Raw genomic sequence first — 57429 nt, 5'->3', positions numbered from 1 at the left:
CTTAGAAGCGATTCAGAGTGAACAAGCACTCTGTTTGTTCGAAGAAGTGAATATAAGCTTGGTGACGATGGCGGAGGGGTCACACCCGTTCCCATACCGAACACGGAAGTTAAGTCCTCCAGCGCCGATGGTACTTGGGGCGAGAGCCCCCGGGAGAGTAGGACGTTGCCAGGCAGGATCAACCCCGTGAGTCAATAACTCACGGGGTTTTTGCATTTTGGACAATAATGCAAAGGCTAGACGGCGGAATCATCCTTAAACAAATTGTCACCGCGTTGTAAACGCATGGCAATATGGGCGGTATGGGTGGTTTCACGATGGGTTGGAGCATGGGCGGCCAGATAACGGGTCACAGCCAAAATCAAGGTTTCCTGGGTATAGTGAGCAAACGCTGTTTTTTCTTTGGCCCACTCCTCATATTCTTTCACCGCAGCCTCATACATCTGGAACGAATGAAACTCAGCATCTTCACGCAATAAGGCATGCCCTAAAGTGTTGAACAAAGCGGCTTTATCTCCACCCGCAGCCAAATAGTTCATCACCCATTTTCCGGCTTGGTCCGTTTGCTGTTGTTGATTGAGCAATGCCAATAAAGCCTCAGGCTGATTGGGATCAACAGCATGGGGATCCCCATTGGGCCGGCGGGCGGCCGGTATGTTTAAAAAGCGATCCAAGTATATACTCATCGCCGTATGGAAAATCGACCGGGTCAATTCGGGTGAAGCGGATCGTTTTAATGCTTCATGGACGGCATGGGCATGGGTAAAGGTGTGCAGAACGGTGATCCAATCCCACATATCATTTTGAACATGAAAACGTGCGATGCGTTCAGCGGCGGCTAAAGTGACGATTTGGGCCAGACGAACGGGTGTCATCCCTTCTTTTAACACTTGGAGGAGCAGGTTGTCTGTTTCTAGAGGGTTGTCGCTGAGCAGCTGCTGAACAATGGTTTCATTACCGACCGAGAGCTGTGCCGGAGAGGGCTGACGGTGCAAGAGATCAGGCAGCTTTTCAAAGACCTCGTGAAGCGGTTGTACCAGGTCGACCGGTGCTTGCCAACTGTGCAACTCTTCACTTCGGGGGGCATTGGCCAATTCGGGCAACAATGAAGTTAACACATATGGCCGGTGTTCATCGCCAATATGCTCCAGGATTTCGAAAGCCTTATTATGGAAATCGAGCGTGTGGCCTGTATTCATATAGAAATGATCGGTGATGGCCGTCATCATCATCTCATTTAACGCTTCGGTTGTTGCACCGCTCTCAATGGCTGTCAGCAACACTCGTTCTGCCCCACGGACATCCCGCACTTCAACATTGTGCCGGTACCACTGGACCAACTGTTCAAAACGGGGATGTTCATTCCCTGTTTTAGAAAGGGGCCCCAATAAAAAACGAGTGCCCATTCCGGCACTTTCACGGGCCACATGTATCAGTCCGTGGAACCTCATGCAGGGTTTACCACTGGCACGCCATGGGTTGCCGTCAACCCGAATTACACGTCCATTAATGTCGAAGCAGCCTTAAAGGATCTATTAATCAGCAATTATCCCGTTCAAGACCAAGAAGAGATCACACAGATTGAACTTCGGCCGTATGAAGCAAGAGTGTATTTATTAAAGGCTTAGCCTTCACAATTGGATGGTAAATTTTTCAAAGCTTTTTAACTGCGAAACAAAGCAAGTTTAATAATAAAGACTAAAAGGGAAGATGATATTGTATAATGAGGGTACAACCCCTGGATACATAATGGCCGTTCAATCAATTAGATTGATGAGAAGGGGTATGCCAAAAATTGATGGAGGTGTTGCACTGATGGATATGTCCCGCAAGGCGATTCCTTACACGCCCAATGAAAAAGAACTGAGTGAGATGACCATTGCTATTGTTTCCACAGCGGGTGCTCATTTGAAAGACCAAGAGCCGTTTAACACAGACGGTGACCACACCTATCGTTTAATTTCCGGTGATGCCGATACGTCCCAATTTACAGTTACCCATGGGGCGCCGAAAGAGCATTACAACACCGATGAACCGAAGAAGGATATTAATGTCATCTTTCCTTTGGACCGCTTGCGTGAACTAAAAGAAGAAGGTTTTATCGGTGATGTGAACAACAAGCATATTTCCATGATGGGCTATGCCATGCGCTTAAAGCAAATTTTGGATGAAACCGTGCCGCAAGTGGCTAAGGAAATTACCCGCTCCAAAGCGGATGCCGTTTTGCTAACCGCTGGATGACCGCTTTGCCATCGTACCGTGGTTGCGGTACAACGTGCGATTGAAATGTCAGGCATTCCAACGGTTCTGGTCACCTTAGATAAGGAACAATCCGGATTAATGCGTCCGCCCCGGGCGATTCATCCGGTCGGCTTTAAATTTGGCCACTCTTTGGGTAAACCGGATGATGCCGAAACGCAAAAAGCTGTGATCAAAGCAGCGTTGGAACAACTGACGCTGAAACAGGAGCCCGGCCATATCCATGATAAGGAGTTTCCCACTTACTAAGCCGACTGAATAGGCCCAAACAACCCAACCTATGAGGTTCACCCTCCTCTCATCACGAGAGGGGGGTTTTCGTTTGCCACCTTGATCATCCTGCATATCTTGTGCTGTGTTTTTATTTTTTAGCTTGAGAGCCGAGGGCAAACAGCTTCATCTCTGGCTGCATACCCCACAACCGGCTTGGAAGTTACTCACATCCAAGCTTACAACAGGGATGGTGGCCTTGATCTTTTCCGTTTCACTCAGCGCGGGCTATGGTTGGCTTTATTTTTTAACATACAATCTCCATCATATATGGCCGGCGGAGGAACAAACCCTGATGGCCGTTATGGCCCTGGGAATGTTGTACGTGTTATTGTCAGCACTGTATTTGGGGGTGTGGGTTATTTTTTTATGGGTGGTGTACCACGTTTTAAAAACCAGGTTGGGACAATGGAGCGGTTTAATCACCGTTCTTATCGTTTTGGGGCTGACCTGGTTGTTATCTAAAATCCAAGACTCCGCTGTGTTTGCAGCTACTTTTGGCCGGCTGGTCATTGAAACTGGTTTAACCATCCCTCTTCCCGTCGGTGCAGATCAATGGTACGTTGAATCATTGCCTCCTTTGGCTTTGGGCCAGTATCTCTTCCATGCCCTGCTTGCCCTGTGTATCTTCATCGGAGTCTGCTGGCTGTTAGATCAGCAAACAGAGGTGTAAGCCATGGGCTATGAATTTGATAAAACGAAGCCAATCTATTTACAACTCGTTGAGCGGATTTGCTGGAGAATTGTGCGTCAGGAGTTAGCAGCAGGAGAAAAACTGCCCTCTGTGCGGGAGATGGCGGTGCAATCTGGGGTTAATCCCAATACGGTCCAACGCACCTATGCCGAATTGGAGCGCATGGGGGTCACTGAAACCAGACGTGGCCAGGGCACTTTTGTGACAACAGATACTGAACACTTAGCAAACCTTCGGGAGACGCTGAAAACCAGCCATATGATGCAGTTTGTAAAAAAAATGAGAGCCATGGGTTTTACCAACAGCGAAATCTTGAGCGGGGTGCAAACCGCCTTGGACTCCGTAGTTGAAGAGGACGGGAAGGAGGAGCGTTATGATGTTTGAATGTCAGCAGGTGACCAAACGCTATTTGGGTCAGACGGCGTTGAACAAGGTGACGCTGCAACTTCCGCAAGGGAAAATGATCGGTGTGATTGGCCCAAACGGCAGCGGTAAAACAACGTTATTGAAACTATTGGCCGGACTATGCCAGCCTAGTGAAGGGAAAGTGCTGGTTGGCGGACGGGTGCTGAAGCGCCGGGATGCGGCCAAGATTGCCTATTTGTCTGAACTGGATGCTTTCTACTCCTTCTTTACCGTTGAAGAAACGCTGCATTTTTTTGCTTCACAATTCGGCGATTTAAACGTAGCCAAGGCGGAGCAGATGCTGCAATTTTTGAATCTGGATGCTCAGGTCAAAGTCAGCCATCTGTCCAAAGGTCACCGCGGCCGCTTGAAATTGGTGCTCGCCTTAGCCAGGGATGTGCCCTTAAAAGAGGGAAAAGTCCTTGGTTGTTATGATGCTGATGAGATTCGCAGCCACTATGGGCAAAGCTTGACGGAGTGGATGAAGAGAGTTTATGAAGGGCGACAGGATGTGCTTACTGATTAAAATGGGGAATGGAGGATATATATGATGGAACCTGTCTGCCGTTTAGACCATGTGAGTAAAATAATCGGTTCCAAAACGATCATCGAAGATATTTCATTGGATATTTATCCGGGAGAAGTGTTTGGTTTGCTGGGGCCCAATGGGGCCGGTAAAACGACGACCATGCGCATGATGGTAGGCCTTATGTCCATGAGCAAAGGAAATATTTTAATCCAGGGGCATAGTATCCGGGATCATTTTGAACAAGCCATCGCCCATGTGGGAGCGATTATTGAACAGCCGCAACTGTACAACTATCTAACCGGCTATGAAAACCTGATTCATTTTGCCCGCATGGCAGAGCATGTCACCGACGACCGCATTGAGGAGATTGTGGAACTGGTGGGCTTGGCAGACCGCATTGATGATAAGGTAAAAACCTATTCATTGGGGATGCGTCAACGGTTAGGTTTGGCCCAAGCGTTGCTTCACTCTCCTTCTTTACTGATTTTGGATGAACCGACCAACGGCTTAGATCCTGCCGGAATCAGAGAGATCAGAAACTATCTGCGCCGTTTGGCCCAGGAAGAAGGGGTCTCAGTGGTGGTTTCCAGCCATTTGTTAGCCGAAATGCAGTTGATGTGTGACCGCATCGCCATTATCGACAAGGGAAAATTGTTGGATGTGCAATCGGTTGAGACCTTTTTAAACTCAGCACATCAACACATGATCACCTTCACCGTCGATCCGCTTCACCAAGCGGTGCAGGTCATGGAGGATCATGCTGTTCCTGTCCGACATGTCACTGATCATGAATTCAAAGTCATGCTGGAAAAGGAACAAATTCCGGACGTGGTCCAACACCTTGTGCAGGCCAAGGTAAAGATATACGGTATTCGACCTGCAGGAGAGAAAACCTTGGAGGAACGGTTCTTGGAAATGACAGGAGGCAAAGCGCAATGAACATCTGGTTAGGCTTACTGCAAAATGAACAGTTAAAATTATACCGCAGGATGGGGACATGGGTGATGTTTATATTGCTGCTCATGGCCATTGTGGGTATCGCCTTTATCACAAAATATGTTCTTCCTATCGCGGCAAGTGAAGGGGCATCCCCATTGTTGTATTTTATGAATGTAACGGTTCCCCTGTTTGGACTGATCACCTTGTTTGCGATCATTGTTGCTGCCACATCGGTAGCCAATGAATTTTCACAGGGGACCATCAAGCTATTGCTCATCCGTCCCATCCATCGTGCCAAAATTTTGTTGGCCAAATATATCGCTGTACTGCTGTTTAGTATGTATATGATTGTGGTGCTGTTTCTCGGTTCGCTGGTGCTGGGGGGCGTGTTGTTCGGCTTTGAAGGATTATGGACCAATCCGGGTGGGGATTTCCTAGAGGACCAAGGATTAAGCGGTCTTTTGCAGCAATATGCGTTTGAGAGCATTCCGCTCGTAATGATGGTCACCTTTGCTTTTATGGTGGCTGCCGTTTTCACCAACAGTGCTTTGGCTATCGGCTTATCCATGTTTCTGATGTTTACTGGCGGACAGTTGGCTGTTTTATTAAGCCAGTATCCGTGGGTCAAATGGATCTTGTTTGCCCACTTTGATCTCAGGCAATATGTGGATGGGCTTCCCCTCGTTGAGGGCATGACCCTCTCATTTTCCTTACTGGTCTTATCTATGTATTACATCCTGTTTATCTTGGTGACTTGGTTAACCTTCATAAAACGGGACATCACCGCTTAGTCCTGCTGACGGTCTATGTTTTACCAGTCAAATGCCAATGACTGAGACGATTGATGGCGGAGGAAATATGGAAAAATTTATTGCCATTTGGCGGTTGACTTCACACTGAAGACATGTTATATTATTGTCTGTCGCCGCTGGTGAGACAAGAAAAAACGCAAGTTTTAAGCGGCGTTAAGACATGGAGAGGTGTCCGAGCTGGCCGAAGGAGCACGATTGGAAATCGTGTAGGCGGGGATAACCCGTCTCGAGGGTTCGAATCCCTCCCTCTCCGCCATATTAAATCAAAGATACATTTTACGTGGCCCGTTGGTGAAGTGGCTTAACACACCGGCCTTTCACGCCGGCATTCAGGGGTTCGAATCCCCTACGGGTCACCATTATGGAGGGTTAGCTCAGCTGGGAGAGCACTTGCCTTACAAGCAAGGGGTCGGCGGTTCGAACCCGTCACCCTCCACCACTTTCATAAGAATGACGCGGGGTGGAGCAGTCTGGTAGCTCGTCGGGCTCATAACCCGAAGGTCGCAGGTTCAAATCCTGCCCCCGCAACCAAAATATGAGCGCTACTACGTCGAATTTTCATCGATGGAAGCGAAAATCGTGGTACCCGCAGGGTGCAACCAATATATTTGCGCAACATGATACATTGTGGAGCTGTGGTGTAGAGGCCTAACATGCCTGCCTGTCACGCAGGAGATCGCGGGTTCGAATCCCGTCAGCTCCGCCATTTTATGTCTATTTAACTAACAGGGACTGCTAGTCACAAAGCAATTGACAGCATCTCAAAACGTGTGTTATATTAACAATTGTCTCTGGCTCGGTAGCTCAGTCGGTAGAGCAGAGGACTGAAAATCCTCGTGTCGGCGGTTCGATTCCGTCCCGAGCCACCACTTAAAATATGGATTAATAGCGTGCCGGTGTAGCTCAATTGGCAGAGCAACTGACTTGTAATCAGTGGGTTGGGGGTTCGATTCCTCTCGCCGGCACCATACGAAAATGTGGAGGGGTAGCGAAGTGGCTAAACGCGGCAGACTGTAAATCTGCTCCCTCTGGGTTCGGCGGTTCGAATCCGTCCCCCTCCACCATATTGCAGGGGCATAGTTCAATGGTAGAACGGCGGTCTCCAAAACCGCAAGTGTGGGTTCGATTCCTACTGCCCCTGCCACTCTATATAACATGGCGGCTGTGGCGAAGTGGTTAACGCACCGGATTGTGGCTCCGGCATTCGTGGGTTCGAATCCCATCAGTCGCCCCATAGTTTTACTGTTGGGCTGTAGCCAAGCGGTAAGGCAACGGGTTTTGGCCCCGTGATGCGCTGGTTCGAATCCAGCCAGCCCAGCCATTCTATGCGAGCGGAAATAGCTCAGGGGTAGAGCACCACCTTGCCAAGGTGGGGGTCGCGGGTTCGAATCCCGTTTTCCGCTCCATTTTTATACACACTTTTATATGTGATTTAAGTGGCGGCATAGCCAAGTGGTAAGGCAGAGGTCTGCAAAACCTTTATCCCCGGTTCGAATCCGGGTGCCGCCTCCATTTTAACTTTAAGTATGCTTCTTTCCTGTGAAAGAAGTTTTTTATTTTATGATTCCCAAAAATAGGTCATAAGTCGTGTACCTAATTGAAGAAAAAAATGGTAACATAATAGACAGGACATTGGTCCTGCTTCCAATTGCTTAAAAATTCAAATTCCATAATGCTTAAAAAACGCACAAGGGCAAAGCTACGGAAACGTAGTGACGCAAAGCTATAGGGGCTAAAGCAACATGCCATGCCAGCCAGCTGCCGTTTAAGAAAACAAACACACCTTCTTAAGCGGAGGTGTGTTTTCTATTAAACATATGAACTTAATTTCAAATTATAAAGATATGAGTGGAGAGGGTGGTTGTAGTGAAGCCGATTGAGTACCTGCCACAACATAACGTGGAAATTAAGGAGCAAGAATATAAACGTGTTGTCCATTATATTGCTAAGCGCTACCGTTTAACCAGAAGAGAAGAGGAAATTTTACTCATGTTATCTTTATATGGATATTCAAATGAAGAACTCTCCAAAACATTGTTCGTTTCCCAAACGACGGTAAAAAATCATATTCATAAGATACTTAAGAAAACACGCACCAGTTCAACACGGGGACTTTTATCAATGGTAATCGATTACTTTTATACCCTAAAATGTATAATCTAAAGTGATACTTGTTAGTTACATAATAGTTAAGAACAGTACGCAACGACAATATGCAACTCCTTCTGTTTCAACTTCGCATTATGCGTTAATGCAAGTTGGAAAACGGAAAGGGGTTTTTTATTTTGTCCGGAAGAAGGAACGTTATGTGAACTATATGTAGATCATTCAATGTTTTTGGCTTCAGAGAAGCTATGCTGCATAAAATAACTGGGGTATATACATAATACCTCGTGTAAAAGAAAAATGGATTAAAACCTTTATTTACATAAAAATGGACAAAATAAAGAAAAATAAGGTAAGAAGTTAACCTTTATTTTATACAAATAAAAATTATTTAAAATGATAAGAACTTAAGGAGATATATATATGAGAAATATGGCTGCTTTATTTTCCATTCTTATGCCCGGATTCGGACAAATATATAATGGTCAGTTCTTGAAAGGTGTCTTCTTTATAATAGTTGAGCACTTTGATAATGTATTTGGAAATATAAACAATGCCATTCATCTTGATTTTAATGGATTCCACCAACAGGCTGTAGATGCGACAAATTTCCAATTCATGTTATTTTACCCTGGATTTTATGCTTATGCAGTATGGGATGCTTGGTATTATGCAAAACCTAATGCTGACAAGTCAAAGACCGCTATTCCATTTGTCATTGCCGGTTTCCTTGGAGAGTTGAGTGCAATATATGCACCAAAACTAGCCATACCCACTTTAACCGTAGGATTGTTATTAATTATCCCTATTCTTTGTGGAATGATCATATTTAGGAAACAATAAAACGATGGGAGACAACATGATTCATGGACAGAATATTATTGTGGTGTTTACTAATCATTGGAATTGGATTATTTCTTTTCAGTTTAAGAAAACCACTCCTTTTGAAGGACACGATTTTAATTTTCTTAATGAAAGCTTATTTTTCATCATTTATTGGGGTTATTGTAGTAAAAGAAGAAATGGTTGAATACCCTGTAAGATTTTTAAGTAAATATTTCGATGCTAGTATTCTTTTTGAATATTTTCTTTATCCCATCATGTGTATTTACCTTTACCAAACAACTGTACATTCAAGATTTCTAGGCATTGTTCTCCAATGTGCATTGTATACCGCTGCATTAACGACCATTGAGGTCATTTGTGAAAAATATACCGATTTAGTTGAATACCATTCATGGACTTGGATGCACTCGTTTATAACCATCTTTCTTCTATCTCTTTCAGTGCGTCTCCTTTTGCAATTGATAAATAAAATAGAAATGTCAAAGGTATAGCGCTTCATTAGACCGCACCAGTGTGAGTTGTTTGACGCTATTCGTTCCGTTTGCAGGAATGGTTAAACTGGACGAATTAACTCAATTTGCAGGAACATTTGGGAACAATTATGATAGGATACAGCTACCCAAAATTTGGGTGCGGTTTTACATAAAAAAACAGGTTGACTTAGGTTTGCGTCCGTGTTATATTATTCATTGTCAACAAAAACGTGCCGGTGTGGCGGAATTGGCAGACGCGCACGACTCAAAATCGTGTTCCCTTGCGGGAGTGGGGGTTCGACTCCCTTCACCGGCACCATACATATTATTTGCACAACGCGGTTTCTTGTATAGATGTGGTACAAGGAGTCGCGTTTTTTATTTTAGTACCTTGTCAATCCAAAACCTGCCATCGCCAAAGCAATGCTTTTATGTCATAATAAATAAGGTTGATACAGCTGATTAATAACTTTTTTGAATATGCATGGAGTGGGAAAAGATGACGGACAGATCCGTTTCTCAATATGATATTGTGCGCTTGCTGATCATCGGACTGATTATATCAGGTTTACTCTTTTATCCAGCGGTACCTCAGGCTCAAGAATTGGACCACCATCCATTTACAGCAGAAGGCATTGTATTGATGGATGCCAAAACGGGGCAAGTACTGTACAGTAAAAATGCAGAACAACCATTTTATCCGGCTAGTATCACTAAAATAATGACAGCCATTTTGGCATTGGAATCAGGTCGGTTAGACGAGATGGTGGTTACTTCGGAATTGGCCAGGCATGCAATCGGTAACCGCATTTATTTGGCTGAAGGAGAAGAAAAACCCTTAATTGACCTGGTTTACGGCATCATGTTGAATTCGGGAAATGACGCAGCCATTGCCATTGCTGAGCATTTAGGAGGAAGTGTAGAGGGATTTGCCGAGATGATGAATGCCAAGGCCAAGGAGATTGGCGCTCTCGAAACCCACTTTGTTAACCCGCATGGACTGCATGATGATGATCATTACACAACGGCCATGGATATGGCTAAAATTGCTCAATATGCCTTGCAAAATCCGTTGTTTCGCGAAATTGTAACGACCAAAACCATGCCCTGGTTTGGTGAAGAATGGCATTCTAACCTGGTTAATACGAACCGTTTGCTGTGGGATTATGAAGGGACAACAGGCATTAAAACCGGGTATACCAGTGCTGCTGGACAAACCTTTGTCGCCTCAGCTGAAAGAGATGGGACCGAATTGATCGTTGTTTTGTTGAAAGCCACTCACCGGCAAAACCTGTGGCAGGAAGCTGCCGCTCTCCTGGACTACGGCTTTGAACATTATCAAACCGTGAAAGTGTGGAACGAAGGCGACTATGTTACTGAAACATTGTATGGGCAAGAGCATGTGTTTCAGTTGGCAGAGGATGTGTATGTCACCATGCCCAAAGCAGCTGATGGAAAGTTTCAGTGGGATGAACGCCTGGAATTAACCCATGTTACTCCTCCATTTATTAAAAACATGTTGGCTGGCCATCTGGTTGTCGAAACAGAAGATCACACTATAATGAAAGTGCCTGTTCACTACATGCATTCACGGGAGTTGTCATCAGATACAGAAATGGCAGTGGATTCTAAGGCATCGGTAAGCACCCAAAGCATCGCTACTGAAGACAATGTGCTAGTCGCAGTCGAAGACTTGGTCGCCCATGGTACGGGAGAGCATATCGTCTCAGTTGTGGCCCGCTGGTGGTACATCCCCTTCTTGGCCTTACTGGTGTTGTTTGTGTATCAACGCAGGCGGCGTAAAAAAACAGCTATGCGTGGGCTGTCATCCCAAACTCATTCCAAGCATTGGCCTCCAACCCCCTAAACTTCAGCCTCCTAAGTCGGGAGGCTGTTCGTTTAAGAGAGCAGACCGCTTGATTGGGCAAGATGGAGAATGTTACCTTTATCTTAGGAAGTGATAGAAAGGGTTAGGGGGAGGGCCGTCAAATTGAGGATTAAGCTGGGCAAAAAGGTATTGTTGTGGGGCCTGATCGTGTTGACCGGCAGTGGAATGGGGCTTGTCAGTGTGATGTTGTGGCTGTCTGGGCCCCCGGCAGAACGGGTCAGTCAGGTGGAGATTGTAGATGACGGGCAATCGTACAGAGACGAGGAAGGACAGCTGTATGTGACAGGAGAAACGCGTGATCGAATTGCCCAGCTCCATCAGCGCTATAACCAATTGGTTGGCTGGGGAGAATATCAGCGCTTTAATCATCCCGACAATTGGGATAACGTATCCTTTCAGGCTGACATTGAGGAACTGGAGCAGTTGAGCGAAATGTCTGCAGGCGTGCTGCAACAAGATTTTGAGAACATGGCCCGCCTGGTTGCTTATGCTGTCCACGAGAAAGATGTTGAGGCGCTCCTATACGCCCATCGTGTCATACATGATTTAGATGTGATCATTAATGGCTATGATGAACAGATTTTCGGCTATACCCATACGGGCCATGACAGTGATAAAGTGGATGTGTTTCTCATGGAGTATGGGGAAAATGTTGAATCCACCACTGAGTAGCCTTGTCCGCCAGTCATATCCTTGCATGTGTTTAAGCACTAGACTGCTTCATGACTTTCAAGTCCAATACCTCTCCCCCGTTCATTTGAATAAACAGATCTGCTACAGACTGCAGCAGGGAGTGGGCGTCCTGACCATCCTTAAGCGGATCGGGAAGGTAGAGAATATGCAACATATGGGTGGAGTTCAACGATGTTTTCGTGCGGTCCGCGTCAATGATTGGGCTGCCAAAAGGTCCTGCGTTATCTGCTGTAATCCATTTGCCTTCAGCAGACGTTTCTTTACCAGCCAAGGAGATATACGCTTCCCCAGGTCTGCCCAAGCGCATAACCAGTCTTTCTCCAGACAGCTGATCGGCGTCATACAGCCCGCAAGGCATAAGATGGTACAGTGAGACAAAATTGTTCACATCAGCAGCGGAATGAATAAACGGAAAAGGCTTGCCCTGCAACACCCTTCTTAATAAAGCTTCTGAACTGGGACGGTATTTTGAGGGGGAGATTCCCAACGCTTTAAAGCATTGGCGAAAATAACCGATTTGAGGGATGTTGCCTATTTCTTGCGGTTCATATTCTGTCTTCAACTGTTCCAGGAACAACTCAATGCGCCCCTTTAGCATTTTGGGGGATTCAGACACGGTTGCCCCTTGGTAACGAATCAGGCCGATTTGTATATGCGGAAGTTTGGATAGAATCGTTTCATCAAGATGCAATTCCACCTTTTTCACCTCTGATACCACAGTTTTTCCCAACGTTTTAATCAAAGTATAGCTTACCTCCTCCACATTTTAAAGTGATGGTGAATAATTTAGACGGGCTGATCAATACTGTAAATAGGTGTATAGAGGAGGTTGCAAATATGAACGTCGGACGTGCCAAACAAATTGTTGAGTCTACTGATGAAATTGTTGTTTTGCACCAGGGGGAACCGATCTGGATCCAGCGGGTGGATGAAGAGCGGGGAACAGCCCGTATTTACCCTTATGACAATCCTGAACATGAGCGTGAGGTCCCTGTTGCAGAATTGGTGGAAAAACATTAAGCTAAAACAGAAGGCCTGCGGCAAAAGCCGCTGGTCTTTTTTCTTGCTTGAACTTTACACTTAAAGGGGTTATCTTGAAAAAAAAGGAGTCGACTAGACATGAAAGAAGTAACCATTTATACCGATGGAGCCTGTTCAGGAAACCCTGGCCCGGGGGGATGGGCAGCTGTGCTGATGTATGGCCAGCATGTGAAAGAATTGACAGGTGGAAGCGAATACACAACCAACCAAAGAATGGAATTAACAGCGGCGATTGAGGGGTTGAAAGCCCTCAAAGAACCGTGTAAGGTAAAACTATATAGTGATTCTGCCTACATGGTTAACGGCTTTCAACAAAAATGGTATTGCAACTGGGAGAAAAATGGCTGGAAAAACAGCTCCGGACAGCCGGTGGCTAACAAAGAACTGTGGCAAGCCTTGCTCCAATTGACACGTAAACATGAGGTCACCTTTTACAAAGTGAAAGGACATGCTGACAACAAGTGGAATAACCGCTGTGATGAGTTGGCTGTGAAGGCTATTCCAAAATAGCATCCTAAGCAACACATCCATCCCAAGAAAGGAGGGAGCGCCATGGGGCTGGCTCAAACAGACCAGAATCTCGACCTGAGACAATTAAAGCAAGAGATCATCGATTACAGCCGCTCGATCGGCATTGATAAAATTGGTTTTGCTGCGGCTGACCCCTTTGCCGAATTGAAGCAGCGCTTGATACGTCACCGGGAATTGGGCTATGAGTCCGGCTTTGAGGAACCGGACATTGAGAAGCGTACCACCCCTACCAAGATTTTGCCTGAAGCACAATCAATCATTGCCATCGCTCTGGCGTATCCCTCTCGCCTGAAGCATCCCCCCCGTTCCAAGCAAGGCGCTTACAGGGGGATTTTGTGCCGGGCGTCATGGGGGCTGGATTATCACCATATTTTGCGTGATAAACTACAAAAACTGGAATCCTTTATCAAGAGCAGAGTGCCAGATGCTCACTGTGAATCAATGGTGGATACCGGTGCTTTATCTGACCGGGCAGTGGCTGAACGGGCAGGTATAGGCTGGAGTGGGAAAAATACAGCCATTATTACCAAAGAATTCGGTTCCTGGGTGTATTTGGGTGAAATGCTCACTTCCATTCCTTTTGAGCCGGACCAGCCGGTGACTGAGTCTTGCGGCACCTGTAACAAATGTATTGAAGCCTGCCCAACAGGGGCCCTGGTCCAGGGAGGGCAGCTGGACTCCAACAAATGTATTGCCTATTTGACCCAGGTTAAAAATTTCGTGCCGCTCCCTTACCGGGAAAAAATAGGTAACCGGCTGTACGGCTGTGACACCTGCCAGACGGTTTGTCCCCATAACCGCAAAAAGAACTTTACCCATCATCCAGAAATGGAACCTGATCCACAGGTCGTCAAGCCCTTGTTAAAACCAATGCTCTACATGAGCAAACGGGAATTCCGGAAAACGTTTGGCCCCACTGCTTCTGCCTGGCGGGGGAAAAAACCTTTGCAACGCAATGCCATTATCGCTTTAGGTAATTTTAAAGACGAAACAGCTGTCCCTGAATTGATTGACCTCTTGCACAATGATCCCCGGCCAGCCATTCGGGGCACAGCAGCTTGGGCCTTGGGAAAAATCGGAACAGAGGAGGGACGGCAAGCGCTAAAAGAGGCACAAAGGTTAGAAGCGGATCAGGATGTGCTGGCTGAAGTTGAACATGCCTTAAACATGTTCAATCATTAACATGATAAAGGAGACGGGTATGGTATGTCTCGCACCTTTAACATTTTTTACGCGGAGATCCAGACGCCGATTGGACCGTTAACTCTGGCTAGGACTAAACAAGGGTTATGTGCCATTGAATTTGGCCAGGGTGAAAATGTGCTGACAGCACTGGCCAACTGGTCACGAAAAAACTTTTTAACGGACAGGCTGCTTCATGATCAAGATGCGTTGGCCCATGAGATGAACCAGTTGGAAGCCTACTTTCAAGGGGAGCGGACCCAGTTTGATTGTGAGTTACATCTCGTGGGCACCCCGTTTCAGAAATTGGTATGGCAAGCCCTGCTCAACATTCCTTATGGTGAAGTACGTTCATATAAAGAAATAGCTAAGGAAGTCGGAGCACCAAAAGCAGTACGGGCCATAGGCGGTGCCAACAACAAAAATCCGGTTCCCATCATTGTCCCCTGTCATAGAGTAGTTGGTTCAAACGGGGCTTTAGTGGGTTATGGTGGCGGTTTGGAGATTAAGCGGCAGCTGTTGCTCTTGGAAGGGGCGCCAATTGAACAAAAGGACTCGTGATAGGGGAGCCCTCGGTTGGGCTCCCTGTTTTAGTTGCCCGCACCACGGTACCGTTTCACTCCTTGATTCCAGATCCATACGGATATGCTGAGAAAGATGAATCCCACCAAGGGTGTCAAAAAGGCGTACACATACCACTCTTGCCGTCCTAGAAAATAGGCGGAGGGGTAGACGCCCACAAAGGCAAAGGGCAATATCCAGGTCAGCACAAAGCGGATCACCCGATGGTAAATGTCCACCGGATAGCGTCCGTAGTTGGCAATATTGTACATCATGGGCATAATGTCGGTGCGGCTGTCAGACCAAAAGCTGATGCTGGCCAGCGAGACAAACACCCCGCCGTAAATGCAAGCCCCGCCCAGCACCATCAACAGGAAGATAAGCGGATCATACCAGGAGATGGTCAAGCCCAGCTGAGATCCCGCATAAAACATGATCGCCAAGCCAGTGATGGCTCCAAACAGGGATTCCAACTCCATGCGCTCCAGGATGACCTGAAACAAGCTGTGAATGGGCCGTGTCAAGATACGGTCCATTTCCCCTTTGACAATGTAGCGTTCATTAAAATCCCATATATTAAAGAACGCAGCGAAAATGGCAAACGGCACCAAAAAGAAGCCGTAAATAAACATAATCTCTTCCCGGCTCCAGCCGCTCAGCAAGGGCGTATGGCTAAACACCACTAAAATAAACACCAGATTTACCGCCTGGAACAAAAGATCGGACATCAGTTCCACAAACAGATCAACGCGGTAAGTCATTCTGGTTTTCATATACTGCAACGTGTATTGCCACAAGATAGAGAAGTAATACATGCCCTATCCTCCTTGTACGACCAACTGTTTTTTGGCCAGCATCCATAACAGTTGAATCGGAACAATCAATACCACGGACCACAAGGCCTGCAACAGGATCCCGTTCCACACCTCGGCATCGCTAAACGCTCCGGTAAAAATCATGCTGGGAATATAACTGATCGCTTGAAATGGCAGATAGCTCATGAGCGTTTGGGCCCAGCCTGGATAAAAAGAAATAGGGAGGATCAAGCCGGAGAAGAGGTCAATCGTAATGCGCTTGGCCCGGATCAAACCATCGTTATTAAAAAAGAAAAAGGTTAGTAATCCGGTCATCAGGTTTAATTGGGTGTTAATCACAAAGCTGAACACAAGAGACAAGCCGAAGGTAAACCACGTCCAGGCGCTGGCCGAAAAATCCAAGGGAAAAATAAGCCAGACAATCAACAGACCAGGAGCGGAGAAGAACAAAAGACGAAACAGCCCTTCTCCTAATCCCTGCATGGTTTTCATCGTTAAATAGTGGTAGGGACGGATCATTTCCACGGCCACTTTTCCTTCGCGAATCTCCTGGGCAATCTCCCGGTCAATATTATTAAAATAAAAAGCCCGGGCCATCCAAGCCACCGCCACGTAAGTGGTCATCTGGGTGACGGTCAACCCGCCCAGCGACTCCTGCCCGCCATATATGGCCGTCCACAGAAAATAATAGGCACCGATATTGATGCTGTAGATCAAAATCCCGCTGTAATAATTAGTACGGTAGGCCAGCATCATCAAAAAACGGATGCGGATCATCTCCAGGTACATGTTAACCATGCTTAATCCCTTCTTCGTAGATGTTACGGATAATTTCCTCGGTGGAGATTTGATTGACTTGCATATCGACAATGCTGAGCTGTCCTGCCACTTGGCGGATCACTTCTGAAATCACTTGTTCATTGTTCACCTTGGCCAGCCACACATTCTCTTTCTCAGTTGGTGACCATTCCACCGGCAAGTGTACGGTTATTTGCCTGAGGGTTAAGTGATTCACGGTCCGGTCAAAACGGAACTGGATCTCCTTTCCTTCTGCCCACTGCTGCCGCAAACGTTCCAGCTCACCATCATAGATGATCTTGCCCTCATCAAGCATGATCACCCGTTCACACAATGCTTCAATGTCGGTCATATCATGGGTAGTCAGCATAATCGTCGTGTTATATTTGCGGTTAATCTCTTTCAGAAACTCTCGTATTTTCAGTTTGACCAGCACATCCAGGCCGATGGTCGGTTCATCTAAGAACAGCAGGGGGGGATTATGAATCAAGGCGGCAGCCAGTTCACAACGCATGCGCTGGCCGAGGGACAGCTTGCGAACCGGTTTATCCAACAACGGTGCAATATCCAGTGTGTCAATCACATGGCTCATATGCTGTTCATAGTCCTCGTCCGACACACGGTACACCTTTTTTAATAAGCGGAACGACTCCTGGACAGCAATGTCCCACCACAGTTGGGAGCGCTGTCCAAACACCACCCCGATTGTCCGCACAAATTGTTCCCGCTGCTTGTGGGGATTCATACCATTGACCCTGATATGTCCCGAGGTGGGGGTGAGAATACCGGTCAGCATTTTGATGGTCGTTGATTTACCTGCTCCATTCTCGCCGATATAGCCCACCATTTCCCCTGGCTGGATCTTGAAGCTGATGTTGTTCACAGCGGAGACGATTTTATAACGACGGGTAAATAAGTCCCGGAATGCACCTGTTAAACCTGTGCGGCTGGAATAAGCTTTAAACTCTTTACGCAAATTGTGTACCTCAATAATAGGTTGCATGGCAACTCCTCTCCTTTGTTTGCTCCACTTATCATATTACTGCAAACCTTGCCACATTAAAAGCGGCATCAACTTCCTGCTTTTCTCACTCAATGCCAAATGTGGATGTCAGCAAGAAAATAAAATTAAACTCAAAAATTTGATAAAAAGGATTGAATAATAATGCAATAGAAAGTATAATAATTCACTAACAGCAGAAAAAGAAAAATGGAAATGGGAGTGGAGCAGGTTGAAGGTAGCGGTGATCGGAGGAACGGGTTACGGAGGTGTGGAGCTGATCCGTCTATTGGCCCATCATCCTTATGCCCAACTAACCTCCGTAGTGTCCCATTCACAAAGTGGAAAAGCACTGGCAGAGGTTTATCCCCATTTGCACGGTATCATGGAGCAAACCCTGGATGCCTTTGATGTACAGCAACTGGCTCAGGACCATGACCTGGTTTTTTTGGCTGCCCCTTCGGGAGTGAGCAAGGATATACTGCCACAATTGGTTGAACAAGGTGTGCGTTGTATTGACTTATCCGGAGACTTTCGTTTGAAGGATCCCCGGCTGTATCCGGAGTGGTACAACCACGATCCGGCCCAGGAAACTTACTTGCAAGAAGCAGTGTACGGCCTAAGCGAAATTTACAGGGAAGATATTGCTCAAGCCAAATTCATTGCTAATCCCGGTTGTTATCCGACAGCCACTTTACTTGGATTGATTCCCCTGCTGAAGGAAGGGTGGATTGACCCGCACACGCTGATTATCGATGCCAAATCGGGAGTCTCGGGAGCCGGACGTAAGCAGTCTCTAGGCACTCATTTTTCGGAAACAAATGAAAATCTAAAAGTATATAAGCTGGGAGCTCACCAGCATATTCCCGAGATTGAACAGATTTTATCCAGCGTGGGGCAGAAAGAGGTCAAGATAACCTTTTCCACCCATCTGGTGCCCATGACCCGGGGGATTATGTGCACCATGTATACCCAGTTGCAGGAAGCCAAAGCGACTCAGGACATTATAGATTTGTATCACAGTTTTTACGAGGGGCATGCTTTTGTACGCATCCGCCCGGAAGGGGTGTGGCCAGCGACAAAAGAGGTGTACGGGTCCAATTACTGCGATATCGGTTTTGCCAATGATCAGCGCACAGGCCGATTAATCATTGTCGCTGTGATTGACAATGTGGTCAAAGGGGCAGCGGGTCAGGCCATACAGAACATGAACATCATGAACGCTTGGGATGAAACGGCGGGTCTTAATGTCCTGCCGGTCTATCCATAGGGGAGAGGAAGAGGAGAGAACCATGAGCAAGATCGGAATGATTCAACACATTGAACAAGGCAGTGTCACCCTGCCCAAGGGATTTCATGCCGGTGGCCTTCATTGCGGACTGAAGCGGAAACGGAAAGATTTAGGCTGGCTTTATTCGGAACAGCCGGCTGTGGCAGCGGCAGTATATACGACCAATGCCTATCAAGCAGCACCTTTGCTTGTCACCAAGGACAGCATTGCCGTGGAACAGAAACTGCAAGGGGTGCTGGTTAACTCCGCCTATGCCAATGCCTGCACAGGGCAGCCGGGACTGGATGACGCGTACGACATGCGCCGCCTGATAGCAGAAAAATGGGGTGTGCCCGAACACCTGGTAGCTGTTTCTTCCACAGGGGTTATCGGTGAGCGCATTCCCATGGATAAGCTGAAGGCTGGAATTGCCCAGGCGGTCCAGCCGGAGCATCAAGGTGTAGAACACTTTGAAGAAGCCATTCTGACCACAGATACATGTACAAAGCACTACGCCGTTCAGTTGGAAGTAGACGGACGGGTAGTTACGATTGGCGGGGCGGCCAAAGGGTCGGGCATGATTCACCCTAACATGGCCACCATGCTAGCCTTTATCACAACGGATGCCTGTGTGGAACAGACTTACTTATTACAGGCTTTGCGTGAAGTGACTGATCAGAGTTTTAACATGATCACCGTGGATGGAGACACCAGCACCAATGATATGGTGTTGGTCTTGGCCAACGGGCAAGCGATTCACCACCCCCTTTCACCCCCCCATCCGGACTGGGATCTATTTAAAACCGGCCTGGCGGTGGTTTCGCGGGAGTTGGCTAAACAAATTGCCCGGGACGGGGAAGGGGCGACCCGCTTAATTGAAGTGCAGGTGAAGGGAGCGCCCAGCGAGCAGGTGGCCAAAGCGGTGGGCAAAGCGATTATTGGTTCCAATTTGGTTAAAACGGCTGTGTACGGGAAAGATCCCAACTGGGGCCGGATTGTATGTGCGATCGGTTACAGTGGCCAAGTGTTTAATCCTGAGCAGGTACAAGTGAAGATTGGGCCGGTGACCGTAGTCGACCAAGGGTTGCCGGTACCGTTCAATGAAGCTGAAGCCAGTGCTGCCCTGGGAGAAGAGACAGTCACCATCGAGGTGAATCTGAACCAGGGAGATGGAAAAGCGACGGCTTGGGGCTGTGACTTGACTTACGATTATATCAAAATTAATGCTTTGTACCGAACGTAGGTGTGGAGAGGAGCAGAGGACGTGCAATATGTGGTGATTAAGTGCGGTGGAAGTGTGTTTGAAACATTGCCTGATTCGTTTTTTAAACAGATAGCCAATCTGCAAAAAGGCGGCTCGTGGCGGCCGGTGATTGTCCATGGCGGAGGACCGGCCATTTCCTCTTTGCTGAAAGTGCTAAACATTCCTTCCTCTTTTGTTAATGGTTTACGTGTAACCACGCCCAAAGTGCTGAACACGGTGGAAATGGTGCTGAGCGGTAAACTGAACAAGCAGGTGGTACGAAAATTGAAACAGGCCGGTGCTGCCGCCATTGGGTTAAGTGGAGTGGATGGTGATCTGCTTGAGGCAGAACCAGTGGCGGAACACAAGAAGCTGGGCTTGGTGGGGCAGATCAAACAAGTCAATGCTGACTTGTTGCACAGCCTGATGGAACAGGGCTTGATTCCTGTCATTTCACCGATCAGCATCGATCAACAGGGCCAGCATTACAATGTTAATGCGGACATAGCTGCGGCGGCGGTGGCCGCAACACTGAAGGCGGCTTTGTGCTTTGTCAGCGATATCCCGGGGATTTATGTTGGAGAGGGAGAAGGCAGCCACGTCCTAGAAACGGCGACAAAAGCACAGCTTGAACAACTGATCGAGGAGCAGGTGATCACCGGTGGGATGGTGCCCAAGGTCCAAGCAGCTCTCTCTGCCCTCTCCCAACACGTTCCGGAAGTGGTGATACTGAACGGCAAAGATGAGCGTGCTTTGCTAGATTTTTGCCAGGGTCAGTCCGTGGGAACCAAAATTGTGATGGAAGGAGCAGTGGTCCATGGTTAAGCCAGCAAATACAGCCCATGATTCAGCTCAGTCGGGGCAGCGGGACGTGCAAAGGCCCTTGATGCAGGTTTATCAGCGCTTTCCACTTAGCATTGTCAGGGGAGAAGGCTCCTATGTGTGGGATGAGCAAGGGGAGCGCTATTTGGACTTTACTTCCGGTTTAGCAGTTTGTAATTTGGGCCATGTTCCGCCAGTGATCAAAGAGGCGGTACAAAATCAATTGGACATGTTGTGGCATTGTTCCAATTTATATCATATTCCCGTGCAAGAACAACTGGCCCAAGCTTTGGCGGATTACAGTTGTGCGGACCAGGTTTTTTTCTGCAACAGCGGAGCAGAGGCAAACGAGGCGGCTATTAAGCTGGCACGCAAGTATGCAAAACAGGTCAAGAAGACTGAAAAATACGAGATTGTGACCTTCAAACAATCGTTTCATGGACGTACATTGGCCACCTTAACAGCAACAGGCCAGGAGAAGGTCCAACAGGACTTTGATCCCCTGCCAGCGGGGTTTCGTTATCTTCCTTACAATGATCTTAATGCCCTGGAAGAAGTGGCTGGTGAGCACACCTGTGCCGTCCTGCTGGAACTGGTGCAAGGGGAAGGAGGCGTTGTTCCGGCCAATCCGGAATGGGTTCAGGCCTTAGCGCATTTGTGTCAGGAACACCAGTTGTTGTTCATGGTGGATGAAGTGCAGACCGGCATGGGGCGCACCGGCACTTTGTTTGCCTATGAACAATACGGGATTGAGCCGGACGTGATTACGCTGGCTAAAGGGCTGGGCTCCGGTTTTCCCATTGGTGCTTTGTTGGCCAAAGCCCATGTGGCCCAAGCTTTTACTCCGGGAAGCCACGGCAGCACTTTTGGGGGCAATCCATTGGCTGCCAGTGCAGGGCTTGCCACGTTGACCGAAATGCTCAAGCCTTCTTTCTTGCCCGGTGTACAGGAGTTGGCACAGTATTTAAGTGACGGTTTAACGGTGTTGGCCAAATCGAAGCCAGCGATTAAAGAAGTACGGGGCAAAGGGCTGTTGCAAGGAATTTTAGTGGCAGAAGGACAAGCCAAGGCTGTGGTGGATGCTGCCCGCGACAAAAAGGTCCTACTGCTTTTGGCCGGGCCGGATGTGGTACGGATTTTGCCGCCGTTAACCACATCAACAGCAGAAATAGATCACATGTTAAATGTATTAGAGGAATGTGTGTAGGACACTGAGGCCGTTGACTCTTGTGAGGTCAACGGCTTCATTCATTTAGTGGAAAAAAGTTTACCATACTTATGATTGACATTTGTATTCATATGCGATATATTTCTGATAAATCAGAATTAATGAGGTGTGTAATATGCCCATTCCTAAAGATTATCGCTCCCCAATTCAGATGACAGCCAAGGAGAAAGCATTTAATCAATTGCAGCGCTGGATCATCGACGGAACACTCGAACCTGGAGAGAAACTGTATGATGCAGAAATAGCTGAGGCTTTAGGAATCAGCCGCACTCCAGTCAGGGAAGCACTACAGCTCCTAGAAGCTCAGGGATTTGTCAAGATGCACAGAGGACGGGAAACAAAGGTTACAGAAGTATCGAAAGAAGATGTTCTTAAAATTTATCCCCCTTTGGCAACCCTTCAAGCTTTAGCTGCAGAGGAAGCCGTTAATGTGATCCAAGAAAAGCAGATTGAAGAATTAAAGGACTTAAATAAATTGTACGAACAGGCTATTCACAGTGGGCAGCCATATCAAGCGATGGAAATAGACGAGGCCTTTCATCACCTCATTGTAGATACAGCAGATAATCCTTATATCTCCGATTTCATAGCTATCCTGCAGTTGCACAGCCGACGCTTTAAATATATTTTTTTAAAACAACCGTCAGCCTCAACCTCAAGCTCGATAAAAGAGCACGAACTGATAATCGGTGCGCTAGAGGAAAGAGATAAGGAGAAGGCTGCCTTGGCCATGAGACAAAATTGGCTCCGGCCGATGAATGAAGTGTACCGCTTGGTTTCGTCCTGACCTTGGGACTTGTCTCATTTTGGGTAGAAGATAAAAGGGAGTTGATCACTTGAAAACGGAGACTCAATCTTACTGGAAAATTTATCTCTTAATGCTATTCGTACCTCTGTTTTGGGGAGGCACTTTTCCAGCTGCTCAACACGTGATTACCGAAATTCCTCCCATTACAGCGGCTGCCATCCGTTTCGGTACAGCAGGGCTTATTTTGTTATTCATCAGTTTGTACAGATCAGAATGGAACTTCAAAGAGATTAAACAGCGATGGGCAGGGTTGTTGCTCATGGCCCTTACCGGTATTTTTGCTTACAATACATTTTTCTTTTTTGCACTAAACTATACATCTGCTATTAATGGTTCGTTGATTATGGCTACCACCCCTGTGTTTATGACCTTGGGTGCAGTCCTGTTTTTAAAAGAACCATGGCATCTGCGTCTGGGTATAGGGCTACTGTTATCGTTGACAGGGGTCCTTCTGGTGGTGACACAAGGTTCACAGCGCACGTTGCTCTCCCTTTCGTTCAATGTTGGTGATCTGCTGTTTATCATGGCTTTGGTAAGCTGGGTTGTCCATGGTTTGATTGGAAAAGTGGTGATGAGGGGTACCCCGCCCTTATTAACAACGACTTTTACCACCATCGTGGGCTCTGTCGGCTTGTTCATATGGTCGGTGTTTGAAGGTGGATGGAAAAGTGTTCCGCTGATGTCCGTTCAGGCTTGGCTGGAAATGATGTATATGATTATATTTGCCACGGTTGCAGCCTTTTTTCTCTGGAATAAAGGAGTACATGACATAGGGGCAAGTCAAGCGAGCATGTTTATGAATCTGGTACCCATTAATGCATCATGGATTGCAGTTGCACTTTACGGTTCAACAATTACCTGGAAGCAGATGATAGGAATGCTGATGGTCATTACCAGCGTATTTTTGGTTGCTGTAAGTACAAATATACACAGCCCGGAGAAAGAACCTAAAAAGCTTACATCGGCGTAGTCCCAAAACAGCGTTATTAATAGTTGTTGGGGCAAGCGTGAATAACAAAAGCCACTCCCGTCACGGGGTGGCTTGTTATGCTGATTAAGACCTTGATTATTTCGCCCGATGAGAGTCTATTACCAGATAAGGTGTGTTATAGGACAGGAGAGCAAAATGCCAACTGTATTAGTACAAAGATTAAAATTATTTAATACAGTTTTATTTTTCAATATAATCGATCTTTGGTATAATCATAATCAAACAGCACAGAACCGGAATTAATGGGCAATCTGTACTACTTGTTCTGTAGTGAAAACTAATACAGTTGTCAGTTCAAATCAAACAAAGGAAGGGGAAGGCAGGATGAAAACTGAAATCACTTTCAAGATTGGTGGACAGCAAGGGGAAGGGATTGACAGCACGGGAGAAGTTTTGGCGGTTACACTCATGCAACAGGGCTATCAAATCGCCTCCTACAAGCATTTTGCATCCAGAATAAAAGGAGGACATACCTATTATCACATTAGGGCCAGCTGTGACAAAGTATATTATTGGGGTGATACAACAGACATATTAGTCGCCTTGGACCAGGAATCATACGAGCATAATATCTCCGCTATGTCAGCTGGTGGTTACGTTTTAATGGCAACCAACCAAGAGGAGAAGGTGGCAGAGGCAGACGGTTGCACTGTGCTTTATGTTAACTTTACGCGCCTGGCTGAGGAGCTGGGTAACAAAATTATTCGCAACATGGTTGCCCTGGGTGCCGCTGCTTACTTGATGGGCCTGCACTATGAGCTTTTTAAACCTTTGGTGGAGAAGAAGTTTTTGCGCAAAGGGCAGGCGTTGGTAGACTTGAATATTAGCGCCTTGAAAGCGGGCTATGAACACGTGCAGCAATTGGGACTTAGCCCCTTTCAACTTGCCCCGGTCCAGTCCCAAGATCAGGCCCTGCTTTCAGGAAACGAAGCTTTTGCTTTTGGTGCCATTGCTGCCGGATGTCGCTTTCTCTCCGCCTATCCCATCACACCGGCTTCAGAAATAATGGAGTATATGAAAAGCCATTTGCCCAAAGTGGGCGGCGTGGCGGTTCAGGCCGAAGATGAACTGGCTGGAATTTTGATGGCCATAGGTGCCGGATATGCCGGTGTGCGGGCCTTAACCAGTACTTCAGGACCTGGCTTTTCCCTGAAAACTGAAGCTATCGGCCTGGCTGGCATATCAGAGACACCAGTTGTCATTGTTAACTCCCAGCGGGGAGGCCCGGGAACAGGATTGCCGACCAAATATGAACAGGGTGACCTGAATACCATGCTTTATGCGGGGCACGGGGATATTCCGCGCATTGTCCTGGCTCCCAGTACAGTGGAAGAATGCCTGACCATGGCTTCTCTCGCCTTTAATTTGGCTGAACGCTACCAGTGTCCGGTGATCGTTGCTTTAGATCTGGTTTTGTCCCTCAACAAACAAACCTGTCCGGATTTCAGAGCCGAACACTTTGAGCCGATTGACAGGGGCAAATTGTTGAGCGAGGCAGAATTGGAAGCGCTGGGTGAGTTTCATTTCAAACGTTACCGCCTGACTGAAGACGGAATCTCGCCCCGGGCCATTCCTGGACAGCGGGGTGGTGTTCACCCGGCCAATTCCAATGAACACAGTGAGACGGGGCATATTACTGAACTGCCTGAAATGCGGCAGGCCATGATGAACAAACGCCTGGGCAAGTTAACCCAGTTTAAGATGAGAGGCTATGAATTCATAGGTGGGGAGGAAAGGAGTGTCCAGACTTTATTTGTGGGTTTTGGTTCAACCCGAGGTGTGCTGACAGAAGTGGTAAAGGATCTTCAAGATCAGGGTGAAGATGCAGGTTTGGCCCACATCAAAGTGCTGTATCCTTTCCAAGCAGAAGGTTTGTCTGAACTGGCCCGCCAAGCTGAAAAAATCGTGGTGGTGGAAAATAACTGGAGTGGACAACTGGCTGGTCTGCTGGCTAAAGAATTGCAGATCGGTCACAAAATCCACAAAATCTGTAAAGCTGACGGTGATCCTTTTACTAAAGCAGACATTATGCAGCATTATCATCAGCTGGTGAAGGAGGTTGTTTAATCATGGCCAAGTTAAAGGAATTCAAAGGAGATACACCTACATGGTGTCCAGGCTGCGGACATTATTCTGTCATGGCTGGCATACAGCGTGCCTGTTTGGGTTTGGGGCTTGAGCCTCATCAAGTGGCGGTTATCACGGGAATCGGCTGTTCAGGGAAAGTATCCGAATACATGCGTTGTTACGGTTTTCACACTTTACATGGGCGTTCCTTACCGGTGGCTCAAGCCGTAAAACTGGTGAATCGGAATCTGAAGGTGATTGCGGCAGGCGGAGATGGGGATGGATATGGCATTGGTGCCGGACACTTTGTCCACGCAGCCCGCCGCAACGTGGACATCACCTACGTGGTGATGGATAATCAAATTTATGGACTGACCAAAGGACAAACCTCGCCTACCAGCCGCCAAGGTTTTGTGACCAAAACATCTCCGGAAGGAGCGGGAGAGCGTGAGGTGAAACCCTTAGAACTGGCTTTAGGTGCAGGGGCCAGTTTCGTCGCTCAGGCATTTGCAGGGGATATTAAACGGCTGACTGAATTGATCCAGCAGGGTATGGAGCACGAAGGCTTTGCTTTGATCAACGTTTTTAGCCCCTGCGTCACGTACAACAAGGTGAATACCTATGATTACTTCAAAGAACATTTGCTTGATCTGAAGCAAATGGAGGATTATGATCCACATGATCTGGCCCAAGCTTATGCCACTGTCCTGGAGCGTCAAGGGTTGGTACAGGGCATTATCTACAAAGAGGACCGGCCAGCATACCATACTTTTTTGACTGATTACCCTGACCAGCCTATTGCTGAACAAAATTTGGTCAGAGATGATGCACGTTTGCAGCAGTTATGGTCTGAATTTAAATAACAGCTTGGCCATTTTGGTTACATTTCATGTGGTCCTTGACTTCAATAGCTTGTTTCCAGACAGCAGCTTCTGACGTTATAGTTAGAAGCTGTTTTTTTCATATTTATGTTGACATTCTTTACATCTACATTTATACTTCATTACATAAATAATTAACCACTTATGTAAGGGTGTCTAATATGAAGCCAACATTGGATGAAAACAAACCGATTTTTGTTCAAATCGCAGAGAACATTGAAGACGAGATTATCAAAGGCAATTTTAAAGAAGGTGAGCAAGTACCTTCCACCAACCAGTTTGCTGCTTTTTATCACATTAATCCGGCCACAGCGGCCAAAGGCATTAATAGGCTCGTAGATGAAGGAATATTGTTTAAGAAGAGGGGAATTGGCATGTTTGTTGCAGAGGGAGCCAGGGTCAAGCTCATTCGTAAGCGGAAACAGGAGTTTTTTGATGAATACGTTTTGCCAATGCTGCAGGAGGCGAAAAAACTGGACATTGGTGTGGAGGAACTGATCTCCATGATTAAAGGGGAGTCACGCACAGAGCAGAAGGGAGCAACGGAAGATGACGGGCAAAATTGAACTGCAGAATTTAACTAAAGCCTATGGGAAGAAAATAGCGCTGCAGGGCATTGCGGCCACCCTTGAGCCGGGGAAAATATACGGACTATTGGGGCGTAACGGGGCAGGCAAGACCACTTTGCTTCACCTTATTAATGCCCATCTTTTTCCCACCAGTGGTAAGGTGTTGATCGACGGAGAAGAACCCTTTGAAAATTCCCAGGTTTTACGCAAGTTATGTTTTATCCGGGAAAGCGGTAATTTTAAGAAAAATTTAAAAGTGCGCGACATTATTGGACTGGCCGCTTTGACTTACCCTGGGTGGGACCCGCACTTTGCCGGGGAACTGGTCCATCAGTTCGAGCTTGATGAGAACAAGAAAGTAAAAGCTTTGTCCAAAGGAATGGAGTCCGCTTTAGGAGTGATTGTCGGTCTGGCCAGCCGGGCGCCTGTCACCATTTTTGATGAACCTTATATCGGCATGGATGTGGTTCACCGGCAGCAGTTTTATGATTTGTTGTTAGAAGACTATACCCGGCATCCCCGCACCATTATTTTATCGACCCACTTGATTGATGAAGTGAGCAAAGTGTTTGAGGGCATTCTTATTCTTGATCAGGGAGAAGTTTTACTTCACGAGGAGACGGAGGCGCTCCGGGAAAGGGCCTTTTATTTCAGTGGGGAGAGAGAGACAGTGGATGAGTTAACGCAAGGCTTGCAGATCATTTGCTCAGAAGCGTTTGGAAGTACCAAACAAGTAGCTGTTTTTGGAGATGTACCAGATGAAATCACCCGCAAGGCAAGGCACGCTGCGGTTAAGATTGACTCCGTGCCCATTCAAAAACTGATGATTTATTTAACAACCCGCCAGGAGAGGGGAGAGCAGGAGCATGCCTAACCTTAAACCGGTACTTAAACTTTATATGCTGGATATTAAGCATAGCTATGTGATATTTTGGAGCATTTTGTGCGCTGTGTCAGTGCTGAGTTTTGTGCTGGCTGTTAGCATGCCAGACATCACTTTTGGAGTTTCCAGCAACTTTGCTGTCTATATTTACCTCAGTATCAGCGGGTTTTTGATGGTTAAGGAAACATTGCCTTATATCTTAGGGATGAATATCACCAGATACCATTACTACTGGGGCATCGTTGTGGGCAGCTTAGGGCTGGTGGTGTTGTCTGCCATTTCCCTTAGCGCGTATGTTTGGTTTTTTGGCTTGTTGGCCCGTTGGTTTGACCTGTCTGACCGGTTTAATGTGACCTTTATAATGTCTAATGCCTTTATGGATAATGAAATGCTCACCATGTTCAGTTTGGATCTGGTCATTGGCCTGTTTCTTTTCAGCCTGTTTGGCTTGGCTGGTGCAGCCTATTACCGTTTCGGCTGGATTCCCCTGATGACTGCTGTGGTTGTTTGGATGGCCGTGATCATGACACCTTTTTTGCGTGCCCCATTGATCCGTTTGTTTGAATGGGTATTCGTCGATCCTGTTTCCCATATCAGTATGCTCTGTCTGTCCCTGAGTGTCTTCTTTTTTGGCACTCTGTGGCTGGTCATCAGGCGGGCGACCATCCATCCAGCCAACAGGCAATAAAACCACAGCACGAGAGGAAAATCATTCCGCAGACGGAGGCTTGGGAAAATAAAAGGCATTACAATGAAAAAGAACATCGCAACCCTTAAATCATGCTGGAAAAGGAGCAGTGACATGAACTGGTTGTCTGTTTTAATCAAGCGCAAAATCATTGTTGGATTGTTTCTGGCGCTGATTTTAGTTGTTGGCGGCTATGCCGTCACCAAGCTGAACGTGGAACTGATGCCGGATGTGACCTTTGATGCTGCTATTGTCAACGTCTATGCGGGAGAAAAACCTGTGTTGGACATGGAAGAACAGATTACCAATCCCCTTGAAGAGCAGATTGCCTCGCTCCAACATGTTGATTCGTTTACCTCCACCACTTCCATTGGCCAAACGTCCATCACGGTGATGTTTGAAGAGGGCAAAGGAGATGAGGCATTTCCGGAACTGGAGGCAGTGGTCAACCGGCTCAAGGGAGAAGTGCCTGATGTTGATGAAGTGTATGCTTTTCAGTTTTCAATGAACTCCCCTTTTGATTACTTTCTTGATCTTTACGGGGGATCATTGGATGAAATGACCGTCTTTGCTCATGATGTGCTGAAACCCAGACTGGAAGCCCTTCCTGAAGTACGGGAAGTACAACTATTAGGAACTGTTCAGGAAGAGATCGTCATTACTCTGCATGAACAACGGATGAGAGATTATCAAGTGGATGCCCAGCAAATCATCCAACTCATTCCGCAGGAAGACCAAAACGTTTCTCTAGGTGAGATTGACAAGGACGGACAACAGGTAACCCTGCGCTGGGATACTAAGCTAAAAACCATTGAAGATCTGAAAAAACTGCCTGTGCCCACAGCAGAAGGCATCATTGAACTGGACGACATGGCTGACATCAAGATAGAACAACCTGAAGTCATAGCAGCAGCATGGAAAAACGGCGATCCCAACTATATTTCAGTACAAGTGGGCCGTTCTACACAGGCAACAGATATTGACTTGTCCGAAGCGGTGCGGGCTGAAGTGCAGAAGATGAAAGAAGAAGGGTTAATCAATGGCTTCCAACTGGAGGAACTGGCCTCCAAAGGAGAGTTTATCCGCTCTTCCATTGAAGATGTAACCCGCAACGTATTAATCGGCGGTGTATTGGCTATTGCCATCGTTCTGCTCTTTTTGCGTCATGTGAGGACCACCCTGATTATCGGTATTGCCATTCCCAGCTCCATCTTATTAACCTTCGCTTCCATGTGGTTCCTTGATTACAGCATCAATATGCTGACCTTGATCGGCCTGGGGCTTGGGATCGGGATGATGGTGGATGCGGCCATTGTGATTTTGGAGTCTATTTACCGGAAACTGCAGGAAGGATTCCCGCGCTTACAAGCAGTGGTAGAAGGAACAAAAGAAGTGGCTACAGCCGTCTTGGCTTCCATGTTGACCACCGTTGTTGTCTTTGTTCCCATCGGGATTATGAGCGGTGAACTTGGCAAAATTATTGTCATTCTGTCTGTGGTAATTGTCGTTACCTTGTTGAGTTCTGTCTTAATTTCGTTTACGGTTATCCCGGTACTGGCTCATCAGTGGATTAAACTGAAAAAGAACAGCACCCATTCCCGCGAGTCAAGGCTGTTAAACCGTTACGGGACTTTCATCCACTGGATGGCCCAGAAGAAAAGAAGACGCTGGTCGGTGGTTTGTCTGTTCTTCTTTGTTTTTGTGGGTTCCCTGTTCCTGCTCACTCAAGTTCCTACCACTGTCATGCCTGATGTTTATGACCGGCAGGCAGAGTTGTTGATCACGTTAGAAAGGGGGACCACGCCAGCAGAACAACGGGAAATTGCCGAACAGTTGCATTTAAAGATGCAAAAGATTGATGAAGTGAAAGATTATATGGTTGTTATTTTTAGCAGCGATATGATGTACATGTTTGTTAATATGACACCGGAAGAAGAGGCGGTGAGGGCGCAAGACGAGATCAATCAGGACATTTTGCAAGCCATTGAATCGCTGCAGGAGCAATATCCCATTGAGGCTTCGTCCACGATGGGATTTGCAGGCATGGATGCCTATCCTGTGCAGGTAAAAATTAAGGGGCATGACTTGGACCAATTGCTGGCGCTGTCTGAAAACATCATGAATAAATTGGAACAGATCGAGGGTTTAACAGAAATTCAGCATTCGCTGGGCAAAATGGTTGAAGAGCAACAAATGATGATAGACGAAGAAAAGGTAACCGAGTCAGGACTGCTTCCATCTGCCCTGCGGCAGCAGATCCAGATGGCCATGTCCAAGCAGCCAATTGGCCACATGTATGTGAATGGCACCTACCTGCCGATCATGCTGACCAATGATCAAGACATTAATACAGCACAAGATCTGGAGAAAATGAAGATCATGACCTCTCTAGGCGAGAAGGCAGTGGGAGATTTTATTCAACTGGAACAAATATCTGTTCCGGTTGAAATTGATCACGATAATGGTGACAGAGTCGTCACCGTCTTGGCCAATTATGAAGGAGAGGATCTGGGTTCGATCAACCGTCAGGTGCAAGCGGCCATCCAAGAGCTTGAAAGGCCCACCGGGTATTCAATTGAACTTGGCGGACAGCTGTCACAACAGATGGAGGCTTTTACCGAATTACTGTATATCTTCTTAATTGCCCTGTTTCTGGTGTATCTGGTCATGGCCATTCAGTTTAACAGTTTGATTCATCCTGTAGTGGTCATGTCCATTATTCCGTTGACTTTGACCGGTGTGATCCTGGGCTTGTTTATCACTCAACAAGAGTTAAGCGTCATGTCCGGCATGGGTATCGTCATGCTGGCCGGCATTGTACTGAATAATGCCATTTTGTTGATTGACCGGACCAAGCAGCTTCGCCAGCAGAACATGGAACGGGGTGCTGCTCTGGCCGAAGCGGGCAAAAACAGAATGAGGCCCATCTTCATGACCACGTTAACGACTGTGGCAGGCATGCTCCCCCTGGCTTTGGCTACAGGAAGTTCCAGCGCCTATCAAGCTCCGATGGCCACTGTTGTCATCTCAGGGCTGCTGTTTGCCACTTTGATTACTCTGATCCTCATCCCCGCAGTTTACATGATCGCTGAGGATATCATAGGCTGGCCAAAGCGCTGGCTGGCCAAGAGGCGTACAAGTGGAGAATCGGTTTCATCATAATATGATTAAGATCAAAGGGGCTGTCCATGATGGGCAGCCTTTTAATTATTGGCTATCACCATACGGCTTATGGAATGTTACTCATATGGCCGATCTTGGTAAAAATAATTGGGTTTCAGCATCCTATTTTCATATGTTTGATGAAAAATATGGGTGGTGGCCGGAGAGACGGGAGGAATCAGCCAGGTCCAATCTCCTGTCACTTTGCGCCCCGAGTCTCGTTCCTGTTGTTCAAATTGCTTAAACTGTTCGGCAGCGGTATGATGATCAACAATGCTGACCCCATCCTGTTTGTAGGAATGGAGGACAGCCACATTAAGCTCAACCAGTGCTTTATCCTTCCATAATGAGGCATTGCGGCTGATCTCCAGACCCATACGTTTGGCCACCTCCGGCAGCAAATTGTAGCGGAAGGTATCGGCCAAGTTTCGGGCTCCGATCTCCGTCTCCATGTACCAGCCGTTAAACGGGGATGCGGTGTAATGAATCCCGCCGATCTCCAAGCACATATCCGAGATGATCGGCACCGCGTACCATTTGATGTTCAAGTCTTCAAACCAGTCATATTCAGGATGACGAATAGGTACTTCCAAGACCAGCTCCTCAGGGATCTCAAACCACTGTGGTGGCCGCTGTTGGACCTGGATGACCAGGGGCAGCACATCAAAACGGCTCCCTTTCCCTTTCCAGCCCATCTCTTGACAGGCACGGGTCAGGCTTAAAGAAGCGGGATCTCCAGTCACGCCGTTTTCTGTTTCATAACCGGCGTAGCGGATTAACTGATGGTTCCAGATGCGTACCTGTGGCTCCTGCTTAATCTGAGGCTTAAAAATGGTAATCGCCGGTCTGATTTTCCCCTCATTTGTGGCGTAGGTAATATGGTTCAGTAAAGCCTCGTAAATCCTCTGTTCCGTTGCCAGGTGGCGGGCATCAAAGACATGCAAGCTTCTCCAGAACAGACGCCCGATACAACGGTTGCTGTTGCGCCAGGCTGCCCTTGCGCCACAGGCCAGTTCCTCATACGTGTGTTCATAATAACCATAACGGTTAATCTCACTTTTAATTTCCTTTAATCGTTCTTCGATGATATCAGGCTTATTCAGCTCGTGGTAACAGGCCGTGATAAATTGTTTGGCCTCATGGAATAAAGTCTCTTTCTCTGTCATAGGAGCCCACCTCTGTGTCAAAGCAGTGCTGTATATATTGTAGCCTTCTTTTAAACAAGGTTTACTCTGAGAAGATGAACAAATTGTGAATAGAGGCTAAAAACAAGGTGCGTATTTTTATAAAAGGGATTGAATAATAATTCATATCCAAGTATAATAATTCATAACTTCTTAAAAAGAGAGTAGGAGTGAGAGAGATGCCGGCAGGTTATGTGAAACTGGCAACAGGTGAGATTTTTAAAGGGGAAGTCGTCGGTCAAGAGCAGCCGGCTGTGGGAGAAGTGGTGTTTAATACGAGTATGACCGGTTATCAGGAGATAATGACCGATCCTTCCTATGCCGGGCAAATCGTCACCTTTTGTTACCCGTTGATCGGCAACTACGGCATTCAGCTTGACGATAACGAAAGCAACAGGCCCCAAGTAGCTGGGATTATTACCAGTGAGCTGTGTGACATCCCCAGCCACTACGGTGCTGTTAAAAGCATAGACCAGTTGTTAAAAGAACAAGGACTGACTGCGCTGACTGGTGTGGATACGCGAGCTTTGGTGAAAACGATCCGTAAGTACGGGACAGTACAAGGAGTGATTGCTTGCGGTTCCCCAGATCAGGAAGTCCAGGTAGCGTCACCCCCTCCGTTTTCCTCTTCTTACTGGGTGGACGCTGTATCAACAAAAGAGATGAACACCTATCCCAATTCGGGCCCCCATATCGTAGTGGTGGATTTGGGCATGAAAAAATCAATTCTGGATTGTTTACTGGCAGCCAAATGCCAAGTGACCGTTGTACCCTATTCCACCACGTATGAGCAAATCAAAGCCCTTCATCCGGACGGTGTCGTCTACTCCAATGGACCCGGTGACCCAGTCGCGCTTAAGCCCTGGCTGGAGCATGTCCGGCGCGTCACCACCGCCTATCCCACTTTGGGCATCTGCCTCGGACATCAGGTTATTGCCCTGGCTTATGGGGCCACAACGGCCAAATTAAAATTTGGCCACCGGGGCGGTAATCATCCCGTCAAAGAACTAAGCACTGGCAAAGTGATGATCACGCCTCAAAATCATAGTTATGTGGTGGTGGACGAAAGTGTCGATCCGCAGCAGTTTGAGGTTGCTTATCGTCATGTGAATGACGGTACGGTGGAAGGGCTCGTGCATAAAGAGCTGCCTATCTGTACGGTACAGTTCCATCCGGAAGCCCACCCAGGCCCAAGCGATACGGCTTATATCTTCCACACATTCTTGCAACATATCCAGAAGGGAGGCCGCTCCGCTTATGCCTTTGCGTAAAGACATCAAGAAAGTGCTGGTTATCGGCTCCGGGCCGATCATTATTGGTCAGGCGGCTGAATTTGACTATGCTGGCACGCAGGCCTGCCTGGCCTTAAAAGAAGAAGGGATTGAGGTCGTGCTCATCAATCCCAATCCAGCGACCATCATGACTGATGAACAGATCGCCGATCAGGTCTACCTGGAGCCGTTGACTGTAGAAGCAGTAGAAACCATTATCCAAAAAGAACGGCCAGATGGGATTATCGGCACTTTGGGCGGCCAAACAGGGCTTAACTTAACCATGCAACTGGCTGAACAAGAAATTTTGGCCAGACACGGTGTGGAGGTGTTGGGCACATCGGTGGAAGCCATCCAAAAAGGAGAAGACCGGGAGCAATTCCGGCAATTGATGCTGGCTATTGGAGAGCCCATCCCTGCATCCCAAATTGTGCGCAGTGTAGAGGAAGGTCTGCGCTTTGCCCGGGAGATTGGCTATCCCGTCATTTCCCGCCCTGCTTATACTTTAGGAGGCTCAGGGGGTGGCGTGGCCGAGAACGAACAGGAACTGGAGCGGCTCTTGAAAAAGGGTCTTAAGATGAGCCCTATCCAACAAGTACTGGTCGAGAAAAGTATCAAGGGCTGGAAAGAAATTGAATATGAAATTATGCGGGATGCCAATGATACTTGCATCACCGTGTGTAATATGGAAAACATGGATCCGGTGGGCATCCACACTGGGGATTCCATTGTGGTGGCTCCTTCTCAAACCCTGACTGATAGACAGTATCAATTACTGCGGGAGGCCTCCCTAAAAGTGATCCGGGCTTTGGGGGTCATCGGGGGCTGCAACATCCAATTTGCCTTGGATCCTTATTCCGATCAGTATTACATTATCGAGGTGAATCCGCGGGTCAGCCGTTCATCGGCCTTGGCTTCCAAGGCGACCGGTTATCCTATTGCCCGCATCGCCACCAAATGTGCCATCGGCTATCATCTTGATGAAATAAAGAATCCTATTACCGGCAACACCTATGCCTCCTTTGAGCCGGCCATCGATTATATCGTCCTGAAAATTCCCCGTTTCCCCTTTGACAAGTTTTCTGAAGCGGACCGGACACTGGGTACCCAAATGAAAGCAACGGGAGAAGTGATGGCCATTGACCGCACGTTCGAAGGGGCTCTCAATAAAGCCATCCGTTCCCTTGAAGTCAATACAGCAGGACTGGAATGGCCGGCGTTGAAACGATTAACAGACGAAGCTTTAGAAGAGCATTTGGCCCATGCTACGGACTTGAGACTGTTTGCCCTGGCAGAAGCTTTCCGGCGTGGTTGGACAACACAAGACTTGTATAAACTGACCCAAATCGACCCCTGGTTTTTGGAGAAAATCAAAGGTTTGATAGAATTTGAGGAAAATCTGAAAAGTTACACCTGGGGTACACTGCCCAATGAGCTGCTGACAGAAGCAAAGCAGAAAAACATGGCCGACCGTTATTTGGCGCGTCTCTTTCAAGTATCTGAAAGGGAAATTCGCCAGCGCCGCAAACAGCTTGGTCTGGTTCCCGTTTATAAGCAGGTAGATACCTGTGCCGGGGAATTTGAGGCAGTTACACCTTACTACTATTCAACCTGGCACGGCCAAGTTGATGAGGTGGAAAGTGGCGATGGCAAAAAAATGCTGGTCATTGGCTCTGGACCGATCCGTATCGGGCAGGGGGTGGAGTTTGATTATTGTTCCGTTCATGCCACCATGGCCATCAAGAAGCAAGGCTATGAAGCTATTGTGGTGAACAACAATCCTGAGACGGTTAGCACCGACTATGCTGTCGCCGACAAACTCTATTTTGAACCGCTCACTGTGGAAGATATTCTGCATGTGATTGAGAAAGAGCAAGTGGAAGGGGTTTTTGTCCAGTTTGGCGGCCAGACGGCCATCAAGGTGGCCGAGGCATTGGCAGCTGAAGGCGTTCCGGTACTGGGGACCAGTGTAGAGATGATTGACAAACTGGAAGACCGGGAACATTTCTATCAATTGTTAAACGAACTGAACATTCCCCATATCAAAGGAACAACTGTTCATCATGTGGATCAGTTGCAAGAAGCGGTGAATAGTTTGGGGTTTCCCGTGCTGGTGCGTCCCTCGTATGTGATTGGCGGCCAGTCCATGTTTCTTTTTCACCGTCAGGAAGAAGTGGATGCTTACCTTAAACAAATGGAGCAGGAAGCTGATGAAAGGATCTGGCCTCTGTTAGTTGATGCTTACTTGCCCGGGCTGGAATGTGAAATGGATATCATCAGCGATGGGCAAACGGTGGTCATTCCTGGTATCTTTGAGCATGTGGAACGGGCTGGTGTCCATTCCGGAGACAGTTTAGCGGTGTTTCCGCCACCTAACCTGACAGACAAGGTGAAGGAAACTTTGGTTGATTATGCAGAGCGGATTGCCACCCGGGCGCCTGTGATTGGCATGATGAATATCCAGTTTGTCGTAGATGGAGAACAGGTGTATGTGCTGGAAGTGAACCCCCGGGCCTCGCGTACGGTGCCTATTATGAGTAAGGTGACGGGGGTGCCGATGATTGAGTGGGCCACCCGGGTGCAATTAGGAGAGCGGCTGGAAGCGATCGCGCAGCAGACAGGATTGTTGCCAGCACCGGCGTTTTATACGGTAAAAGCGCCTGTCTTCTCTACAGGCAAGCTGAAGGATGTGGACCCTGCTTTGGGACCGGAGATGAAATCAACTGGTGAGATTCTGGGCTTGGGGCTTAGTGTGGCAGAAGCGGCCAGGAAAGCCATGCCCGAGGAATATGCCTTTTTGGCTCAAGCGTTTGAGCCTGATCCGGAAGCCGGACATAAAGCGGAACAAAAGCAGCAGCCTGCCTTGTTATGTGCGATTAGCGACCGGGACAAAGCGGCCGTTTTCCCGCTGATTCAGCGTCTGAGCAAAGTTGGTATCCGCTTGCTGGCCACCAGTGGGACGGCGCACTTCTTACAGTCCAGAGGGTTACCGGTAGAAACGATTGACCATGACCTGGAGCAAGTGGAAGCGATGATGAAAAACGGGGAGATTGGTGCCCTGTTCAACTCTCCCAACCAGGGTCGCGTACTAGGCACCTTTGGCTTTGCTTTGCGCCAGCTGGCTTTGGTGTATCAGCTGCCTTGCTTCACTTGTCCTGACACGCTCAAGTTGCTGTTAGACAGTCTGAAGGGATCCGCCCATGATGTGCGGTCGTTAAGTGAGTATAAGAGTCTTGTAACGGAAAGGGTGCTATCCTCATGACACATCCTGGATCAGAAACAGGGGCCTTACCGGCGGCCCCCGCTGCCTCCCTGGAGTCGTGCCAGGTACAACGGGAATTGAAGGGGAAAGATTTTTTAACACTGTCAGATTTCAGCCCGGAAGAGATTCACTGGCTGCTGCAACATGCTTTGGATTTGAAACGGATGCAGCAAGAGGGCACCCCCCATCCTTACCTGCAAGGTAAAGTGCTGGGCATGATTTTTGAAAAGCCATCTACCCGCACACGGGTCTCCTTTGAGGTGGGCATGATCCAGCTTGGCGGGCAAGCCATTTTTTTGGGTAAGCAAGATATTCAGCTTTCCCGCGGTGAAAGCATGGCTGATACGGCTAAGGTTTTGTCCCGGTATGTGGATGGGGTGATGATCCGTACCTTCAGTCATGAAGGGTTAGAAGCGTTTGCCCAAGCTGCTACGGTGCCCGTGATCAATGGCTTGACCGATACCCACCATCCTGCCCAAGTGATGGCTGATTTGTTAACAATCTTGGAACATAAAGGCCGTTTGCAAGGTTTGAAACTGGCATATGTGGGAGACGGTAACAATATGGCCCACTCTCTGTTAGAAGGCGCAGTTAAAGTAGGTATGCATATCGCCTTGGCTACGCCGCAAGGTTATGAACCTGATCCGAACATTGTGGAGGGAGCAATACAAGCGGCCAAAGCAACAGGCAGCCAGGTGCTGATCACCCATGATCCGCTCCAAGCTGTACATGAGGCTGACGTTGTTGTTACTGATGTGTGGGCCAGCATGGGGCAGGAAGCGGAACAAGCCCAGCGTGAATCAGTTTTTCAACCTTATCAGGTCAATACTGAATTATGTCAGCATGCCAAACCGGATTATATTTTCCTGCATTGTCTGCCAGCCCATCGGGGAGAAGAAGTCACGGCTGAAATTATCGACGGATCCCATTCCGTGGTGTTTGACGAAGCGGAAAACCGCTTGCACGCCCAAAAAGCACTGCTCTCTGCTCTACTGGGATAAAAAAATTTATTTTTATAATGCAACATGAATAAAAATACGATATAATAACTAAAGATTCATTTAAGCATGGTTAAATTCAAGATGGAGTGAGGGAGAGGATAACATGGCGAAAGAAAAAGTGGTACTGGCCTACTCAGGGGGACTGGACACCTCTGTTTCGATAAAATGGATTCAAGAGAAATATGGTTATGATGTGATTGCCCTGGCTTTGGATATTGGGGAAGGAAAAGATTTGGATAAAATTAAGCAAAAAGCATTGGATGTCGGAGCCATCAAATCGATCGTGATTAATGCTAAGGAATTGCTGGCCAAGGAATATATTTTACCTTCACTCAAAGCCAATGCTTTATATGAAGGGAAATATCCCCTTTCTTCAGCCATCTCTCGCCCGCTCATTTCCAAGCTGCTGGTGGAAGTGGCCGAGCAAGAAGAGGCAGTGGCTGTGGCCCACGGCTGTACGGGTAAAGGTAATGACCAGGTGCGTTTTGAAGTGTCCATTCAAGCGCTCAATCCCAACCTGCAGGTGATTGCTCCGGTGCGGGAATGGAGCATGACCCGGGATGAAGAGATTGAATATGCCAAGCAAAAAGGCATCCCCATCCCGGTTGATCTGGATAACCCGTTTTCCATTGATGCCAACATCTGGGGCAGGGCCTGTGAAGCAGGCGTACTGGAAAATCCGTGGACTGAGCCGCCCGAAGCGGCCTTTGCCTGGACACAACCCCTGGAAAAAACACCGGATGTCCCTGAGTACATTGAAATCGAATTTAAGCAGGGGGAACCGGTGGCCTTGAATGGGGAAAAGATGGGCCTAGTCAGCCTGATTGAAACCTTAAATGAACTGGGTGGCAAACATGGGGTAGGCCGGATCGACCATATTGAAAACCGTATGGTGGGCATTAAATCCAGAGAAGTGTATGAAAATCCGGCTGCACTGATCCTGATCAACGCCCACAAAGAACTGGAATTCCTGACGCTGACCCGGGAAGTGACCCAGTTTAAAGCACTCGTTGACCAGCACATGGCTAAAATCATCTATGACGGACTATGGTATTCCCCATTGAAAAAGGCCCTGGATGCTTTTGTAGAAGAAACACAAAAATCGGTGAACGGCAAAGTACGGGTGAAGCTGCATAAAGGGCATCATACAGTTGTCGGCCGTTACTCTGAACACAGCCTCTATAACGAGGAACTGGCCACCTACTCTAAAGGAGACCTGTTTGACCACAATGCGGCTGTTGGGTTTATCAAGTTGTGGGGCTTGCCCACCAAAGTGTATGCTGAGGTGCATAAGCAGGGTCAGAATACAGCGGGCCAGGGACAAAGCCAGCAGAAGGTTGAATCAGCTGTGGCCGCCAAAGTTCAGCAATAACTGGAACAAGAGCAACAGCAACAGCTTCATCCAGTGAGTCAAGTTTATTCAGTGATGAGGATGATGTACAATGCAGGGGTGTGGGTCAAGGCCAAAGCTGGCCGAATAGTGGCCCACTCTTCTTTTTATCACTTGAGTGATTTAGAGTATGTGCAGATTCGTGAGCCAGCAGAGGAGGAAGCAGATATGACTAAATTGTGGGGAGGACGTTTCACCAAAGCGACAAATAAACTGGTTGAAGAGTATACAGCTTCGATCTCCTTTGACCAGCAGCTAGCAGAAGAAGATATTGAGGGCAGTCTGGCCCATGTGCAGATGTTGGGCGAGTGCGGTGTGATTGCCCCGGAGGAAGCGGAGCAGATTAAGCAGGGTCTGTTAAAAATTAAGGAAAAAGTTGAAAAAGGCGAGATCCAGTTTAGTGTGGAACATGAAGATATCCATATGAACATTGAGAAACTGCTCATCGATGAAATTGGCCCCGTGGGCGGCAAGTTGCATACCGGACGCAGCCGGAACGACCAGGTAGCCACCGATATGCATCTCTATCTGCGGAAAAAGATTAGCTTCTTGATCCAACTGCTGGAGGATATACAGCAGGCCATCATCAAGCAGGCTGACGCCCATGTGGAGACGATTTTACCCGGCTATACCCATTTGCAGCGGGCCCAGCCAATATCCTTTGCCCATCATTTGTTGGCCTATTTTTGGATGTTTGAGCGGGATAAGGGGCGTTTCAAAGACAGTTTGAAGCGGGTTAACCTCTCCCCCTTGGGAGCAGGGGCTTTGGCCGGGACCACCTTTCCCATTGACCGGAGGCGGTCAGCGGAACTGTTAGGCTTTGATGATATCTATCCCAACAGCCTGGATGCGGTGAGTGACCGGGATTTTATCTTGGAGTTTTTATCCAACGCCTCAGTATTGATGATGCATATTTCCCGGCTGTCAGAGGAACTGGTGATTTGGTCCAGCCAGGAGTTTCAATTTATCGAACTGGATGATGCCTTCTGTACAGGCTCCAGCATTATGCCCCAAAAGAAAAATCCGGATGTGCCTGAGCTGTTGCGGGCCAAAACGGGACGGGTCTACGGACATCTGATAGGACTGCTCACCGTATTGAAAGGTTTGCCTCTGGCCTATAACAAAGATATGCAGGAAGATAAGGAAGGCATGCTGGATACCGTGGCCACACTGGAAGGCGCCTTACAGCTTTTGGCCCCTATGCTTGAAACGATGCAGGTTAACACAGGGAAGATGCGCCAAGCGGTGCAAGAAGACTATTCCAATGCTACTGATATCGCCGACTATTTGGTGAATAAAGGTTTGCCGTTCCGCGAGGCTCATGCCATTATCGGGCAAGTGGTGCTGTATGCCATTCAGCATAAGAAATTCTTGCTTGATCTGAGCCTGGACGAGTATCAGCGGTTCAGCCCGCTGTTTGCAGAGGACATTTACGAGACTTTGCAACCGAAGCAAGTGGTGAGCGCACGCCAGAGCGAAGGAGGCACAGGTTTCACCCAGGTTAAAAAGCAGCTGGAACTGGCCAAAGCAGTGCTGGGGGGGAAGGGATAAACCGGCCATAAGCGGCCATTTGGCCCGTCTTGAATGAGAGGTGGAGGATTCTATGCGGCGTAAAATTGGCATCAAGCAGACCGCAGGCCTCAAGCAGAGTGGGATACAACCGCCATCTTGTGCGGGGCTTGTGGCCGGGAATTATCCATTAAGGACGATCTCGGTTGTCAGTTTCACTGCCCCGCCTGCGGTGCCCCCTTTAACCCCCGCTGTGCCCGCCACTATCATTTGTACTTTGCACAGTAGCGGGACAGCTGTATTTATCTTAAATGTTCATCCAGACTTTTTCGCCCATATTCTTCAGCTACTTTATGTGTATCATACTCTTTGCCGGGATTCTCAACCCCTCTGTGTTCAGCTCTGGATTGATTTTCATCTCCGGGATGATCAGCGGCAGTATCGGCAGTGGGTGACTTCACTTCTTCCCAGTATAAGGCTTTATATGTTTCATCGTTTTGTCCTATTTCAGTAAGATAGGTGTTTTCTCCCGGTGAAAAGTTGGCCGTTTGCAAATTTGGGACAGCGGTCTTTTCTTTTTTGCTCATAAACCGAACTCCTTTTTTAGGTAGTTACGTCTATAGTTTAGGTAAAAGTCGGAAAGTTATACTGTGGTTACGTCGAGTGTTTAATTAAGTTTTTGTTAATCTTTAACACTATATTTACATTAAAACTCTCCTCAATTCTCCTCACCCTTGTTATCAGCCTAGAAGCACGTTCTACTCACTTTTCTCCCTGCTTTATATATTTTTTTACAAAAGCTTATGTTCCTCTTAATACCAAATTAATAATCGTTTATTAAGATGGAAACAGCAACAGCGAAAGGGGGAGAACCTCTTTTGTTGGATAATGTGGAGAATCTCGCTAATTTAGGTTACTTGGGAAAGGAGGAAACCAATACAGTGCACGTCGGTATAGCTTCTACCCTGTGTTGGGCCTATCCGATCGAAGATGTTATTTACCTGGCCAAGGAAGCAGGTGTTGTTGGCGTTGAAGTGTGGGCTGAACATGTCTGGGAACACGGTTCTGATGTGGATACAATAGACCGGGCCCGAAAAGAAACAGGAATTTTCCTTACAGTTCATGCTGCCAGCTGGGATTTAAATCTATGTGCCTTAAACGAGGGGATCCGGCTCCAATCGATTAACGAGATCAAACGCTCCCTGGAACTGGCCTCCCGTATAGGTGCTGACAACGTCACCTTTCACCCTGGTAAACTGACGCTGGCTGCTGTGGAGACCGAGTGGTATGAAGCCCGGATGTTCCATGCTTTAGAACGTATTGTTGACTTGGGACGGGGCTATGGCTTGACCCTTTCACTGGAAATGATGGAATGGAAAAAAGATGAGTTTATCACCACACCTGGTATGGTGGCCAAGATGATCAACCCCTTCAGCCCTGTGCTTAAAACCACCTTTGATGTGGCCCATATCCCCCTTGATCAGGATATTATCTCCATCTGGCGGCAAACGCCCCATGTGAACAAAATCCATATCAGTGATGCCACAGCTCAAACCCTGCACTTGCCACTTGGCTCGGGGGATATTAAGCCGGATATTCTGGACATGTTTTTGCAAATCAGAGATGTTCCTGTCATTATTGAAGGGTTTGATGCCTCGCGGGAGCTGGTTTGGCTGGAAAAAAATTTGCGTTTTGTGACTCAAAGCGTGACAAACCCGGTTGCGGAGGTGACAAATTGAACATTTTGGTCACCAATGATGACGGCATCTTTGCGCCAGGAGTGGAAGCCCTTACCCAGGTTTTGCAACATTTCGGCAATGTCTACGTTGTCTGTCCGGATCAGGAGAAAAGTGCTGTCGGCCATGCCAATACCCTGCGAACCCCTTTGAAACTGACACCTGTGGATCTTTTCCCTGGGTCAAAAGGTGTTTGGAGCGTAAATGGAACGCCAGCCGATTGTGTCAAGCTCGGCGTAGAAGTATTACTGAAGGAAAAACCGGATATCCTCTTCTCCGGCATTAATCTGGGACCTAATCTGGGCCGCGATATTTATTATTCCGGTACAATGGCCGGAGCTGTGGAAGCCTCGCTCTATCACGTTCCTGCTGTTGCCGTATCGTTACAGGCTTTTAAAGAAAAGAAAGTGAATTACACCAGAGTCAAACAACTGTTTTACCATGTGGCGGAAATGATTTTACAGCATACTATTCCCCAAGGCATTTTTCTAAACATCAATCTGCCTGACCTGCCCAAAGATCTGTGCAAGGGAGTTGAAGTTGTTCCTTTAGATATGACCGTTTCCCGCTACCGCTATGTGGGCTTAAATGACCCTTACGGACAAGTCTACTATTGGCTCACAGATCACTTAATCCAATTAACTGAGTTTAACAGGGACAGCGATTATTTGAAACTGAAAGAAGGTTACATTACAGTTACGCCTGTTTCTGTTGATCACCAGTTTAACAACAGGCGAAAAATTGAGCAAATTAGAAAGTGGTTTAAACCACTTTCATTTCAAACATCGTCTTCAGTTAGGGAGGAAAGTCATCATGCGTAAATATATGTGGGTCATGATCTTGTTGTGCGCTGCACTTCTTTTCGCCGGCTGCAGTCAAAGCGAAGAATCTTCTGCCAGTCAGGAACAAGACCATGAGGCCCCTGATACACAGGTAGAAGAACGGGCAGGAGTATCCGGCATCCTTCATTTTTATACGTCACAACCTGACGAGGATGCTCAAGCTTTAGTTGAGGCATTTACTGCCCATTATCCCGAGGTTCAGGTGGACATCTTCCGTTCAGGCACAGAAGAAGTGATAGCCAAAATTCAGGCTGAACACATGGCCGGAGGTATTCAAGCTGATGTTTTGCTGGTTGCCGACGCAGTTACCTTTGAAAGCTTAAAAGAAGAAGGGTTGCTGCTTGCTTACCATTCTTCCCAAGCGGCTGACATACCGGCTGAATTTGTCGATCCCGACGGTTATTACTATGGGACCAAAGTGATCACCACTGCTATGGCCGTCAATTCCAATCTGGTCACAGAGATGCCGTCTAGCTGGCATGTCCTCAGCTCAGAAGAGGCCAGAGGCAAAGGCATTATGCCCAGCCCGTTTTACTCAGGTGCGGCCGCTTACAACGTGGGCGTGATGAGCAGAAACGACGCCTTTGGGTGGGATTTTTTTGAAGCATTAAAAGCGAATGACATGACCGTCACCCAAGGAAACGGCGGAGTGTTGCAGGCAGTGGCTTCCGGTGAAAAAGCATACGGCGTTGTGGTTGACTTTTTAGTCGCCCGGGCCAAACAGGAAGGCTCGCCTGTTGAGCTTATTTATCCAGAAGAAGGCGTGCCGGCTATCACGGAACCCATTGGCATTGTGCATAACACTGAAAATATAACAGCGGCCCAAGCCTTTGTTGACTTTGTCCTGTCCGAACAGGGGCAGCAGTTAGCGGTGAGACTGGGATATACCCCCATTCGCTCTGGCTTATCTACACCTGAAGGATTAAAGTCGGTTGATGAATTAAACATTTTGACGGCAGATATTTCTGAACTTTATCAATACCGGGAACAAGACAAGCAACAGTTTGGTAACATTTTTGGGCAGCAATATTTGGCTCACCAAGCCGAAGAAGGAGAGAGGACAATGTATTCCAAGCGCTGGTGGCCCCTGGCAGGTTTGCTGCTGATTGGCATCTTTTTTGTCATCCCTGTCTTACGCCTTATTGGCCTGAGCTTTACAGCAGATGAGGGTTTGACTCTGGCTCATTACAGTCAGATTTTGCAGGAGGCGGCGACATGGACTGCCGTGAAAAATACATTGTTCATTGTCTTGGGTGCTACCGGGGTTTCCGTATGTTTAGGGGTGACCATCGCCTGGGCAGTGGCTTATCTCAATCTGAGACACAAAAAATGGATGCAGCTGTTTATCTTTTTGCCGTTTATTATTCCGTCATATATTACAACCTTGGCTTGGGTTCAATTTTTCGGCACAAATGGACCGGTACAAGCTGCCGTTAGCTGGCTGCCCTGGGAGTTGAACGTCCCTAGCCTGTATAGCATGGGCGGGATTATCTTTGTCATGGGCTTGTCCCATTATCCCCTGGTCTACCTGCTCACAGTCGATGTGTTGCGCAGGATTCCCCGGGAATTGGAACAAGCGGCTCGCACCAGCGGCGCTGGCCAGAAACTAGTGATGACCAAAATCATCTTTTCCATGGCTTTGCCAGGGATTGTCAGCGGGGGAATGCTGGCCTTTTTAACCAATTTGGATAATTTCGGCATACCGGCCTTTTTAGGCATACCAGCCAATATCCGTGTGCTCAGCACTTACATTTATGAACAGGTCGCTGCTTTTGGGCCTGCTGCTTTTTCCAGGACTGCTGTCCTCTCTGTTCTGTTGGGGATTATCGCCTTGATCGGCACGTTATTGCAGTGGCTGCTTCTAAAGCGCAATCGTATCACGGAAACGGTCAAACCGGATCCTGAATCCCGTATCTTCTTAGCGTCAAGCTGCAGAAGGTTAATCGAACTCTTCATGTGGGGATTTTTGCTGACCACCAGTCTTGTTCCCCTGCTGACCATGGCAGCCACAGCATTGATTAAGGCCTACGGACTCGACTTTAGCCTGGCTAATTTGTCGTTTAAAAACTATCACTATGTGTTATTTAAAGACCCCAAAACATTAGCCGCTCTGAAAAACAGTGTGAAACTGGCCCTGTCTACAGCGGCGATCTGTGTGCTGGCCGGCACGGTGCTCGCCTATCTGCGCCATAAATACCATTCGTTGTGGACCAAAGCGGCTGAAATGATGGTCACCTTGCCCTATGTTTTGCCCGGCACGGTGCTCGCTTTGTGTATGATTTTGGCCTGGATGGAGCCTGTGCCAGGATGGAATCCGGGATTGTATGGTACAATCTGGCTGTTGTTGATCGCTTATGTCACACGCTTTCTTATCCTGCAACTGCGGGCCAGTTATGCGGCATTGACCCAAGTCGATGTTTCCATAGAGGAAGCAGCCAGAACAGCTGGCGCTTCAGCACTGACGAGGTGGAAGAACATCATGCTTCCCCTGCTTCTGCCGGGGGTATTGGCCGGTGTCGTGCTTGTCTTTTTAACGGCCTTGACGGAGTTGACGGTCTCCAGCTTGCTGTGGTCAAGCGGGGCAGAAACGATTGGTGTGATCATTTTCAGTTATGAACAAGCTGGCTATACTCCCTATTCAACGGCATTTTCCAGTCTGATTGTCGCTGTGATCCTCAGTGGAGGAGTCGCCTTTATGGCTGCTGACAAGCTGTGGAGAAGGAAGGTGTTGAAACAAAATGATTCAGCTTCATGATGTCAGCAAAACGTATGCAGGGCAACCCGCACTTTCAGCTGTTAACTTGACCATTGAGCGGGGTGAGTTCGTGGCCATTCTGGGTCCCTCCGGATGTGGGAAGACGACCTTGCTCAAGCTGCTGGCTGGCTTTATTAAACCGACTGTTGGCACGATTACGATCGATGGGGTGGTGGTCGCCTCCCCGTCACATGCTTTGCCTCCAGAGAAACGCAACATCGGTATGGTTTTTCAGTCTTTTGCCTTATGGCCGCATATGACCGTTGCCGAACATATCCGCTTTCCTCTGTTACACCACCGGTATGTGACATCCAAATTAAAAGAAAATATTGAGCAGCGGGTGAGAGAGGTGTTGAAGCTGACAGGGATGGACAGGTTTGCTGACCGGTATCCAGCTGAGCTGTCAGGAGGACAAAAGCAGAGAGTATCATTGGGCCGGGCCATAGCGCCACTGCCAGGCTTGTTGCTGATGGATGAGCCTTTAAGTGCACTGGATGCCGAGCTGAGGATGGAGTTAAGAAGGGAAATTCAGGCTATTCACCAACAGACGCAAGCAGCTATTGTCTATGTGACCCATGATCAGAGCGAAGCGTTGGCTATGGCTGACCGGGTCATTGTGATGAATGACGGTCATATTGAACAAGCTGCACCGCCTGAGACAATTTACACCCAGCCACAAAGCCCTTTTGTGGCCACCTTTGTGGGCAAATGCAATCTGGTTGAAGGAAGATGGGAAGGTGAGTGCTTTAGGCCGGCTCATGCCCCAGCAGAACGGTGGCCGGATACCGGCGTGGTGGCTGAATTTAAACGGCAAAACCTTTATCCCGTCCGTCCCGAGCAGTTTAAGCTCTTCCCAGCTGGAGAGACGTCAGTTGCAGCCACCGTCACCTTTGCCCAATATCAAGGACAGGAAATTCATTATACGGTTCAAGTTGGGGAACAAACGTGGACAATCTATCAACCGGCCAGCAGCCGCCGTTTTATGCCAGGCGAGCGGGTAGGGCTTGTGCCTGTTTTTGCAGAGCCGCAACCGCACCAGCAAACTTTAGCATCATATATCATTTAAACAAGCTATTACCCATACATCTGAAATACCTGCCAATGACATGTTTTTTGTATTCTGTATTTATGTGACATGCAATCACGAAATAATTTCTAATTTGCTGGTGATGACCTGGGCGTGTTGGATGTAGTCGTCCATCGTTTTTTGGGCATTTTTGGCGTAAAATTTGGCGATAATCCCTTTCATACCGATTCCCTTGTACCCTTTGGTTTTAGCCATGGCTATTATTATCCTTCCTCCAACTAACTTTCTTATCATAGCGGTAATCTAAAAAAACAAGGAGTCCATGCATGATCAGTCCAAACCCAATTCCGGCTCCTGCACAGGCAAACAATGCAGCCAACCATGCTCCTGTCAGCAAACCGACAGTCATAAATGCAGCAGCGGCCATAATCACACCAGCCGCGTAAAACAATCCGACTATCATCTCTATTCTCTTATCCATCTTTATTTGTTCCTCCTACACCTTATGATATATTTAAACTAACAACGTTAGTCACCTAACACTGTTAGGTTTAACATCTAACAGTGTTAGGTGTCAATCATTTTTTCCGGAGGGATAATAAAGTGACTGTTTCTAAAGAAACAATTGTTGATCAGGCCATAGCTATCTTAAACGAGAAGGGCATAGAGTCGCTGACCATGCGTGAACTGGCCAACAGGCTCCAAATCAAGCCAGCTTCCTTATATTGGCACATCAAGAATAAACACGAGCTTTTTGAATTGATCGCCGAACACATCTGTAAACAAATCCCTTTAAATGTTGATTCTAACAATGAAAGGGAGCAGATTATACAAATGATGTCAGCTTACCGGAAGAACCTTTTACAGATCAGGGACTCAGTGGAGATTTTTAACGAAACACCACCCTCAACCCCCGCCAGGATTAACATTATTCTAACCATCTTAAACAAGTTAGAAAATATGGGAGTGAAAAAAGAAAACCTGATCCAAACAGGTCATTTGCTGAATAATTATGTCCTTGCTTTTGTTGCTGATGAAATTAGGATGCAGGATGTGGCTAAGATGGGCACAGAGTCATTTTTTGGATACCCCTATGATTTTGATTTTGATCAGCAATTTATGTACGGCCTGGAAGTGATCCTGAATGGGATAGAAAGCATGAAAGATGAATGAAAGGCTGTATACTGCTTTCGAAACCATCTGATGACTTAATTACTTCACCAGCGAATGGCGATGGGCATATATGGCTGCTTGGGTGCGGTCTTCCACGTTGAGTTTGGTCAGGATATTGCTGACATGGGTTTTAACCGTCTTAATCCCGATCACAAGTTCATCGGCAATTTGCTGGTTTGTTTTTCCTTCAGCGATAAGGCGCAATACCTCCAGTTCCCGTTCGGTCAGTTCTTCATGTGGCAGCTTTTGTTCTCCTGAGCGCATGCGCTGCATCATTTTGCCGGTCACTTGGGCTTCCAGCACGGGTTCTCCTTTATAAGCAGCACGGATGGCTTCGGCAATCTGGGGAGCACGGGTGGTTTTTAACAAGTAACTCATGGCCCCGGCTTCAATGACCGGATATACTTTTTCGTCATCGACAAAGCTGGTCAGCACGATGATGCGTGCTTGGGGATTGTGTTTCATAATCCGGCGGGTGGCTTCTATGCCGTCCATGCCATCCATAACCAGATCCATGAGAATGACATCCGGTTTAAGCTCCAAAGCCATCCTGACGCCTTCTTCTCCGTTGTCTGCCTCACCTACGACTTCAATATCCGGGGCAGTGGCCAAAAATGCAGCAAGCCCCATGCGCACCATTTCATGATCGTCGACCAACAGCACACGAATCACCGGTTACTCCTCCTTTTTTTCCATTTGGACAAGCGGGACTTTCACGTTTATTTGCGTCCCTTTGTTGGGCAGCGAAATGACTTCCAGCACACCTCCGATTTCGTTGACCCGTTCGTTCATGGTACGCAACCCATATGAGGAATGCTTTTCTTTATCGGGATTAAAGCCGATGCCGTCGTCCTGCACTTTAAGGCGGATTTGGTCTTGTACGACTGCCAGCCAAACCTGCAGTGATGAGGCCTTGGCGTGGCGCAGGACATTGGAAATAGCTTCCTGGATGATGCGGAACAGATGGTCCTCAATCCCTTTGGCCAAGTCGGGCAAGTCTTCTATTTCCCACGAAATGGCCAGATCATGCTTCTGTTTTAGTTCATTAAGCAGGTCTTCAATTCCTGCTTTTAACCCTTTTCCCTCCAAATGGGCCGGCCGCAGGTGAAGCAAGAGCGCCCGCATTTCGGACTGGGCGTTACCGGCCATCTCTTCGATCATGGCCACTTGCTGCTCAGCTTTGGCAGGATCAGCGGCCAGTGTTTGCTGTACCGCAGAGGTCATCATGGAAATGGCAAACAGCTGCTGGCTGACAGCATCATGCAATTCCCTGGCCAGACGCTGGCGTTCTTCTGTAATGGCCGCTTGCTTCAGTCTTTCGCTCCATTCGGCCCGTTCCGTGGATAAACGCTGCAAGGACACAATTTGTTCTTTGACCCGCTTGCCCATCACATTCAGCCTTTTGCCGACAGTGCCGATTTCATCGCTGCCCAGATCTGGCACCCGGAAATTATAGTTGCCCCGTTCAAAGGCCATGGCCGCTTCTTCCAGCTTATCCAGCCTTTTTTTCATCTGTTTGCCCGCCACAAAGCCGAATACGGACCCTATCAGCATCACAGACATCAGGAAGTATAAAATAAAGGGAAGCCCAGCAATGGGATGCAGGGCAATAGTCACCATATCCTGTTTGCTGATAATGGAGATAAGCAAGAGTGAAAGCAGGCCGATAACGAGACCCAAGCCGACCGAATACCGGACCCATTGCCACTGTATATTAGACAACATACGGTTCATTACACATACCTCACATCAATGTCTCCTATACCGAGAGACAGGATGATGTTAACCCGTTTGGTTGCACTGTCATAACCTGGGGTCTGGGTTGTCACACGGCGGGTCAATCCGTCCTGGTGATAGCCCAGTATGTCCAGATCCCCCAGAAAAACACCGGCCTGAACAGACACCTCCAGTTCGTAGGGGACATAGACATGGATGTCTCCTACCAAACCATTGATCTGCAACGTGGTCTCCCCGGGCGGGATGATGGCTTTGGACAGGTCAATTTTGACATCGCCGATCCCGTTGTTCACTTTCATGTCGCGCAGCTCAAAGCGGTGATGGTGCAACATGAAATCACCAATCAAACTGGAGACTTGGTAAGGTTGGTGATAACGGGTGTGTTGATGGTGATCCGACCCATCTTGTTTAGCAGAATGGGCCGCTCCGCCGTGATGATGAAGATGCTGCTCTATCCAGTGCTGGCCGTGGTGAACGGTTTCTTTGACTTTATGCACAATTTTCTCCACTTCGCGGTCGATGTCATCTTCAAAGCGCCATTTTTGTTTATGTTTCCGTTTGTGTTTCTTTTCTTGCTGCTGGGCGTGTTGTCCAGTTCCGAGGGGGTTCCCGTCATCTTCGGTCCACTCCCAGTCCATCCATTCCTCTTCCTTCGGCTGGGGATTATTTGGCTGCAGCAAGCGGTAACCGAAATAGATCATGAGAGCAGCCACTAATAGACCGGCAATATCAATCCTGAGGACATTGTGAAAGAAGGATATAATCCCAATTACAGCAAAGATACCGCCGATCATCTTGCGCCCGCGCTGCCATAAGTAAAGTCCGATCACGAAGAACAGGACGGGAACGATCACCATGCTGAACAGCCAGATCATATTTAAGGCTGAAAACAGCGCACTGAGCCCAATAAAGAGGATAACTATTCCCAAGATCATACGGCCTGTTAATCGCATAAGGTTTCCTCCAATGAAGCTTGAGCGTCCGCTCCTTCGTCTGTATGCACAAGAAATCAGCGGTGATTACGCTCAATGTTAATCTTTCCTGATGAGACCCGCAATTCGATTGGCACATCACCGTTACCTACCGTCCCCTTCAGATCACGGCGGGACTGGGCATGCACCATGAGCGGGAAGTCGGAATAAACCGATCCAGAACTTGTTGACGCTGTCAGCTCAAATGAAGACGTCTCAGGCAGATGGAGCGTGATGGTTCCGGAACTGCCCTGCCATTTGACCGGGGCATCCAAGGAAACCATGTCAATGGTGACAGACCCGGAAGAGGACTTGCCCCGAATCTCCCCTGCAATCCTTTCCAGATTGACTTTTCCGGAACTGATCTTGATGTCATTCAGCTCGGCTTGCAGATCTCTCACGGTCAGCCTCCCGGAAGAGCCGTCATAACGGAATGATTCAACGGAGACATCTTCAATCGTGACACTTCCTGAGCTTATATCAACGTCCAGATCCTGCAACTTTTCCAAACCGCTGATGGCCAAGGACCCGGAAGAGGACTTAACATAGAGGGATTCGCTGTAGTTATGGGGTAAGGTGACGTACAGTTCCTCTTTGAATTGCCCGCTAAACAGGGCTATGATGCCTCCCAAAAAATTAAAGGACGACTGGTTCACTTTGACAATCAACCGCTCTCCTTGCTGGATGGTTTCAATCGTCGACTGGCTGCCCTCCCTTTTTTTCAATTCCAAGCCGATCTGGTCTGTCTCTGCCGTGGAAATATACACAGCAGCACTCTGTACATTAATGTCAATACGTTTGACGTCCTCAATAGGAAGGATGTGTGATTCTCCTGCTTGCCAGCCGGTGCGAAAATCCCAGGACGGCAACAGCGGCTTACCCACAGATACAATTGCAATCAGTATACCAATGGCGATTAAACTGATGCCGAGCAAACGTCTCATAGCCAGTTCATTCTTTCCATATAAAGTCTCCTTTGTGAACAACCTTCTATTAGTGTACCTAAGAAATGCCAGCTTGGCTATCCTGCCATGCATCATGTGATTCAGGTATGCACAAGGTAAAAAGTGGCGAACGAGGATGACTCGCCCGCCTGGTTGAGATTAAGCTTCTTTGTGTGTATTCTGGGTTGGTGAAGCAGCTTCAGTGTCTTTTGGCTGCTCGTTCTTTTTTTTCAGTTGTGCCAGTTCCTGTTCAATCTCCTCGTCGGGCTCCAGAGCTGCCAAGCGTTCCTCCAGGGAAGCTGGCCGTCCGGTTTGACGTACTTCCAATTCTGTTTCCATTTCCAAAATGCGTTCCTCCATACGTTTGAACCCTTTTAGAGCGCTGTCGGTGTCAAATTTGGACAAGGCCGTGTGCATTTGTTTTTTTGTTTTGGCGGCATGGGCCCGGGAAATCAGTTCATATTTGCGGTCCCGCATCTGGGTGTACTTTTCCTTGAGATCTTTTAATTGTTCTTTCAGTTCCAACACTTTTTGTCTGGCATCTTGAGCCATCTGTTCATACTGCTTCACTTTTTCGGCATAGTGTTTCTTCTCGCGCAGTGCACGGCGGGCCAGCTCTTCTTCACCGGCTTCCACAGCCAGGGTAGCCTGGCGCATGCGTTTCTCCACCATGTGTTGGGCTTGGTTTTTATACTCGATAAATTTCTTTTCAATCATGGATTGTTTGACGACAGCTGCTTCTGCCTTTTCAATTTCTGCTTCCATGTCCCTTAAGTATTGGTTGAGCATGGCCACTGGATTTTCCAGTGCATCCAGTCCCTCATGAATCGTGGCCAGGGTAATGTCACGCAAGCGTTTAAACACCATAGCAAATGCCTCCTTAAATCATATTTTTAATTTTTTGCACGGAGCTTTCAATTGCTCATTACGGGTTGGATTTCATAATGTTTTCCCATTCTTCATCAAACGGGTCATCCAGTGTTTCATCCACAGGTTTGTAACCGGAAGACGGTGAAGTGTGTGATGGTGAATCCGGTTCGTTTGTAATCAGTTTGTATCCGGCGTAGATCAAAGCGACGCCGAGTAAGAGGCTTAACACCACAGGCAACGAACCAACCAGGATAAGCAGACCGAAACCCAGCACGATACCTCCCCATATCCGGGAGCCTGCCTTCCACTGTTTGGCTCCGTAAGCGATCAGGAGAGCCCCGATGGCGAGGCTGATTAACCCGCCTACATGGATACCCAGCATGCCCAACAAGGCAGAGGCACCGATGAGCAACAGTAGTAAGCCTAAAAGTTTCTTTCCTGACATGTCACTGCAACCCTCCTTTTTCCGACCGGCTTGATTTTATTGTAGCCCGCAGTTGAGGGAAAAACGACGAGCCGCAGATTGATTTTTAAATCCGTCTCGGGTCGGACATGTCCCTCCGGCTTTGAATGGAAGGGAAAGAATTCGGTAATTTAAAGCAGGAATGGAGTTGCAGCAGGTCGAATATTTTCCACTATTGAATATTGAACAGCGGAAGTTGACCGTTGAAAAGGAGGCAGGGTCATGCAAGCCGCAACGTTTCTTCAGGAGCTGGAAACCTTTTTCAGACTTCATCAAAACGAGGAGAATGCACGGCCGATGAAGCAATACATGAGGAACCAGTTTGATTTCTTAGGGATCAAAACACCACAGAGACGGGAATTGCTGCGCCAATTTTTAAAGGATCATCCGCTTGCGGAACATCAATTGGAAACTGTCGTAAAAGGTTTGTGGAACTTGCCTGAGAGGGAGTTTCAATATCTGGCCATCGGCATTTTGGAAAGAACAAAGAAAACATTCAATGCTGAGGATATTGATCTGTTGGAGTATCTGATCACACATAAATCATGGTGGGACACAGTGGACGGGATTGCCACAAACCTGGTTGGGGATTACGTTAAAGAGCATCCTCAACGCGGACGCACGTACATGAACCGCTGGATTGACAACCCCAATCTGTGGCTGAAACGGTCCGCAATTCTACACCAGTTGAAGTATAAAGCGGAAACGGATGAGGCGCTGCTTTATGCTTATATAGTAAAATGTAAGGATTCACAGGAGTTTTTTATCCAAAAAGCGATCGGCTGGGCATTGAGAGAGTATGCCAAAACCAATCCCGGCTCGGTCCGGCGTTTTGTAGAAGAAACGGACTTGCCTGCTCTGAGCCGCAGGGAGGCGTTGAAGCACATTGGCTAATGGGCGATTGGAAGGGGGACGTTATGATGAGGTTACGGGTTATATTGAGACCTGAGGGGGAAAAACTGCAGCTGCCGGTTAATTACCAGCATATTTTACAAGGGGTTATTTATCATCATATTGGTGATACAACGTTGGCCCGTTTTTTGCATGACCATGGCTACCAGGAAGGGGCCAAAACTTTTAAATTGTTTACGTTTAGCCGTCTGTTTGGTAAACATCATCTTGATTTAAAACAGAGGATGATTGAGTTTACGGGCCCAGTCGAATGGGAAATCAGTTCGATTGTACCAGAATTTATACAAAGTGTAGGACAGTCACTGCTGGCCTCTTCTTCGCTCATGATTGGGGAGGGGAAAGTCAGTGTAGAAGAACTTCACTATTCGATGCCATCTATTAAGAATTTTCCGTGTCGGATTATGATGCTGTCTCCATTAACCATTCATCAAACGGTAGAAGGTGACAACGGAAAAAGACGAACCCACTTTTTTTACCCTGAAGATCCAGTTTTTCCGCTTTTAATTGAACAAAATCTGAAGAATAAGTATAAAGCCTATTTTCAACAAAACGTTCATGGAGAATTCTCGATTAAACCTATCAAAGTGAGAAAAAGAGATAAGGTGGTCACACAGTTTAAACAGTTTTATATCACAGGTTACATGGGAGAATATGAAGTGGAAGGGCACCCTGATTTACTTAATTTTGCTCTTTGTGTAGGGCTTGGTGTCAGAAATTCATCCGGCTTTGGCATGTTTCGTGTCGTCGATCCTGAGTAGTGTTAAAAACCCGGGGGATCGACGGTGCAGAATATTCTGTCAAATATGTTCTGGATACAGTTAAATAAAGGTTTGGAGTTAACCGTGTAAAACATTTGAATGGAAGCAGGATTTTCAAGTTAAAGATCGAAAGTAATATTAGCAGTACTTTTTGGGTTCAGATCTTACCTATGAGGAATTGAAACATCAAATCGTATACCTCTTTCGAGATATATTCGGTCAAGTTCAGATCTTACCTATGAGGAATTGAAACTCGTGCGCCGACCGTAGCTTTCGCGCATCCCTTCGCGTGTTCAGATCTTACCTATGAGGAATTGAAACTGATCGCGGGAATCCAGATACTTTTGTGTCAATACAAAAGTTCAGATCTTACCTATGAGGAATTGAAACTGTGATGGCTCTGTGGTTTGAAGAATTGGCCGAGTTTGAGTTCAGATCTTACCTATGAGGAATTGAAACCTCAGCGGTGTTCACCGTCCTTTCTCGTATTCTCGCGGTTCAGATCTTACCTATGAGGAATTGAAACCATTTCTAAGTTTCAACTCAACGTCTACCCCGGAACGTTCAGATCTTACCTATGAGGAATTGAAACATTTTTCTGGCCTGGCGTATAATGTCTGCCTCTTCCCGGTTCAGATCTTACCTATGAGGAATTGAAACTGTTGAAAATACTAGGATCACTCGAGATACATACAGGCGTTCAGATCTTACCTATGAGGAATTGAAACTTGGTGGGACGGCAGGTCTACACAGCGCAGGTTTACAAGTTCAGATCTTACCTATGAGGAATTGAAACTCTGTGTGGAGGTTATTCTATGAGGGTAACTTGGGGGTTCAGATCTTACCTATGAGGAATTGAAACGCGCTTTCTCGGCGCAACTCCTTGACATAATCCTCGTGTTCAGATCTTACCTATGAGGAATTGAAACGACATTGACAATAATTTTTGGTTTAGAAGCTCCTTGTTCTGATCTTACCTATGAGGAATTGAAACTTTTGATGCCGATTCAGGCCGCCTCACATTGGACGGCGTTCTGATCTTACCTATCCCGAAAATTTAAGTCCATGAAAAAAGCTAGGGGATGTTAACACCAGCAGATTGGTATTTGCTGGAACGAGTCATGTTAATGCACCTGTTGATTCTGTTTCGGTTAACTACGCTGTTTGATT

The 57429-nt window shown here is 47.5% G+C and carries 55 protein-coding genes, 14 tRNA genes, 1 rRNA gene, 1 pseudogene, 1 CRISPR repeat array and 1 riboswitch; of the genes and pseudogenes, 56 read left to right on the top strand and 15 right to left on the bottom strand.

Annotated features, from left to right (window positions below):
- The first annotated feature begins 57 nt into the window (after nt 1-57).
- Nucleotides 58-174: ribosomal RNA gene (gene rrf / locus J2S00_RS17490) — 5S ribosomal RNA — on the top strand.
- A gap of 62 nt (nt 175-236) precedes the next feature.
- Here the strand turns inward: rrf and J2S00_RS17485 are convergent.
- Entirely contained in the window at nt 237-1427 is a 1191-nt protein-coding gene (locus tag J2S00_RS17485; protein WP_307342861.1) for a Rieske (2Fe-2S) protein, read from the bottom strand.
- Nucleotides 1428-1445: 18 nt separating this feature from the next.
- Here J2S00_RS17485 and J2S00_RS17480 point away from each other — a divergent pair.
- The 27 genes and pseudogenes from J2S00_RS17480 to J2S00_RS17350 form a co-directional block, all read left to right on the top strand.
- Nucleotides 1446-1628 (top strand): annotated as a pseudogene (locus J2S00_RS17480) (hypothetical protein); the annotation flags it as partial.
- Between the two features lie 157 nt (nt 1629-1785).
- Complete coding sequence (locus J2S00_RS17475; protein ID WP_307342858.1) at nt 1786-2241, top strand: glycine/sarcosine/betaine reductase selenoprotein B family protein; 456 nt, start codon at nt 1786-1788, stop codon at nt 2239-2241.
- Nucleotides 2242-2259: 18 nt separating this feature from the next.
- Entirely contained in the window at nt 2260-2508 is a 249-nt protein-coding gene (locus J2S00_RS17470) for a hypothetical protein (protein ID WP_307342855.1), read from the top strand.
- A 124-nt stretch (nt 2509-2632) separates the two neighbouring features.
- Nucleotides 2633-3202, top strand: coding sequence for a hypothetical protein (locus tag J2S00_RS17465; RefSeq protein ID WP_307342852.1), 570 nt, complete (start codon nt 2633-2635; stop codon nt 3200-3202).
- 3 nt (nt 3203-3205) lie between these two features.
- Entirely contained in the window at nt 3206-3607 is a 402-nt protein-coding gene (locus J2S00_RS17460) for a GntR family transcriptional regulator (RefSeq protein ID WP_307342849.1), read from the top strand.
- Nucleotides 3597-4154: an ATP-binding cassette domain-containing protein gene (locus J2S00_RS17455; protein WP_307342845.1), complete on the top strand. Its 558-nt coding sequence runs from the start codon at nt 3597-3599 to the stop codon at nt 4152-4154. The genes J2S00_RS17460 and J2S00_RS17455 overlap by 11 nt, the downstream gene beginning before the upstream one ends.
- 24 nt (nt 4155-4178) lie before the next feature.
- Entirely contained in the window at nt 4179-5096 is a 918-nt protein-coding gene (locus J2S00_RS17450) for an ABC transporter ATP-binding protein (RefSeq protein ID WP_307342841.1), read from the top strand.
- On the top strand, nt 5093-5887 hold the full coding sequence (locus tag J2S00_RS17445; protein ID WP_307342839.1) for a DUF2705 family protein: 795 nt from the start codon (nt 5093-5095) through the stop codon (nt 5885-5887). Before J2S00_RS17450 ends, J2S00_RS17445 begins: the two co-directional genes overlap by 4 nt.
- 183 nt (nt 5888-6070) lie before the next feature.
- Nucleotides 6071-6164, top strand: a tRNA-Ser gene (locus tag J2S00_RS17440).
- Between the two features lie 26 nt (nt 6165-6190).
- Nucleotides 6191-6267 (top strand) — tRNA-Glu (locus J2S00_RS17435).
- A gap of 4 nt (nt 6268-6271) precedes the next feature.
- A tRNA-Val gene (locus tag J2S00_RS17430) sits at nt 6272-6347 on the top strand.
- Nucleotides 6348-6362: 15 nt separating this feature from the next.
- Nucleotides 6363-6439, top strand: a tRNA-Met gene (locus J2S00_RS17425).
- A gap of 98 nt (nt 6440-6537) precedes the next feature.
- Nucleotides 6538-6614, top strand: a tRNA-Asp gene (locus tag J2S00_RS17420).
- Between the two features lie 87 nt (nt 6615-6701).
- Nucleotides 6702-6777, top strand: a tRNA-Phe gene (locus tag J2S00_RS17415).
- A 23-nt stretch (nt 6778-6800) separates the two neighbouring features.
- Nucleotides 6801-6876, top strand: a tRNA-Thr gene (locus J2S00_RS17410).
- A gap of 11 nt (nt 6877-6887) precedes the next feature.
- Nucleotides 6888-6972 (top strand) — tRNA-Tyr (locus tag J2S00_RS17405).
- Nucleotides 6973-6978: 6 nt separating this feature from the next.
- A tRNA-Trp gene (locus J2S00_RS17400) sits at nt 6979-7052 on the top strand.
- Nucleotides 7053-7066: 14 nt separating this feature from the next.
- Nucleotides 7067-7142, top strand: a tRNA-His gene (locus J2S00_RS17395).
- Between the two features lie 12 nt (nt 7143-7154).
- Nucleotides 7155-7229, top strand: a tRNA-Gln gene (locus J2S00_RS17390).
- Nucleotides 7230-7239: 10 nt separating this feature from the next.
- Nucleotides 7240-7314: transfer RNA gene (locus J2S00_RS17385), tRNA-Gly, on the top strand.
- Between the two features lie 32 nt (nt 7315-7346).
- Nucleotides 7347-7420: transfer RNA gene (locus J2S00_RS17380), tRNA-Cys, on the top strand.
- A gap of 170 nt (nt 7421-7590) precedes the next feature.
- Nucleotides 7591-7674: riboswitch (cyclic di-GMP riboswitch) on the top strand.
- 100 nt (nt 7675-7774) lie between these two features.
- Nucleotides 7775-8071 (top strand): helix-turn-helix transcriptional regulator, encoded by a 297-nt coding sequence (locus J2S00_RS17375; protein ID WP_307342837.1) that lies wholly within the window; start codon nt 7775-7777, stop codon nt 8069-8071.
- A 366-nt stretch (nt 8072-8437) separates the two neighbouring features.
- Nucleotides 8438-8857, top strand: coding sequence for a hypothetical protein (locus J2S00_RS17370; RefSeq protein ID WP_307342835.1), 420 nt, complete (start codon nt 8438-8440; stop codon nt 8855-8857).
- A 23-nt stretch (nt 8858-8880) separates the two neighbouring features.
- Nucleotides 8881-9351 (top strand): CBO0543 family protein, encoded by a 471-nt coding sequence (locus J2S00_RS17365; RefSeq protein WP_307342833.1) that lies wholly within the window; start codon nt 8881-8883, stop codon nt 9349-9351.
- Nucleotides 9352-9565: 214 nt separating this feature from the next.
- Nucleotides 9566-9652, top strand: a tRNA-Leu gene (locus tag J2S00_RS17360).
- Nucleotides 9653-9832: 180 nt separating this feature from the next.
- The gene (locus tag J2S00_RS17355) at nt 9833-11200 is read left to right on the top strand and encodes a D-alanyl-D-alanine carboxypeptidase family protein (protein WP_307342830.1); all 1368 of its coding nucleotides are present in this window, start codon (nt 9833-9835) and stop codon (nt 11198-11200) included.
- 123 nt (nt 11201-11323) lie between these two features.
- A complete protein-coding gene (locus J2S00_RS17350; protein ID WP_307342827.1) occupies nt 11324-11893 on the top strand; it encodes a hypothetical protein in 570 nt (189 codons plus the stop codon).
- 31 nt (nt 11894-11924) lie between these two features.
- On the opposite strand, the gene J2S00_RS17345 is transcribed toward J2S00_RS17350, so the two are convergent.
- Nucleotides 11925-12656 carry a B3/B4 domain-containing protein gene (locus J2S00_RS17345; protein WP_307342825.1) on the bottom strand — a complete coding sequence of 244 codons (732 nt, stop codon included), beginning with the start codon at nt 12654-12656 and terminating at the stop codon, nt 11925-11927.
- 95 nt (nt 12657-12751) lie between these two features.
- Between J2S00_RS17345 and J2S00_RS17340 the strand changes: the two genes are divergently transcribed.
- The 4 genes from J2S00_RS17340 to J2S00_RS17325 all read left to right on the top strand — a co-directional run bounded on the left by J2S00_RS17340 (nt 12752) and on the right by J2S00_RS17325 (nt 15229).
- Entirely contained in the window at nt 12752-12934 is a 183-nt protein-coding gene (locus J2S00_RS17340; RefSeq protein ID WP_307342821.1) for an H-type small acid-soluble spore protein, read from the top strand.
- A gap of 99 nt (nt 12935-13033) precedes the next feature.
- On the top strand, nt 13034-13465 hold the full coding sequence (gene rnhA / locus J2S00_RS17335; RefSeq protein WP_307342819.1) for a ribonuclease HI: 432 nt from the start codon (nt 13034-13036) through the stop codon (nt 13463-13465).
- A gap of 42 nt (nt 13466-13507) precedes the next feature.
- The gene (gene queG / locus J2S00_RS17330) at nt 13508-14668 is read left to right on the top strand and encodes a tRNA epoxyqueuosine(34) reductase QueG (RefSeq protein ID WP_307342817.1); all 1161 of its coding nucleotides are present in this window, start codon (nt 13508-13510) and stop codon (nt 14666-14668) included.
- Nucleotides 14669-14692: 24 nt separating this feature from the next.
- On the top strand, nt 14693-15229 hold the full coding sequence (locus J2S00_RS17325) for a methylated-DNA--[protein]-cysteine S-methyltransferase (RefSeq protein ID WP_307342814.1): 537 nt from the start codon (nt 14693-14695) through the stop codon (nt 15227-15229).
- A gap of 29 nt (nt 15230-15258) precedes the next feature.
- Here the strand turns inward: J2S00_RS17325 and J2S00_RS17320 are convergent, their stop codons facing one another.
- Genes J2S00_RS17320 through J2S00_RS17310 form a run of 3 tightly spaced genes read right to left on the bottom strand, consistent with a single transcriptional unit; the run spans nt 15259 to nt 17845 of the window.
- Nucleotides 15259-16044, bottom strand: a complete 786-nt coding sequence (locus tag J2S00_RS17320) for an ABC transporter permease (RefSeq protein WP_307342811.1) — start codon at nt 16042-16044, stop codon at nt 15259-15261.
- 3 nt (nt 16045-16047) lie between these two features.
- Nucleotides 16048-16842, bottom strand: coding sequence for an ABC transporter permease (locus J2S00_RS17315; protein WP_307342808.1), 795 nt, complete (start codon nt 16840-16842; stop codon nt 16048-16050).
- The gene (locus J2S00_RS17310) at nt 16835-17845 is read right to left on the bottom strand and encodes an ABC transporter ATP-binding protein (protein ID WP_307342805.1); all 1011 of its coding nucleotides are present in this window, start codon (nt 17843-17845) and stop codon (nt 16835-16837) included. Before J2S00_RS17310 ends, J2S00_RS17315 begins: the two co-directional genes overlap by 8 nt.
- A gap of 229 nt (nt 17846-18074) precedes the next feature.
- On the opposite strand from J2S00_RS17310, the gene argC reads away from it, so the two are divergent.
- The 12 genes from argC to J2S00_RS17250 all read left to right on the top strand — a co-directional run bounded on the left by argC (nt 18075) and on the right by J2S00_RS17250 (nt 32454).
- On the top strand, nt 18075-19112 hold the full coding sequence (gene argC / locus J2S00_RS17305) for an N-acetyl-gamma-glutamyl-phosphate reductase (RefSeq protein ID WP_307342802.1): 1038 nt from the start codon (nt 18075-18077) through the stop codon (nt 19110-19112).
- 22 nt (nt 19113-19134) lie between these two features.
- Nucleotides 19135-20355: a bifunctional ornithine acetyltransferase/N-acetylglutamate synthase gene (gene argJ / locus J2S00_RS17300; protein ID WP_307342799.1), complete on the top strand. Its 1221-nt coding sequence runs from the start codon at nt 19135-19137 to the stop codon at nt 20353-20355.
- A 21-nt stretch (nt 20356-20376) separates the two neighbouring features.
- The gene (gene argB, locus J2S00_RS17295; RefSeq protein ID WP_307342796.1) at nt 20377-21180 is read left to right on the top strand and encodes an acetylglutamate kinase; all 804 of its coding nucleotides are present in this window, start codon (nt 20377-20379) and stop codon (nt 21178-21180) included.
- Nucleotides 21173-22384, top strand: a complete 1212-nt coding sequence (gene argD / locus J2S00_RS17290; protein ID WP_307342793.1) for an acetylornithine transaminase — start codon at nt 21173-21175, stop codon at nt 22382-22384. Before argB ends, argD begins: the two co-directional genes overlap by 8 nt.
- A 136-nt stretch (nt 22385-22520) precedes the next feature.
- A complete protein-coding gene (locus J2S00_RS17285) occupies nt 22521-23192 on the top strand; it encodes a GntR family transcriptional regulator (RefSeq protein WP_307342789.1) in 672 nt (223 codons plus the stop codon).
- 49 nt (nt 23193-23241) lie between these two features.
- A complete protein-coding gene (locus tag J2S00_RS17280; RefSeq protein ID WP_307342785.1) occupies nt 23242-24183 on the top strand; it encodes a DMT family transporter in 942 nt (313 codons plus the stop codon).
- 345 nt (nt 24184-24528) lie between these two features.
- Nucleotides 24529-26271 (top strand): 2-oxoacid:acceptor oxidoreductase subunit alpha, encoded by a 1743-nt coding sequence (locus J2S00_RS17275; protein ID WP_307342780.1) that lies wholly within the window; start codon nt 24529-24531, stop codon nt 26269-26271.
- A 2-nt stretch (nt 26272-26273) separates the two neighbouring features.
- Nucleotides 26274-27134, top strand: coding sequence for a 2-oxoacid:ferredoxin oxidoreductase subunit beta (locus J2S00_RS17270; protein ID WP_307342777.1), 861 nt, complete (start codon nt 26274-26276; stop codon nt 27132-27134).
- Nucleotides 27135-27313: 179 nt separating this feature from the next.
- Nucleotides 27314-27718: a GntR family transcriptional regulator gene (locus tag J2S00_RS17265; protein WP_307342774.1), complete on the top strand. Its 405-nt coding sequence runs from the start codon at nt 27314-27316 to the stop codon at nt 27716-27718.
- Nucleotides 27702-28595, top strand: coding sequence for an ABC transporter ATP-binding protein (locus J2S00_RS17260; protein ID WP_307342770.1), 894 nt, complete (start codon nt 27702-27704; stop codon nt 28593-28595). The genes J2S00_RS17265 and J2S00_RS17260 overlap by 17 nt, the downstream gene beginning before the upstream one ends.
- On the top strand, nt 28588-29292 hold the full coding sequence (locus tag J2S00_RS17255; protein WP_307342767.1) for a hypothetical protein: 705 nt from the start codon (nt 28588-28590) through the stop codon (nt 29290-29292). Before J2S00_RS17260 ends, J2S00_RS17255 begins: the two co-directional genes overlap by 8 nt.
- 114 nt (nt 29293-29406) lie before the next feature.
- Nucleotides 29407-32454, top strand: a complete 3048-nt coding sequence (locus J2S00_RS17250; RefSeq protein ID WP_307342764.1) for an efflux RND transporter permease subunit — start codon at nt 29407-29409, stop codon at nt 32452-32454.
- A gap of 77 nt (nt 32455-32531) precedes the next feature.
- Here J2S00_RS17250 and J2S00_RS17245 read toward each other — a convergent pair whose 3' ends face one another.
- A complete protein-coding gene (locus J2S00_RS17245; protein WP_307342761.1) occupies nt 32532-33620 on the bottom strand; it encodes a nitric oxide synthase oxygenase in 1089 nt (362 codons plus the stop codon).
- A gap of 197 nt (nt 33621-33817) precedes the next feature.
- Between J2S00_RS17245 and J2S00_RS17240 the strand changes: the two genes are divergently transcribed.
- From J2S00_RS17240 to argH, 5 genes are all read left to right on the top strand, one after another.
- Nucleotides 33818-34909 carry a carbamoyl phosphate synthase small subunit gene (locus tag J2S00_RS17240; protein ID WP_307342758.1) on the top strand — a complete coding sequence of 364 codons (1092 nt, stop codon included), beginning with the start codon at nt 33818-33820 and terminating at the stop codon, nt 34907-34909.
- Nucleotides 34896-38171 (top strand): carbamoyl-phosphate synthase (glutamine-hydrolyzing) large subunit, encoded by a 3276-nt coding sequence (gene carB / locus J2S00_RS17235; RefSeq protein WP_307342755.1) that lies wholly within the window; start codon nt 34896-34898, stop codon nt 38169-38171. Before J2S00_RS17240 ends, carB begins: the two co-directional genes overlap by 14 nt.
- Nucleotides 38168-39172, top strand: coding sequence for an ornithine carbamoyltransferase (gene argF / locus J2S00_RS17230; protein ID WP_307342752.1), 1005 nt, complete (start codon nt 38168-38170; stop codon nt 39170-39172). Before carB ends, argF begins: the two co-directional genes overlap by 4 nt.
- Before the next feature lie 103 nt (nt 39173-39275).
- On the top strand, nt 39276-40544 hold the full coding sequence (locus J2S00_RS17225; protein WP_307342749.1) for an argininosuccinate synthase: 1269 nt from the start codon (nt 39276-39278) through the stop codon (nt 40542-40544).
- A gap of 186 nt (nt 40545-40730) precedes the next feature.
- Nucleotides 40731-42113: an argininosuccinate lyase gene (argH, locus tag J2S00_RS17220; protein WP_307342864.1), complete on the top strand. Its 1383-nt coding sequence runs from the start codon at nt 40731-40733 to the stop codon at nt 42111-42113.
- A 260-nt stretch (nt 42114-42373) separates the two neighbouring features.
- Here argH and J2S00_RS17215 read toward each other — a convergent pair whose 3' ends face one another.
- Nucleotides 42374-42658, bottom strand: coding sequence for a hypothetical protein (locus tag J2S00_RS17215; protein ID WP_307342746.1), 285 nt, complete (start codon nt 42656-42658; stop codon nt 42374-42376).
- Between the two features lie 255 nt (nt 42659-42913).
- Between J2S00_RS17215 and J2S00_RS17210 the strand changes: the two genes are divergently transcribed.
- Genes J2S00_RS17210 through J2S00_RS17195 form a run of 4 tightly spaced genes read left to right on the top strand, consistent with a single transcriptional unit; the run spans nt 42914 to nt 48470 of the window.
- A complete protein-coding gene (locus tag J2S00_RS17210; protein ID WP_307342743.1) occupies nt 42914-43810 on the top strand; it encodes a sugar phosphate isomerase/epimerase family protein in 897 nt (298 codons plus the stop codon).
- A complete protein-coding gene (gene surE, locus J2S00_RS17205) occupies nt 43807-44628 on the top strand; it encodes a 5'/3'-nucleotidase SurE (RefSeq protein WP_307342740.1) in 822 nt (273 codons plus the stop codon). The genes J2S00_RS17210 and surE overlap by 4 nt, the downstream gene beginning before the upstream one ends.
- Nucleotides 44621-47404 (top strand): extracellular solute-binding protein, encoded by a 2784-nt coding sequence (locus J2S00_RS17200; RefSeq protein WP_307342737.1) that lies wholly within the window; start codon nt 44621-44623, stop codon nt 47402-47404. The genes surE and J2S00_RS17200 overlap by 8 nt, the downstream gene beginning before the upstream one ends.
- Nucleotides 47388-48470: an ABC transporter ATP-binding protein gene (locus tag J2S00_RS17195; protein WP_307342735.1), complete on the top strand. Its 1083-nt coding sequence runs from the start codon at nt 47388-47390 to the stop codon at nt 48468-48470. Before J2S00_RS17200 ends, J2S00_RS17195 begins: the two co-directional genes overlap by 17 nt.
- Before the next feature lie 75 nt (nt 48471-48545).
- On the opposite strand, the gene J2S00_RS17190 is transcribed toward J2S00_RS17195, so the two are convergent.
- Together J2S00_RS17190 and J2S00_RS17185 are read right to left on the bottom strand one after the other, a co-directional pair.
- Nucleotides 48546-48686 carry a hypothetical protein gene (locus J2S00_RS17190; protein WP_307342732.1) on the bottom strand — a complete coding sequence of 47 codons (141 nt, stop codon included), beginning with the start codon at nt 48684-48686 and terminating at the stop codon, nt 48546-48548.
- A complete protein-coding gene (locus J2S00_RS17185) occupies nt 48679-48912 on the bottom strand; it encodes a hypothetical protein (RefSeq protein WP_307342730.1) in 234 nt (77 codons plus the stop codon). The genes J2S00_RS17190 and J2S00_RS17185 overlap by 8 nt, the downstream gene beginning before the upstream one ends.
- A gap of 122 nt (nt 48913-49034) precedes the next feature.
- Here J2S00_RS17185 and J2S00_RS17180 point away from each other — a divergent pair, with 122 nt between their 5' ends.
- A complete protein-coding gene (locus J2S00_RS17180) occupies nt 49035-49604 on the top strand; it encodes a TetR/AcrR family transcriptional regulator (RefSeq protein WP_307342727.1) in 570 nt (189 codons plus the stop codon).
- Between the two features lie 39 nt (nt 49605-49643).
- Here J2S00_RS17180 and J2S00_RS17175 read toward each other — a convergent pair whose 3' ends face one another.
- The 6 genes from J2S00_RS17175 to J2S00_RS17150 all read right to left on the bottom strand — a co-directional run bounded on the left by J2S00_RS17175 (nt 49644) and on the right by J2S00_RS17150 (nt 54571).
- A complete protein-coding gene (locus J2S00_RS17175) occupies nt 49644-50276 on the bottom strand; it encodes a response regulator (RefSeq protein ID WP_307342726.1) in 633 nt (210 codons plus the stop codon).
- A gap of 3 nt (nt 50277-50279) precedes the next feature.
- Nucleotides 50280-51338, bottom strand: coding sequence for a HAMP domain-containing sensor histidine kinase (locus J2S00_RS17170; protein WP_307342723.1), 1059 nt, complete (start codon nt 51336-51338; stop codon nt 50280-50282).
- The gene (liaF, locus tag J2S00_RS17165; protein ID WP_307342720.1) at nt 51338-52294 is read right to left on the bottom strand and encodes a cell wall-active antibiotics response protein LiaF; all 957 of its coding nucleotides are present in this window, start codon (nt 52292-52294) and stop codon (nt 51338-51340) included. The genes J2S00_RS17170 and liaF overlap by 1 nt, the downstream gene beginning before the upstream one ends.
- A 56-nt stretch (nt 52295-52350) precedes the next feature.
- On the bottom strand, nt 52351-53256 hold the full coding sequence (locus J2S00_RS17160) for a DUF4097 family beta strand repeat-containing protein (RefSeq protein WP_307342718.1): 906 nt from the start codon (nt 53254-53256) through the stop codon (nt 52351-52353).
- A 159-nt stretch (nt 53257-53415) separates the two neighbouring features.
- The gene (locus J2S00_RS17155; RefSeq protein WP_307342715.1) at nt 53416-54123 is read right to left on the bottom strand and encodes a PspA/IM30 family protein; all 708 of its coding nucleotides are present in this window, start codon (nt 54121-54123) and stop codon (nt 53416-53418) included.
- Nucleotides 54124-54181: 58 nt separating this feature from the next.
- Nucleotides 54182-54571, bottom strand: coding sequence for a LiaF transmembrane domain-containing protein (locus J2S00_RS17150; RefSeq protein WP_307342712.1), 390 nt, complete (start codon nt 54569-54571; stop codon nt 54182-54184).
- Nucleotides 54572-54811: 240 nt separating this feature from the next.
- On the opposite strand from J2S00_RS17150, the gene J2S00_RS17145 reads away from it, so the two are divergent.
- Together J2S00_RS17145 and cas6 are read left to right on the top strand one after the other, a co-directional pair.
- Nucleotides 54812-55483, top strand: coding sequence for a DNA alkylation repair protein (locus J2S00_RS17145; RefSeq protein ID WP_307342709.1), 672 nt, complete (start codon nt 54812-54814; stop codon nt 55481-55483).
- A gap of 26 nt (nt 55484-55509) precedes the next feature.
- Entirely contained in the window at nt 55510-56259 is a 750-nt protein-coding gene (gene cas6 / locus J2S00_RS17140; protein WP_307342706.1) for a CRISPR-associated endoribonuclease Cas6, read from the top strand.
- 155 nt (nt 56260-56414) lie between these two features.
- Nucleotides 56415-57253: a CRISPR direct-repeat array (repeat unit 30 nt; unit sequence GTTCAGATCTTACCTATGAGGAATTGAAAC).
- Nucleotides 57254-57429 lie beyond the last annotated feature (176 nt).

It is taken from the genome of Caldalkalibacillus uzonensis (assembly GCF_030814135.1).
Lineage (GTDB): Bacteria > Bacillota > Bacilli > Caldalkalibacillales > Caldalkalibacillaceae > Caldalkalibacillus > Caldalkalibacillus uzonensis.
The sequence above is the reverse complement of the archived record's forward strand: the minus strand, read 5'-3'. Positions and strand labels throughout refer to the sequence as shown.

Bases quoted from the DNA above. Each gene is read 5' to 3' on its own strand.
- J2S00_RS17195 (WP_307342735.1), top strand. From the start codon at position 47,388: ATGATTCAGCTTCATGATGTCAGCAAAACGTATGCAGGGCAACCCGCA.
- rnhA (WP_307342819.1), top strand. From the start codon at position 13,034: ATGAAAGAAGTAACCATTTATACCGATGGAGCCTGTTCAGGAAACCCT.
- J2S00_RS17270 (WP_307342777.1), top strand. From the start codon at position 26,274: ATGGCCAAGTTAAAGGAATTCAAAGGAGATACACCTACATGGTGTCCA.
- cas6 (WP_307342706.1), top strand. From the start codon at position 55,510: ATGAGGTTACGGGTTATATTGAGACCTGAGGGGGAAAAACTGCAGCTG.
- J2S00_RS17150 (WP_307342712.1), bottom strand. From the start codon at position 54,571: ATGTCAGGAAAGAAACTTTTAGGCTTACTACTGTTGCTCATCGGTGCC.
- J2S00_RS17160 (WP_307342718.1), bottom strand. From the start codon at position 53,256: ATGAGACGTTTGCTCGGCATCAGTTTAATCGCCATTGGTATACTGATT.
- J2S00_RS17325 (WP_307342814.1), top strand. From the start codon at position 14,693: ATGTCTCGCACCTTTAACATTTTTTACGCGGAGATCCAGACGCCGATT.
- J2S00_RS17215 (WP_307342746.1), bottom strand. From the start codon at position 42,658: ATGAGCAAAAAAGAAAAGACCGCTGTCCCAAATTTGCAAACGGCCAAC.
- J2S00_RS17190 (WP_307342732.1), bottom strand. From the start codon at position 48,686: ATGGCTAAAACCAAAGGGTACAAGGGAATCGGTATGAAAGGGATTATC.
- J2S00_RS17445 (WP_307342839.1), top strand. From the start codon at position 5,093: ATGAACATCTGGTTAGGCTTACTGCAAAATGAACAGTTAAAATTATAC.
- J2S00_RS17320 (WP_307342811.1), bottom strand. From the start codon at position 16,044: ATGTATTACTTCTCTATCTTGTGGCAATACACGTTGCAGTATATGAAA.
- J2S00_RS17250 (WP_307342764.1), top strand. From the start codon at position 29,407: ATGAACTGGTTGTCTGTTTTAATCAAGCGCAAAATCATTGTTGGATTG.
- J2S00_RS17265 (WP_307342774.1), top strand. From the start codon at position 27,314: ATGAAGCCAACATTGGATGAAAACAAACCGATTTTTGTTCAAATCGCA.
- J2S00_RS17315 (WP_307342808.1), bottom strand. From the start codon at position 16,842: ATGGTTAACATGTACCTGGAGATGATCCGCATCCGTTTTTTGATGATG.
- J2S00_RS17240 (WP_307342758.1), top strand. From the start codon at position 33,818: ATGCCGGCAGGTTATGTGAAACTGGCAACAGGTGAGATTTTTAAAGGG.
- J2S00_RS17370 (WP_307342835.1), top strand. From the start codon at position 8,438: ATGAGAAATATGGCTGCTTTATTTTCCATTCTTATGCCCGGATTCGGA.
- J2S00_RS17450 (WP_307342841.1), top strand. From the start codon at position 4,179: ATGGAACCTGTCTGCCGTTTAGACCATGTGAGTAAAATAATCGGTTCC.
- J2S00_RS17255 (WP_307342767.1), top strand. From the start codon at position 28,588: ATGCCTAACCTTAAACCGGTACTTAAACTTTATATGCTGGATATTAAG.
- J2S00_RS17170 (WP_307342723.1), bottom strand. From the start codon at position 51,338: ATGAACCGTATGTTGTCTAATATACAGTGGCAATGGGTCCGGTATTCG.
- J2S00_RS17200 (WP_307342737.1), top strand. From the start codon at position 44,621: ATGCGTAAATATATGTGGGTCATGATCTTGTTGTGCGCTGCACTTCTT.
- J2S00_RS17365 (WP_307342833.1), top strand. From the start codon at position 8,881: ATGGACAGAATATTATTGTGGTGTTTACTAATCATTGGAATTGGATTA.
- argJ (WP_307342799.1), top strand. From the start codon at position 19,135: ATGAGCAAGATCGGAATGATTCAACACATTGAACAAGGCAGTGTCACC.
- J2S00_RS17245 (WP_307342761.1), bottom strand. From the start codon at position 33,620: ATGACAGAGAAAGAGACTTTATTCCATGAGGCCAAACAATTTATCACG.
- J2S00_RS17210 (WP_307342743.1), top strand. From the start codon at position 42,914: ATGGAAACAGCAACAGCGAAAGGGGGAGAACCTCTTTTGTTGGATAAT.
- liaF (WP_307342720.1), bottom strand. From the start codon at position 52,294: ATGCGATTAACAGGCCGTATGATCTTGGGAATAGTTATCCTCTTTATT.
- queG (WP_307342817.1), top strand. From the start codon at position 13,508: ATGGGGCTGGCTCAAACAGACCAGAATCTCGACCTGAGACAATTAAAG.
- J2S00_RS17225 (WP_307342749.1), top strand. From the start codon at position 39,276: ATGGCGAAAGAAAAAGTGGTACTGGCCTACTCAGGGGGACTGGACACC.
- J2S00_RS17145 (WP_307342709.1), top strand. From the start codon at position 54,812: ATGCAAGCCGCAACGTTTCTTCAGGAGCTGGAAACCTTTTTCAGACTT.
- J2S00_RS17185 (WP_307342730.1), bottom strand. From the start codon at position 48,912: ATGGATAAGAGAATAGAGATGATAGTCGGATTGTTTTACGCGGCTGGT.
- J2S00_RS17355 (WP_307342830.1), top strand. From the start codon at position 9,833: ATGACGGACAGATCCGTTTCTCAATATGATATTGTGCGCTTGCTGATC.
- J2S00_RS17460 (WP_307342849.1), top strand. From the start codon at position 3,206: ATGGGCTATGAATTTGATAAAACGAAGCCAATCTATTTACAACTCGTT.
- J2S00_RS17310 (WP_307342805.1), bottom strand. From the start codon at position 17,845: ATGCAACCTATTATTGAGGTACACAATTTGCGTAAAGAGTTTAAAGCT.
- J2S00_RS17455 (WP_307342845.1), top strand. From the start codon at position 3,597: ATGATGTTTGAATGTCAGCAGGTGACCAAACGCTATTTGGGTCAGACG.
- argF (WP_307342752.1), top strand. From the start codon at position 38,168: ATGACACATCCTGGATCAGAAACAGGGGCCTTACCGGCGGCCCCCGCT.
- J2S00_RS17475 (WP_307342858.1), top strand. From the start codon at position 1,786: ATGCCAAAAATTGATGGAGGTGTTGCACTGATGGATATGTCCCGCAAG.
- J2S00_RS17260 (WP_307342770.1), top strand. From the start codon at position 27,702: ATGACGGGCAAAATTGAACTGCAGAATTTAACTAAAGCCTATGGGAAG.
- J2S00_RS17340 (WP_307342821.1), top strand. From the start codon at position 12,752: ATGAACGTCGGACGTGCCAAACAAATTGTTGAGTCTACTGATGAAATT.
- argD (WP_307342793.1), top strand. From the start codon at position 21,173: ATGGTTAAGCCAGCAAATACAGCCCATGATTCAGCTCAGTCGGGGCAG.
- carB (WP_307342755.1), top strand. From the start codon at position 34,896: ATGCCTTTGCGTAAAGACATCAAGAAAGTGCTGGTTATCGGCTCCGGG.
- J2S00_RS17155 (WP_307342715.1), bottom strand. From the start codon at position 54,123: ATGGTGTTTAAACGCTTGCGTGACATTACCCTGGCCACGATTCATGAG.
- J2S00_RS17275 (WP_307342780.1), top strand. From the start codon at position 24,529: ATGAAAACTGAAATCACTTTCAAGATTGGTGGACAGCAAGGGGAAGGG.
- argH (WP_307342864.1), top strand. From the start codon at position 40,731: ATGACTAAATTGTGGGGAGGACGTTTCACCAAAGCGACAAATAAACTG.
- J2S00_RS17285 (WP_307342789.1), top strand. From the start codon at position 22,521: ATGCCCATTCCTAAAGATTATCGCTCCCCAATTCAGATGACAGCCAAG.